The organism is Streptomyces tatrensis, from assembly GCF_049310065.1.
GTDB lineage: Bacteria > Actinomycetota > Actinomycetes > Streptomycetales > Streptomycetaceae > Streptomyces.
This window is the reverse complement of record NZ_JBMDLB010000007.1, coordinates 454700-512370: the sequence shown is the minus strand read 5'-3', so window position 1 is coordinate 512370 and position 57671 is coordinate 454700. Positions and strand designations below refer to the sequence as shown.

The 57671-nt window shown below is 73.4% G+C and carries 44 protein-coding genes (2 of these 44 running past the window's edge); 26 read left to right on the top strand and 18 right to left on the bottom strand.

Features of this window, described 5'->3' with window-relative positions:
- On the top strand, positions 1-912 hold the 3' end of the coding sequence (locus ACODT5_RS06020; RefSeq protein ID WP_422518145.1) for a SpoIIE family protein phosphatase. It extends 1536 nt beyond the left edge of the window; the window shows 912 of its 2448 coding nt (coding positions 1537-2448); its start codon lies beyond the left edge, outside the window; it ends in the stop codon at positions 910-912.
- 111 nt (positions 913-1023) lie between these two features.
- A complete protein-coding gene (locus ACODT5_RS06015; protein WP_422518144.1) occupies positions 1024-1953 on the top strand; it encodes a SigB/SigF/SigG family RNA polymerase sigma factor in 930 nt (309 codons plus the stop codon).
- A 7-nt stretch (positions 1954-1960) separates the two neighbouring features.
- On the opposite strand, the gene ACODT5_RS06010 is transcribed toward ACODT5_RS06015, so the two are convergent.
- From ACODT5_RS06010 to ACODT5_RS05985, 6 genes are all read right to left on the bottom strand, one after another.
- Positions 1961-2473 carry an ATP-binding protein gene (locus ACODT5_RS06010; protein WP_422518143.1) on the bottom strand — a complete coding sequence of 171 codons (513 nt, stop codon included), beginning with the start codon at positions 2471-2473 and terminating at the stop codon, positions 1961-1963.
- 13 nt (positions 2474-2486) lie between these two features.
- A complete protein-coding gene (locus ACODT5_RS06005) occupies positions 2487-2852 on the bottom strand; it encodes an STAS domain-containing protein (RefSeq protein ID WP_422518142.1) in 366 nt (121 codons plus the stop codon).
- A gap of 61 nt (positions 2853-2913) precedes the next feature.
- Positions 2914-3276, bottom strand: a complete 363-nt coding sequence (locus ACODT5_RS06000; RefSeq protein WP_422518141.1) for an STAS domain-containing protein — start codon at positions 3274-3276, stop codon at positions 2914-2916.
- 2 nt (positions 3277-3278) lie between these two features.
- Positions 3279-3458: a CsbD family protein gene (locus ACODT5_RS05995; RefSeq protein ID WP_422518140.1), complete on the bottom strand. Its 180-nt coding sequence runs from the start codon at positions 3456-3458 to the stop codon at positions 3279-3281.
- 91 nt (positions 3459-3549) lie between these two features.
- Positions 3550-3786: a DUF6213 family protein gene (locus tag ACODT5_RS05990; protein ID WP_422518139.1), complete on the bottom strand. Its 237-nt coding sequence runs from the start codon at positions 3784-3786 to the stop codon at positions 3550-3552.
- 37 nt (positions 3787-3823) lie between these two features.
- Positions 3824-3979, bottom strand: a complete 156-nt coding sequence (locus tag ACODT5_RS05985; RefSeq protein WP_422518138.1) for a DUF6131 family protein — start codon at positions 3977-3979, stop codon at positions 3824-3826.
- Positions 3980-4337: 358 nt separating this feature from the next.
- On the opposite strand from ACODT5_RS05985, the gene ACODT5_RS05980 reads away from it, so the two are divergent.
- Complete coding sequence (locus ACODT5_RS05980; RefSeq protein WP_422518137.1) at positions 4338-5675, top strand: MFS transporter; 1338 nt, start codon at positions 4338-4340, stop codon at positions 5673-5675.
- 51 nt (positions 5676-5726) lie between these two features.
- On the opposite strand, the gene ACODT5_RS05975 is transcribed toward ACODT5_RS05980, so the two are convergent.
- The 4 genes from ACODT5_RS05975 to ACODT5_RS05960 form a co-directional block, all read right to left on the bottom strand.
- Positions 5727-6143, bottom strand: a complete 417-nt coding sequence (locus ACODT5_RS05975; protein WP_422518136.1) for a GNAT family N-acetyltransferase — start codon at positions 6141-6143, stop codon at positions 5727-5729.
- Positions 6144-6302: 159 nt separating this feature from the next.
- Positions 6303-7136 carry an HAD family hydrolase gene (locus ACODT5_RS05970; protein WP_422518135.1) on the bottom strand — a complete coding sequence of 278 codons (834 nt, stop codon included), beginning with the start codon at positions 7134-7136 and terminating at the stop codon, positions 6303-6305.
- Positions 7137-7176: 40 nt separating this feature from the next.
- Positions 7177-8583: a glycoside hydrolase family 1 protein gene (locus ACODT5_RS05965; RefSeq protein WP_422518134.1), complete on the bottom strand. Its 1407-nt coding sequence runs from the start codon at positions 8581-8583 to the stop codon at positions 7177-7179.
- A gap of 75 nt (positions 8584-8658) precedes the next feature.
- Positions 8659-10620: a beta-glucoside-specific PTS transporter subunit IIABC gene (locus ACODT5_RS05960; protein ID WP_422518133.1), complete on the bottom strand. Its 1962-nt coding sequence runs from the start codon at positions 10618-10620 to the stop codon at positions 8659-8661.
- A gap of 375 nt (positions 10621-10995) precedes the next feature.
- On the opposite strand from ACODT5_RS05960, the gene ACODT5_RS05955 reads away from it, so the two are divergent.
- Positions 10996-11712: a 6-phosphogluconolactonase gene (locus tag ACODT5_RS05955; protein ID WP_422518132.1), complete on the top strand. Its 717-nt coding sequence runs from the start codon at positions 10996-10998 to the stop codon at positions 11710-11712.
- A gap of 28 nt (positions 11713-11740) precedes the next feature.
- On the opposite strand, the gene ACODT5_RS05950 is transcribed toward ACODT5_RS05955, so the two are convergent.
- Together ACODT5_RS05950 and ACODT5_RS05945 are read right to left on the bottom strand one after the other, a co-directional pair.
- A complete protein-coding gene (locus tag ACODT5_RS05950) occupies positions 11741-13075 on the bottom strand; it encodes a putative Ig domain-containing protein (protein ID WP_422518131.1) in 1335 nt (444 codons plus the stop codon).
- Positions 13076-13227: 152 nt separating this feature from the next.
- Complete coding sequence (locus ACODT5_RS05945) at positions 13228-14121, bottom strand: LysR family transcriptional regulator (RefSeq protein ID WP_385376297.1); 894 nt, start codon at positions 14119-14121, stop codon at positions 13228-13230.
- 910 nt (positions 14122-15031) lie between these two features.
- Here ACODT5_RS05945 and ACODT5_RS05940 point away from each other — a divergent pair.
- From ACODT5_RS05940 to ACODT5_RS05895, 10 genes are all read left to right on the top strand, one after another.
- Positions 15032-21808, top strand: a complete 6777-nt coding sequence (locus ACODT5_RS05940; protein WP_422518130.1) for a beta-ketoacyl synthase N-terminal-like domain-containing protein — start codon at positions 15032-15034, stop codon at positions 21806-21808.
- Positions 21809-22193: 385 nt separating this feature from the next.
- Positions 22194-23966, top strand: coding sequence for an SDR family NAD(P)-dependent oxidoreductase (locus tag ACODT5_RS05935; protein WP_422518129.1), 1773 nt, complete (start codon positions 22194-22196; stop codon positions 23964-23966).
- On the top strand, positions 23959-28716 hold the full coding sequence (locus tag ACODT5_RS05930) for a beta-ketoacyl synthase N-terminal-like domain-containing protein (protein ID WP_422518128.1): 4758 nt from the start codon (positions 23959-23961) through the stop codon (positions 28714-28716). Before ACODT5_RS05935 ends, ACODT5_RS05930 begins: the two co-directional genes overlap by 8 nt.
- Positions 28706-29032, top strand: a complete 327-nt coding sequence (locus ACODT5_RS05925; RefSeq protein WP_385376288.1) for an acyl carrier protein — start codon at positions 28706-28708, stop codon at positions 29030-29032. Before ACODT5_RS05930 ends, ACODT5_RS05925 begins: the two co-directional genes overlap by 11 nt.
- A gap of 7 nt (positions 29033-29039) precedes the next feature.
- Positions 29040-29996, top strand: a complete 957-nt coding sequence (locus ACODT5_RS05920) for an alpha/beta fold hydrolase (protein WP_422518127.1) — start codon at positions 29040-29042, stop codon at positions 29994-29996.
- Positions 29993-31168: a glycosyltransferase gene (locus ACODT5_RS05915; RefSeq protein ID WP_422518126.1), complete on the top strand. Its 1176-nt coding sequence runs from the start codon at positions 29993-29995 to the stop codon at positions 31166-31168. Before ACODT5_RS05920 ends, ACODT5_RS05915 begins: the two co-directional genes overlap by 4 nt.
- Complete coding sequence (locus ACODT5_RS05910) at positions 31165-33225, top strand: class I SAM-dependent methyltransferase (protein WP_422518125.1); 2061 nt, start codon at positions 31165-31167, stop codon at positions 33223-33225. Before ACODT5_RS05915 ends, ACODT5_RS05910 begins: the two co-directional genes overlap by 4 nt.
- Positions 33222-34253 carry a galactokinase gene (locus tag ACODT5_RS05905; RefSeq protein WP_422518124.1) on the top strand — a complete coding sequence of 344 codons (1032 nt, stop codon included), beginning with the start codon at positions 33222-33224 and terminating at the stop codon, positions 34251-34253. The genes ACODT5_RS05910 and ACODT5_RS05905 overlap by 4 nt, the downstream gene beginning before the upstream one ends.
- 53 nt (positions 34254-34306) lie before the next feature.
- On the top strand, positions 34307-35617 hold the full coding sequence (locus tag ACODT5_RS05900; RefSeq protein ID WP_422518123.1) for an alkaline phosphatase family protein: 1311 nt from the start codon (positions 34307-34309) through the stop codon (positions 35615-35617).
- An 11-nt stretch (positions 35618-35628) separates the two neighbouring features.
- Complete coding sequence (locus tag ACODT5_RS05895; RefSeq protein WP_422518122.1) at positions 35629-36897, top strand: MFS transporter; 1269 nt, start codon at positions 35629-35631, stop codon at positions 36895-36897.
- Positions 36898-36907: 10 nt separating this feature from the next.
- Here ACODT5_RS05895 and ACODT5_RS05890 read toward each other — a convergent pair whose 3' ends face one another.
- Positions 36908-38203, bottom strand: coding sequence for an MFS transporter (locus ACODT5_RS05890; protein WP_422518121.1), 1296 nt, complete (start codon positions 38201-38203; stop codon positions 36908-36910).
- Between the two features lie 108 nt (positions 38204-38311).
- Between ACODT5_RS05890 and ACODT5_RS05885 the strand changes: the two genes are divergently transcribed.
- Entirely contained in the window at positions 38312-40351 is a 2040-nt protein-coding gene (locus tag ACODT5_RS05885) for a prolyl oligopeptidase family serine peptidase (RefSeq protein ID WP_422518120.1), read from the top strand.
- A 75-nt stretch (positions 40352-40426) separates the two neighbouring features.
- Here ACODT5_RS05885 and ACODT5_RS05880 read toward each other — a convergent pair whose 3' ends face one another.
- Both ACODT5_RS05880 and ACODT5_RS05875 read right to left on the bottom strand, forming a co-directional pair.
- Entirely contained in the window at positions 40427-42109 is a 1683-nt protein-coding gene (locus tag ACODT5_RS05880; RefSeq protein WP_422518119.1) for a flavin monoamine oxidase family protein, read from the bottom strand.
- 252 nt (positions 42110-42361) lie between these two features.
- Positions 42362-43057 (bottom strand): TetR/AcrR family transcriptional regulator, encoded by a 696-nt coding sequence (locus tag ACODT5_RS05875; RefSeq protein ID WP_385376260.1) that lies wholly within the window; start codon positions 43055-43057, stop codon positions 42362-42364.
- Between the two features lie 129 nt (positions 43058-43186).
- Between ACODT5_RS05875 and ACODT5_RS05870 the strand changes: the two genes are divergently transcribed.
- The 11 genes from ACODT5_RS05870 (at position 43187) to ACODT5_RS05820 (ending at position 54848) form a co-directional block, all read left to right on the top strand.
- Entirely contained in the window at positions 43187-44881 is a 1695-nt protein-coding gene (locus ACODT5_RS05870) for an amidohydrolase (protein ID WP_422518118.1), read from the top strand.
- A gap of 103 nt (positions 44882-44984) precedes the next feature.
- Entirely contained in the window at positions 44985-46667 is a 1683-nt protein-coding gene (locus tag ACODT5_RS05865) for an ABC transporter substrate-binding protein (RefSeq protein ID WP_422518117.1), read from the top strand.
- Positions 46664-47644 carry an ABC transporter permease gene (locus tag ACODT5_RS05860; protein ID WP_422518116.1) on the top strand — a complete coding sequence of 327 codons (981 nt, stop codon included), beginning with the start codon at positions 46664-46666 and terminating at the stop codon, positions 47642-47644. The genes ACODT5_RS05865 and ACODT5_RS05860 overlap by 4 nt, the downstream gene beginning before the upstream one ends.
- Positions 47641-48558, top strand: a complete 918-nt coding sequence (locus ACODT5_RS05855; RefSeq protein ID WP_422518115.1) for an ABC transporter permease — start codon at positions 47641-47643, stop codon at positions 48556-48558. Before ACODT5_RS05860 ends, ACODT5_RS05855 begins: the two co-directional genes overlap by 4 nt.
- The gene (locus tag ACODT5_RS05850; RefSeq protein WP_422518114.1) at positions 48555-49529 is read left to right on the top strand and encodes an ABC transporter ATP-binding protein; all 975 of its coding nucleotides are present in this window, start codon (positions 48555-48557) and stop codon (positions 49527-49529) included. Before ACODT5_RS05855 ends, ACODT5_RS05850 begins: the two co-directional genes overlap by 4 nt.
- Entirely contained in the window at positions 49526-50407 is an 882-nt protein-coding gene (locus tag ACODT5_RS05845) for an ABC transporter ATP-binding protein (RefSeq protein WP_422518113.1), read from the top strand. Before ACODT5_RS05850 ends, ACODT5_RS05845 begins: the two co-directional genes overlap by 4 nt.
- A 258-nt stretch (positions 50408-50665) precedes the next feature.
- Positions 50666-51514, top strand: a complete 849-nt coding sequence (locus ACODT5_RS05840) for an ABC transporter substrate-binding protein (protein ID WP_422518112.1) — start codon at positions 50666-50668, stop codon at positions 51512-51514.
- A complete protein-coding gene (locus tag ACODT5_RS05835; RefSeq protein WP_422518111.1) occupies positions 51511-52311 on the top strand; it encodes an amino acid ABC transporter permease in 801 nt (266 codons plus the stop codon). Before ACODT5_RS05840 ends, ACODT5_RS05835 begins: the two co-directional genes overlap by 4 nt.
- A 28-nt stretch (positions 52312-52339) precedes the next feature.
- Positions 52340-53170, top strand: a complete 831-nt coding sequence (locus tag ACODT5_RS05830; protein ID WP_422518110.1) for an amino acid ABC transporter ATP-binding protein — start codon at positions 52340-52342, stop codon at positions 53168-53170.
- Between the two features lie 211 nt (positions 53171-53381).
- The gene (locus ACODT5_RS05825; protein WP_422518109.1) at positions 53382-54506 is read left to right on the top strand and encodes a mechanosensitive ion channel family protein; all 1125 of its coding nucleotides are present in this window, start codon (positions 53382-53384) and stop codon (positions 54504-54506) included.
- Between the two features lie 90 nt (positions 54507-54596).
- Complete coding sequence (locus ACODT5_RS05820; RefSeq protein WP_422518108.1) at positions 54597-54848, top strand: EF-hand domain-containing protein; 252 nt, start codon at positions 54597-54599, stop codon at positions 54846-54848.
- Between the two features lie 51 nt (positions 54849-54899).
- Here ACODT5_RS05820 and ACODT5_RS05815 read toward each other — a convergent pair whose 3' ends face one another.
- The 3 genes in view from ACODT5_RS05815 to ACODT5_RS05805 are tightly spaced (at most 24 nt apart) and all read right to left on the bottom strand, a layout consistent with a single transcriptional unit that may run on beyond the window.
- A complete protein-coding gene (locus ACODT5_RS05815) occupies positions 54900-56138 on the bottom strand; it encodes a cytochrome P450 (RefSeq protein WP_422518107.1) in 1239 nt (412 codons plus the stop codon).
- Positions 56139-56162: 24 nt separating this feature from the next.
- Complete coding sequence (locus ACODT5_RS05810; protein WP_422518106.1) at positions 56163-57557, bottom strand: NAD(P)/FAD-dependent oxidoreductase; 1395 nt, start codon at positions 57555-57557, stop codon at positions 56163-56165.
- Positions 57550-57671 carry the 3' end of a ferredoxin gene (locus tag ACODT5_RS05805; protein WP_422519566.1) on the bottom strand. The gene runs 142 nt beyond the window's last position, so only the last 122 of its 264 coding nucleotides appear in the window; its start codon lies beyond the right edge, outside the window; the stop codon is at positions 57550-57552. The genes ACODT5_RS05810 and ACODT5_RS05805 overlap by 8 nt, the downstream gene beginning before the upstream one ends.

Genomic DNA, 57671 nt, shown 5'->3' with positions numbered 1-57671 from the left:
ACCACCGGGCACGGGGTCCGCCACCTGCGGATCGTCGCCGAGGCCGAGACGGACGCCGACGGCACACCCGTCGAGGTGCACGGCTTCTTCCAGGACCTGACCGCACAGCACGACATCGAACTCGCCCTGCGCGACAGCGAGCGGGCCGTCCTCGTCCAGCGGGGCATGCTCCAGGCCGAACGGGCCCTCGCCGCACGCCTCCAGGACACCCTGCTGCCCATCCCCGAACAGTCCCTGGAACTGGCCGGCCTGTGCATCGACGTGGCCTACGTCCCCGCCGACAGCGGGATCAACGTCGGCGGCGACTGGTACAGCGCCATCGAACTCCCGGGCGGGAGCGCCCTGTTCGTCATCGGAGACGTGGCCGGCCACGGGCTGGCCGCCGTCGGGACCATGGCCCAGCTCCGCTTCACCGCCAAGGGCATGGCCGTCACCGGCTCGCTGCTACCCGACGTCCTGCGCCGGCTCAACACCCTGCTGCTGCACACCGGTTCGGACCCGTCGGGCAGTGCCACCGCCACCATGGTCATGGCCCGCTACCAGCCCTGGGACCGGCGGCTGATCTGGGTACGGGCAGGCCACCTGCCGCCCCTGCTGATCCGGGGCGACCGGGCGGAGTACCTCGAGCAGCCCCGGGGCGCCCTTCTCGGCGCGGCCTTCGAAGCCGCCTATGAGCAGGCATCCATCGGCCTGCTGCCCGGCGACCACCTGCTCTTCTACACCGACGGGCTCGTGGAGGAGCCGGGCGAGGACATAGAGGCAGGCCTCGACCGCCTCGCGGAGACCGCGGTGCGCCTTCTCCGGGAGGGCCGCGGCGAAACCCTCGCCCGCTCGCTCGCCTCGCTGTGCACGGCCCACCGCGACGACATATGCGTCCTGAACGTCCACGTCCCGGACGGGGACGTTCCGTAGAAAGGGGGTCAGCCTTCCCCCGTGTGGGTATATCCCCTCGGGAAGACCACGACGGTTCCCGCCGCCCCGCCCGGGGGCGGCCGGTACCCACCAATCCGTCGGAGGAAGCTCATGGCACCCGTGTTCAGCGACAGCGACACCACGGATCCGTTCCGCATCGACGTCCGCACCGAGACGCCCGATGTCCCCAAGGATCCGCTCACCGTCAGCACCGGCGAGGCGCGGACCCTGTCCGTCGCGCTGTTCCGGCGGCTGAAGGAGCTGAGCGAAGGGACGCCGGAGTACTCGTACGTGCGCAACACGCTCGTCGAGCTCAACCTCAGCCTGGTGAAGTACGCGGCACGCCGGTTCCGCAACCGCTCCGAGCCGATGGAGGACATCGTCCAGGTCGGCACGGTGGGCCTGATCAAGGCCATCAACCGGTACGACGTCGAGCGGGGGGTCGAGTTCACGACGTTCGCCATTCCCACGATCACCGGCGAGATGAAGCGGTTCTTCCGCGACACCAGCTGGTCCGTGAAGGTCCCCCGGCGCCTCCAGGAGCTCCGCCTCGACATCGCCAGAACGCAAGACGCGCTCGAACAGCGACTGGGACGCCACCCGACCGGCCTGGAGCTCGCGCAGCACCTCGGCATCACCCCGGAGGCACTGGACGAGGGCCGCCGGGCGGCCAACGGCTACCTGGCGGGATCCCTGGACGCCCCGGTGGGACCCGAGGCGGACGGCGGCTCCCAGGGGTGGCCGCTGGGGGAGGAGGAGGCCGCGTACGACCGCATCGAGTGCCTGGAGACGCTGAAGCCGCTGCTCGCCACGCTCAGTGACCGCGACCGGCTGATCCTCTCGCTGCGCTTCGGCCAGGAGCTGAACCAGTCGGAGATCGGCGATCGGCTGGGCCTCTCCCAGATGCACGTCTCGCGACTGCTGAGCCGCATCATGGCCCGGCTGCGGACCGGAATGCTGGAGGACGAGGACGAGGACGAGGACGAGGATGGGGGCGGCGACGCGAGCGAGGCCGAAGCCAAGGACGAGCGGCCGGCCTAGCACGCGTTCAAGCCGGGCGGGGGATTCCCCCGTTCTCCCGCAGGGCCGGTGGAGTGGCGACCTCCACCCACACGCACTTCCCGCCGTCGACCGGATCCGCCCCCCACGCGCGGGCCAGCCGCTTCACGATGAGCAGCCCGTGGCCTCCGGGACGGGCCGGATCGGTCGGGAACCGGTAGACCGGTACGACCGGACTGGCGTCCGTGACCTCGATGCGCAGCCGCTCGGCGGTGAGGCGCAGCAGCAGCGAATTCGGCCCGTCCGCGTGCATGCAGGCGTTGGCCACCACTTCGGACACGAGGAGCAGCACGTCGTCGGCGGATTCGGTGGCCTCCTCGTCGTCGGAGTGCCCGCGGCCGTTCCCGTACGGAAGGTCGCTGCCGTTTCCGCTGCCGGCTCCCGGCAGCCACTGCCACTCGGTGAGGGCCCGGCGGGTGAATTCGCGGCACCGGCCGACGACATCCGTGGTGCCGTGCAACAGCAGACGCCGGGTCCACTCCGATGACCGGCGCTCGCTCATCCGCGCTCCTCCGCTACGTGCGCTGGCGACTCGCCAGAGCCGCGTCCACATCGGCGTGCTGCGGGAAGAGCCCGTCGGCGCCGGTGACGTGGAACATGCGCGCGACCGGCCGGTGCAGGCCGATCAGTTCGAGGCTGCCGCCGGATTCCCGGGCCGCGAGCCGGTTGTGCAGCAACACGTTCAATCCCGTGGAATCACAGAAGGCCAGCCCGCTGAGATCGACCAGCAGGCGTTGCCCGCCACGTGCCCGGGCTGCTTCGAGGGCCGCGCGCAGGGGCTCAGCGGTGTCGTGGTCGAGCTCTCCCGCCAAGGTCAGGACGGTGGCCCCGTCGACGGGGCGCACGTCGACCGCGAAGCGGTCCTCGTCCACCGAGGGCATCGCATGCCCCTTCCTCCGGTGGTTCGTGTCTCGACACCGGATACGTCTCGCGCCTACCCCGTCAGGGGCCGTCAAACCCGGGCGGGACGGTGTCGATGGGGAAGAGGGGGAGGGTGCCGGTGATCTCCAGCAGCCGCAGCATCTGGGCGTTGGGTGCGGCCAGGCGCAGCGTGCGGCCGGACGCCACGGCCTGCAGGCGGGCCCGGAGCAGCAGGTTCAGTCCGGCGGAATCGCAGAAGGTCAGACCGCCGAGGTCGACGACGATGTCGGCGGGGCCGCCCGGGCGGGTCGCCGCTTCGAGCAGCAGGGCGTGCACCTCGTCGACCCGGCCGAGGTCCATCTCGCCCGACAGGCGGACCACGACCGCCTCCCCGGCAGGGGGAGGCGGTCCGGCGGGATCGTGCGCGCCGTGCTGTTGGGCCATCCTCAGCGCTGTCCCTTGGCCTTCTTCATCTTGTCCGCGGCATCGGAGGCCATTTCCTCGGCCTTGCCGGCCATCCGCTCGGTGCTTCCCTCCGCCTGCATGCGCTTGTCGTCCATGGCGCTGCCGAGGTTCTCCTTGAGCTTCCCCTTGGCCTGCTTCGCCTTGCCCTTTGCCTTGCTCATGACGAGTTGTTCCTTCCTGAGGCCGACGTACGGCCGGCTCCACGGCGGGCTCTACGGCGGAGGCCGAGCGGCGCGATCTGCGCGGCCGTTCCTACGGACGCGGAGCGGCCGACCTGAACCCGATGCATTCGACGTCGATCTGATCGGCGAGCTCGGTCAGCACGCCCGCCAGGTCCCGGACGGTCTGTTCGTCTCCGCACATCTCTCCGGTGTGCTCCGATTTCAGCCAGTCGGCCGCGAGGCTGCGCAGGAGCCCGGTGACGTGATCCGCGGGGATCAGCAGTACGCCGTCATCCGCGGGGATCAGCGGTATGGACATCTGGATCATGGAACCGTCTCCCGGGAGGCGTCCGTGCGCGTCCGCGCTACCAATAGTGGCGCCGTCCTCCGACCGCGTGCCCGACGGAGCCGAGCACCCACAGGACGACCCCGATGACGACGAGGATGATCCCCAGCGTCCACAGGATCGAAATGCCGAGGAGGTAGCCGATGACCAACAGGACAATGCCAAGCGCGATCATGTTGTTCTCCCATCTCGCAGGCTTCTTCTGCCCCGATCCGGTGCCGGAATGCAGGGGGAGGTGACCCGGTCCGTCGATGAGGGCGGGGTGCGCCGGGGGCCATGGGTCCTGCCCGCACCCAGAAGTATCTTGACGTCAAGATTGATCTCCGGCAGGCTTCCGCTGGTATCTCGATGTCGAGATACTTTCGCGGGGGCTCGGAGGCAGCGGGATGAGGCGGCGGGGTACGGGGATCCGGAAGGGTCCGCAGAGGTGGCCGGGGCGGCCGGGGCGGCCGGGGCGGAGGCCGGCCGCGGAGCGACGGCCCGGACTGGTGGCCCAGTTGAGGCGGCCGCCCGGGGGCCGGGACGCCCGGATCATGCTGCTCGCCCAACTCCTGGACCGGACCGGCACGGGTGTGTGGGGTGCCTCCTCGGTCCTCTACTTCACCTTCGTCATGGGCCTGGACGCCGGCCGGATCGGCCTCCTGCTGGGCGCCGCTGCCGTGGCGGGCATCGCCGGATCGCCCCTGGCGGGGCACCTGGCGGGCCGCTTCCCCGTGCGGTCCCTGCTGATCGGCTGTCACTTGCTGCGCCTCGGAACGCTCGGCGCGCTGCTCGTGGTCACCCGCTTCGATGTGCTGCTGCTCCTGGTCGCCGTCACCTACCTCGGCGACCGGGCGGCCAAGGCGCTGGAGATGCTCTTCGCCACGCGGGTGGCGGGTGAGCGGCGGGGCACCTATCAGGCCCTGTCGCGCAGTACGGCGAACGCCGGGTACGCGGTGGGCGCGGGGATCGCCGCCGCCGGTCTCGCGGTCGGGACGCCGGCGGCCTACCAGGCGCTGATCCTGGGCAACGCGCTGTCGTTCCTCGCGGCCGCGGCGCTGGTCTGGCGGACCCGGGAGCCGCGAGCCGAAGGACGCTTGGCCGCGGGTACGGCCGCGGGTACGGCCGCGGGCAAGGGCGCGGGCGAGGGCACGGGCGAGGGGGATGTGGCGACGCGGGACGCGGCGGCAGAGCGCGATGCGACCGGGGATGCGGCGCCACGGGGTGCCGTGCCCGGCCGGGCGGGGGCGCCGAGCCCGTGGCGGGACCGCGGCTACCTGCGCTTCGTCCTGCTCGACATCCCGATGAACCTCGACGACTCGGTCCTGGCCGTCGGTCTGCCGCTCTGGCTGGTGGCCCACACCGACGCACCGCACGCTCTGGTTCCGGCCTTCCTCGTCATCAACACCGTGCTGGTCGTCGTACTCCAACTCCGCGTCTCGGCCAGGTTCGAGGAACCCCGCCAGGCCGCGGCGGCGGTCTCCGTGTACGGGCTGACGATGCTCGCGTGCTGCACCCTGCTGGCCCTCACCTCCGGGGCCGGGGCCGTCGCCGCGACGGTGGTGCTGCTCGCCGCGGCGGTCCTGGTCACGGCGGCGGAACTGCTGCGGTCGGTGAGCTCCTGGGAGCTGGCGGTCTCGCTCGCCCCCGAGGAAGCGCGGGCGTCGTACCTGGGCGTGGCGGGCATGGCCCAGTCCGTGCAGAAGTCCGCCGGCCCGCTCCTCCTGACCGGAGTGGTGATGACGGCCGGGCCCGCGGGCTGGCTGGCCCTCGGCGCGGGGATCGCGGCCCTGTCGGTGGTCCAGCGGCGCTCCGCCGTCCGCCGCCTGGACTCCGTGCTCGCCCCGCCCGTTTCCCCCGCGCCCTCGCGGTCCGCCGCGTGCACGGGCTGAAACGGCGTACCCCGGCGCCGATGCGGGCGCCGGGGTAGGTGTACGTACGGCTCAGGCCCGGTTGGCCGGACCGTCCATCGTCCAGGCGGAGTTGTGCGCGGTGAACCCGATGTGCGGGTAGTAGTCCACGGCCGCCGGGGCCGCCAGCAGGATCAGCTTGGCCTGGGGTGCGGCCTCCCGGGTGGCGCGGATGAGGTCCTTGCCCACCCCCTGGCCCTGATAGGCGGAGTCGACCGCGAGGTCGCTGAGGTAGGTGGAGTACGCGCCGTCCGTGATCGAGCGGGAGATCCCGATGAGACGGCCGTCCTCGCCGCGGGCGACGATGACCAGGTTGGCGCCGGCGAGCATCCGGGTGAAGCGCTGGGTGTCCTCCACGGGACGGCGCTCGGCGAGGGTGGACGCCCGGTACAGGGCGGCCGCCTCCTCCACGTCGAGGGCGCTGCCGATGACCTGTTCACACGTCCACATGCTGGTACGGCTCCTTGCTGGGTTCTTCGTCGATTGCCGCGCCGAGTCGGTCGCCGAGTGCTTCGAGTCGGCCGATGGGATCTTTGTACGCCAGGTTTCGCCGGCGGCCGCCCGGACCGGCCGGTACGCGTGCTCGTGCAACGTTCCCGGCTTGTTCGGCTATGACCGAATGGAGGCTCCGGCGAGCGGGCGGAGGTGACGCTCCAGGACCGCCGCCACGCCGTCCTCGTCGTTGCCGGCGGTGATCTCGTCGGCGACCGCCTTGAGGCTGCCGTGGGCGTTGGCCATGGCGACCGAGTGGCCCGCCCAGGCGAACATGGGGATGTCGTTGGGCATGTCACCGAAGGCGATGGTGCTCGCCGCCGTGGTGCCCAGCGCCCCTGCCGCCAGGGCCAGGCCGGTCGCCTTCGACAGGCCGCGGGGGAGCAGCTCGACGCAGGTCGGGCCGGCCATGACCACGGTGACGAGCTCGCCCACCGCCTCGCGGGCCGCCTCGGTGAGCTCGTCGTCCGTCAGGTGCGGGTGCTGGATCTGGACCTTCCCGATCGGCCGGTCCCACAACCGGGCGGCGTCGTGGACCCGTTCGATGTCGGCCGAAGCCATCGGCGGGAGGGGGAACCCGGGGCCCACGAGGATGGGATCGTCCAGCTCCACGGGCATCACCGCCACCGACAGCGGACCGGTACGGGCCTCCACCCGGGCCACCACGTGCGCGGCGAGCTCGCGGTCGAGGGAGACCGACGAGACGAGGGCGTCGCGCCCGGCGTCGTAGAGCTGGCCGCCCTGCCCGCACACGGCGAGGCCCCGGTAGCCGATCTCGGCCAGGGTGGGCTTGGTCCACTGGGCCACCCGCCCGGTCACCACCACGTGCCGGGCACCGGCGGAGACGGCGGCGGCGAGGGCGGCCGTGGTGCGCGCGGAGACGGTGTGGTCGCTGCGCACGAGCGTGCCGTCGAGGTCGGTGGCGATCAACTGGTAGGGGAAGCGGGGCATGGAAGGGGTCTCCTGTGTGCGGGGTGGGGGGTGCACGGGATCAGAGGGAGCCGTTGCCCTTGATCAGCTGCTGGTACCAGAAGAAGCTGTCCTTGCGGATGCGGCGGAGCTCCTTGAGGTCGAACTCGTCGCGGTCGACGTAGACGAAGCCGTAGCGCTTGGCCACGCCCTGGTGGGTGGAGATCAGGTCCATGGCCGACCAGGGGTGGTAGCCGATGACGTCCACTCCGTCGGAGACGGCGAGGCGCATCTGGTCGATGTGCTCGGCGAGGTAGGCGATCCGGTAGTCGTCGTGGATCTCGCCGTCCTCGACGGTGTCGAAGCCGCCCAGCCCGTTCTCGGTGACCATGATCGGCAGCCGGTAGCGGTCGTAGACCTCGCGCAGGGTGGTGCGGAAGCCGACGGGGTCGATCTCCCACCCGAACTCGGTGGTCGGCAGGTGGGGGTTGCTCACGGCGCGGAAGACGCCGCTCTCGCCGACCGCGAGCTGCTGGTCACCGCCCTCGTAGGTGACGGCGCCGTCGTCGAGGGGCGCGGCGACGGTGGCGGTCGAGTAGTAGTTCAGTGCCAGGTAGTCGGCGCGCCCGGCCGCCAGCACCTCCAGGTCGCCCTCGGCGATCTCGGGGGCGATGCCGCGCTCGGTCATCCAGGCCCAGGCGGTCGGGTTGTAGGTGCCGTACGCGGCCATGTCCAGGTACAGCCAGTTGCGGATGGCGTTGTAGTCGCCGGCCGCGAGGACGTCCTCGGGCTTGCTGGTGGCCGGGTAGACCACGGAGATGTTCGGCGCCGGGCCGATCTTGGCGGCCGGGAGCATGTCGTGGCACGTCTTCGTCACGCGGGCCTGGGCCACCATCATGTGGTGGTTCTGCTGGTACAGCTCGCGCTTCGGGTCGTCGGAGGTGGTGGCACTGGTGCCGATGGCGGCGCCGTGCAGGATCATCATGTTCTGCTCGTTGATGGTCAGCCAGTGCTTGACCTTGCTGCCGTACTCCTCGAACAGCACCTCGCAGTAGCGGGCGAAGGCGTCGATGGTCGAGCGGGAGGTCCAGCCGCCCTTGTCCTGGAGGGCCTGCGGCAGGTCGAAGTGGTAGACGGTGACGACCGGTTCGATGCCGTGCGCGAGGAGGGCGTCGAAGAGGCGGTGGTAGAAGGCGACGCCGTCCGGGTTCACCGCGCCGTCGCCGTCCGGCACGATCCGGGTCCAGGCGACGGACAGGCGGTAGGCCTTCAGGCCCAGCTCGGAGAAGAGCTTCACGTCCTCCTCGAAGCGGTGGTAGTGGTCGGCGGCGACCTTGAAGTCCGTGGTGCCCTCGGGGTAGTTGCCGCGGGCGTCCTGGACGGACGGGCCCTTGCCGTCGGTGTCCCAGGCGCCTTCCACCTGGTAGGCGGAGGTCGCGGCGCCCCACAGGAAGTCGGGGCGGAAGGCGGCGGGGGTCTTGTGGTCCATGTGCGGATCTCCTTCGGGGGTACGTGGATCAGGGCGCGGGGCGCCGGGTGCGGGGGTGGTGCGCTGGGTGGGGCGTCAGCCCACCGGGGTGAGTTCGCGCTCCGGGCTGAGGGACAGGAGCACCGTGCTGTGCTCGACTTCGGAGTGCTCGGTGGTCCGTACGACGCCCGTGCCGGCCGCGTCGAGGATGATCACCATCGTGGTGGTGTCGTAGCCGGCCGCCTCGACCGCGGCCAGGTCGACCTCCCCGAGCGGGTCGCCGAGCCGGACGTGGTCGCCCTGCCGGACAGCGGTGGTGAAGTGCTCCCCGCCGAGCCGCACCGTGTCGATGCCGATGTGGACGAGTACCTCCACGCCCTCGGGGGAGCGGAGCCCGTAGGCGTGCGGCAGGACGCTGACGACCGTGCCGTCGATGGGGGAGTGGACCTCGCCGGAGGTCGGGGCGACGGCCGCGCCGTCTCCGAGGGTGCCGGAGGCGAACACCGGGTCCGAGACGTCGGTCAGGGCGATGACCGTGCCCTCGACCGGGGTGGTGACTTCGAAGGCGTCGTCGGCGGGCCGTTCGGGGGTGGCGCTGTTGATGGTGGCCTCGTCGGCCTCGTCGGCCTCGTCGGCAAGGTCGGCTCCGGTGGCTTCGGTGGCGTCCTCCGGGATGTCCTTGAAGCCCAGCGCCATGGTGAGGCCGAAGGACAGGGCGACGGCGACGCCGACACCGGTCAGCTGGAGCGCGAAGCTGCCGACCTCCAGGTAGGCGGAGAGGGACAGCAGGCCCGGCATGATGTACGCGGTCGAGGCCGAGCCGCCCGCCGAGGCGATGCCGCCGCCGACCGCGCCGGCGATGCAGGCGTACACGAAGGGCTTCTTCAGCCGCAGGTTGACGCCGTAGACCGCGGGCTCGGTGATGCCGGCGAGGAAGCTGCTGACCGCTGCCGGACCGGCGAGCTTCTTCAGGCTCTTGCTGCGGGTGCGGAGCATGACCGCCAGTACGGCCGCGCCCTGTGCGGCGGAAGCGGCGACCAGCGGGCCGTAGAGGAGGGAGTGCCCCTGGACGGCCAGGTCGTTGGCCATCATCGGGACCAGGCCCCAGTGGATTCCGAAGACGACCATGATCTGCCAGGTGCCGCCGAGGACGGCTCCGGCGATGGCCGGGCTGAGGCCGAACAGCCAGCCGATCAGGCTCGACGCTCCCTGGCCGGCCCAGTCCGAGGCCGGGCCGATGGTGAGCAGGGTCAGCGGGACCATGAGGAGAATCGTCAGCATCGGGGTGATGAAGTTGCGGATGCTGGACGGCAGCGCCTTGTCGAGGCCGCGCTCCACGAAGCTCTGGACGTACACGGCGAGGATGACCGGGATGACGGAGGAGGCGTAGGCGACCATCACCATCGGGACGCCGAAGAAGGAGACCGGGTCGCCGGCCTCGTTCAGGGCGCCGATCGCGGGGTAGACCAGCGACCCCGCGATGGCCATGGCGGTCCACTGGTTGGCCCCGAACCGCTTCGCCGCGGTCACCGCCAGCAGCACCGGAAGGAAGAAGAACACGCCGTCGCCGGCCGCGTTCAGGACGGTGAACTCCTGCGAGGTCTCCGCGACCAGGCCGAGCTTGGTGACCAGCACGATCGTGGCCTTGAGCAGGCCCGCGCCGGCCAGCGTCCACAGGAACGGAGTGAAGATGCTGGAGATGACGTCGACCAGCCGCGTCAGCGGATTGCCGCGCGGAGCCGAGCCCGCGGAGCCGGAGCCGGACCCGGACCCCGGCTCCTTGCCGTCCTTCGCGCGGGTCCGGTCGGCGCCGAGCCCGGAGATCCTGGTGATCTCGGCGTAGGCCTTGGCCACGTCGTTGCCGATGACCACCTGGAACTGGCCGCCGCTCTCCACGACGGTGATGACCCCGGGAGTCGCCTCGACGGCCGTTCTGTCGGCTTTCGACGCGTCTTTGAGGACGAAGCGCAAACGGGTGGCGCAGTGTCCCAGGGACTCCACGTTCGATTCGCCGCCGACGCCTTCGAGGACGGCGGGCGCCGTCTTTCCGTAATCCACGATGAGTTCTCCCTGCATCGCGTTGCCGAACCCGGAACGTCTTCGGTCCGGGGCTCCCTCAGTCTTGACGAGGTCAACGGATGGCAAAGGAAGTCGAAGGTCCCGAAGGGGGCGACCTTTGTGCCTCACCTGTCGGCGGCCCTCAACAAGCCTTTTCCCCACGCGAGTTCGCTGTGCGGCGACATGGCACGGATCGGGCCCTTCGGTCGTCGGGGAAAGGACCTTCAGCCCCTGTCCCCGGGCGGGCCGACGGCGGAAGAGTGCACATCGAGGGCCCGGTACCGAGGCGTTGTCTCCCGGGCCCCGTGGCAGGCGCCCGCCTCCCCTGCTCCGCAGGCCCACGTGCAGACCCACGAGAACGGAGCACAACATCCCATGAAGAGCGTCATCGTGCGGGACTACGAGGACCTCAGCCGTACCGCGGCCGACATCGTCCTCGGCGAGATGCTGCACGACCGGCGGGTCAACATGGCCCTCACCGCCGGAGCGAGCCCCACGGGCACGTACGAGATCGTCACCGAGAGGCTGCGCGGGAACCCCGGGGCCTTCTCGGACGTCCACTTCTACAACTTCGACGAGGTGCCGCTCGCCGGGCGGGAACGCGGGCTGACCCTCTCCGCGCTGTACGAGCACCTCTACGGCCCCGGAGGGGTGCCGGAGGCCAACATCCACCCGCTCACGGTCGCCGATCACGCGTCGGTCGCCCGCGAACTGCACGGGAACGGCGGGCTGGACCTGATGCTCATCGGGCTCGGCGCGGACGGTCACTTCTGCGGGAACATGCCGTACGCCACCCGCTTCGACCAGGAGATCTACACCTACGAGTTCAAGGACTCCTATCCCTGGTACGAGGACGCCCTGCGGCTGCTGCCCGACCCCTCGGAGGTCCCCTCGCACGTGGTGACGATGGGGGCGGCCATGCTCGCCAAGGTGCGGCGCCTGGTGCTGATCGTCAGCGGAGCCGCCAAGGCGGAGGCCCTCGCCGGCATGCTCGAGCGCGAGATCTCGACCGACTTCCCGGCCACGATCCTGCGCACGCACCCCAACCTCGTCGTCGTCGCCGACCGGGAGGCGGCGTCGAGGCTGGGCTGACCCGGCGAGGGGCTCACCCCTGGCTCCTTTAGAACCAGGTGAGGGTGAGGGGGAAGGTGGTGGTGGCGGTTGTCGGGGTGGTGTCGGTGGCGGTGATGGTGATCTGGATGGTTCCGGTGGCCCAGGGTTTGCCGGTGATGCGGCCGGTGGTGGTGTCGAGGGTCAGGCCCCAGGGGAGTCCGGTGGCGGTGTAGCGGACGGGGGGCTTTCCGCCCGTGGTGGTGAGCTGGATGGTGCAGTTCTGGTTGAACTTGCAGGCTTGCGGGCCGGGGTTGACCAGCTTCAGCTCGGCCGAGGTCGGAGTCGGGGTGGGGGTGGGCGTGGGAGTCGGTGTGGGTGTCGGGGTCGGTGTGGGGGTAGGGGTGGGAGTCGGCGTGGGTGTCGGGGTCGGCGTCGGCGTGGGCGTCGGGGTGCCGCCGCAGCCCGGGGTGGCCTCCGGGGGGAGCGGGACGCGCCAGATCTGGGTGTCGTTCTCCGAGCCGACGAGCAGGCTGGTGCAGTCGGCGTAGGTCACCGTCTCGCCCTGCGACTGGGCGGGCAGGGCCACGTCCGCGAGCTTCGTGCCCGCGGTGTCGTACACCGAGGCCGTGTTGGCCCCCAGCGGTCCGCCGCTGCGCAGGGTGTACGAGGCCCCCGACGGGGAGAACGCGCCGTCGGTGGCGAAGACCGGGCCCGGCCGGACGGCGGTCAGGGTGCCCTGCTGCCCCGGTACCGGCGGCAACGGAGCCTGGTACAACTGGCCTGCTGCGCCGATGAGTTTGCTCGCGATGTGGATGCGGCCGGTGACGGGATCGGCGAGCAGGGATTCGGCGTCGTGCTTCCCGTCGGCGTACGCGAAGCGGTACGTCACGGGCGTCACCGAGGCGTTGACGAGCTGGTCGGGCTCGGTGAAGGAGTGCACGGTGATCTCGGCGCGACTGCCGAAGTTGTCGCCGATGTCGCCGACCAGGATCGCGGGGCGCCCCGCGGAGTCCTTGCCGATGGCCAGCCCCTCCCAGTCGGTGTTGCCGACCCCGGAGACCGTGTACGTGGCCTTGAGCAGGCCGGTGGCGCCACTGCAGTCGATGGCGAAGACCTGGTTGGTGTTCCCGCTGTCGTTGACGGCGTAGAAGACGCCGGGGTGTTTTCGGCTCATGGCGAGCCCGCTGATCTCGGCGAGGCCTCCGGGGAGGGTGCACTGGCGCTCGGGAGCCGCGGCGGCGCCGACAGCGCCGGACAGGGGTGCGGACGCGGGCGTCAGCGTGGACGCGTCGGCGGGCCCGGCGGCGGGCCCGGTCAGCCAGGCCGCGGCCGGCAGGGCGGTGGCGAGGGCCGCGGTGGCGAGGGCGGCGGCCCGCGGGGGTGTGAGGAGTAGTCGTAACATGCCCACCATGTGAGGGGGTGTCAGGTTCGGGCGCCAGGGTCAATCGCCGTCCGTTTGAGCATCGTTCAATGCCGGGTGGGCATGTCCCGGCCGTCGGGACGGGTCCCTCCGGTCGGCCCGCCCGGGGCGCGCGGCGCCCGCGGCGCACATGGTCAGCGCGAGGGCTCGCGTACGGGTGCCTTGTGCCGGGCGTGTGCGATGAAGGCGCGGGCGGCCCGGCTCAGTGGCCGGCGGGCGTGCGCGATGCCCACCGGCCGCAGCAGCGGAGGGGTGAAGGAACGTATCTCCGCCCTGCTGCCGAAGGCCCTGGCGACCACGTCGCGGTACCAGATCAGGGAGCCGCGGCCGTCGGTCACCCCGGTCACCCAGCCGAGGCGTTCGTCGACCTCCAGGCAGGGCACCGGACGCACGCCCAGACAGCTGAACATGGCCTCCATCTCGGTGCGCCGGCCGGTCCCGGGGGTGGGCAGCACCATCGGCAGCCCGTCGAGTGCGCGGAACGGCAGCGGGTCGGGCAGCGCGGACCCGACGGGGGAGATGAGCACCACCTCGCGCTCCTGGATGTGGTGCGTGGAGAGTTCCCCGTCGAGGGGGAGGTCCACGAGTGCCAACTCGGCCCGTCCCTGGGTCAGTTCCTGGACCACGGCCTCGCGGCTGTCGTACTGGTGGAGTCTGACGTCGAGGCCGGGATGCCGCTCCGTGAAGGTATGTACCAGCTCAGAGGCCAGATCGAGGGCCAGGGTGGGGGTGGTGACCATGGACAGGGCGGCCCTGGCGCCCAGTCCGTGAGGGGTGCCGATGTCGTCGATGGCCTCCACCGCGTCGAGCACGGTACGGGCCAGCCGGACGACCCGGGCCCCTTCCGGCGTGAGGTCCACCCCCCTTCCCCGGCGGGCGAGGAGATCGACGCCGAGGTCGCGCTCCATGGCTTGGACGGCCCGCGACAGGGCGGACTGGGCGACGAACACGGAGGCCGCCGCGCCGGTGATGGAACGGCAGTCGGCGACGGCGACGAGGTAGCGGAGCTGGGCGAGGGTGGGGGTCATGACCGGACGGTAACCGGGCGAGGGTGTACCTGTAAGACCGCGTCGGGTGAACAACCGTCAAGCTTCGCAAAGGTGTTCATGCCGGACCGGTGAGAACTCATACCGATGCGGCATGAGCCCAGGCGGCCGAGGTGCGTCGACCGGTGGGCCGGAGGCGGGTCGTTCCGGTGCAACACCGCAGGCCATGGCCTCGACGGGGGCGCGCTGACGGCACGGACCGGAGGCCGCCAGGGTGGCCGGGATCCGTCCGGGGCGCGAAGTGAACGGCTCCGGATGGCCGTTGACAGTGCAGGGCCGTCACCGCACGATGCATCCCGGCAGCAGGGAATTTGACCACCGCTCAACCCTGCCCCGCCTCGCCGACCGGCCGTTTCGCACGCCTCCCACCTCGAATCCCCGGCGGGAGGGCGTCTCGTCCGCCGCCTTTCTCCCACGCCTTCCCCGGTCTTCCGTCCCGCACTGCGCCATGTCACACAGCACTGGAAGAGGAGCGTCCGTGTCCCCCCAGCCCGAGCCGTCCCCCCAGCCCTCGCGTGCACTTCCGCCCCAGCGGCCCCAGCAGCCCCTGCCCACTCCGCGCCCTGCCCGGCCGGCAGGCACCCCGCGGCCCCCGCGATCCGGTCGGCCCGCACAGCCCGCAGAGCCCGCAGAGCCCGCAGAGCCCGCAGAGCCCGCAGAGCCCGCGCGACCCGCGCGATCCGAGCCGGCCGGGCGATCCGAGCCGGCCGGCCGATCGGGGGAGAAGCCTGCGCCACTTGGGGAGCGGACCGAGCCGGCGGGCTCCGCGCAGGCCGGGCCGTCGGGCTCCGAGGGGACCGACGAGTCGGGCGCCGCGCAGGCGGGGCGGTCGTCTTCCGGGCGGACCGGGCTGTCGGGGTCCGGGCGGGCCGAGCCGTCGGCTTCCAAGCGGATGAGGCCGTCGGGCTCCGCGGAGACCGGGGAGTTGGGCTCCGGGCGGGCCGGGGAGTCGGGCGCCGTGCAGGCGGGGCGGTCGGCTTCCGAGACCGGGCCGTCGGGCTCCGGGCGGGCCGAGCCGTCGGCTTCCAAGCGGATCGGGCCGTCGGGCTCCGCGGAGACCGGGGAGTCGGCTTCCGCGCAGGCCGGGGAGTCAGGCTCTGCGCAGGCCGGGCCGGCGGGCTCCGGGGGGCGGGCCGGGGGGCTCCGCGTCGGCGGGCGTGATCTCGTCGTTGCCGTCAGCCCGTTCGAGGAGCCCAACCCGCGGATCGTCATCGCCGCCGAGCGCGCCGGCGCCCTGGGTCTGCTCGACCTCGGCCGGGACGCCGGGGCCGCGCGGCGCGGCATGGCCGAGATCGCCCGCCGCCTCGGAGCCGGCCGCTACGGGGTACGGGTGCCCGCGGGCTGCCCGATCGGGCCCGGGGAGCTGCCGGCCGAGGTGGACACCGTGCTGCTCGCCGACCCGGCGGGCCACACCCCGGACGGGGTGGCCGGCTGGGCGGCCGCCGCCGGGCGGCCCCGGGTGTGGGCAGAGGTCACCGATCCGGCAGAGGCCGCGGCGGCGGTGGCCGCGGGGGCGGAAGCGCTCGTGGCCAAGGGGCACGAGGCGGGCGGCCGGGTGGGCGGGACCACCACCTTCGTGCTCCTCCAACAGCTGCTCTCCGAAGCCGGGTCGGGGCTGCCGGTACGGGCCCACGGCGGGATCGGGCCGCACACCGCGGCCGCGGCCGTCGCCGGCGGAGCCGCCGGAGTGCTGTTCGACGTACAACTGGCCCTCACGCCCGAGGGGGAGGCCGGACTGCCTGCCGAAGTGGCCGCGGCAGTACGGGCCATGGACGGCTCCGAGACCAGGCTGGTGCGGGGCCACCGGGTGTACGCGCGCCCCGACCTGACCCCGCCGCAGGGGCCGGTCGCCACCCTGCTGGGCGCCCGGGACCTGCGGACACAACTGCTCCCGGTCGGGCAGGACGGGGCCTCGGCGGCCCGGCTGGCCGCCCGCTACCGGACGACCGGAGGCATCCTCCGAGGCATCCGATCGGCCGTCGCGGGACATCTGGAGGCCGTCGTACGGGCCCGGCCGCTGGGGGGCGGCCACGGCCCCGGGCGACCGCTCCCGGTGGCGCAGGGGCCGATGACCCGGGTCAGCGACCAGGCGGCCTTCGCCGAAGCGGTCGCCGCCGGGGGCGGGGTCCCCTACCTGGCGCTCGCGGTCATGGAGGGCCCGCAGGTGCGCCGGCTCCTCGCCGACACCGCCGAACGGCTCGGGGAACGGCCCTGGGGCGTGGGGATGCTCGGCTTCGCCCCGGCAGAGCTGCGGGCCGAGCAGCTCGCGGCCGTCGCCGAGGTGAGCCCGCCGTACGCGATCATCGCGGGCGGCACCCCGGGACAGGCGGCCCCGCTGGAAGCCGCCGGGACCCGGACCCATCTTCACGTGCCCTCGCCGGGCCTGCTGGAGCGCTATCTCGCCGACGGGGCACGGCGGTTCGTGTTCGAGGGACTGGAATGCGGGGGCCACGTCGGGCCGCGTGCCTCCTTCCCGCTGTGGGAGGAGCAGATCGAGCTGCTGCTCTCCTGTCCCGAACCCGCCTCGCTGGACGTGCTGTTCGCGGGTGGGATCCACGACGCGCGCTCCGCCGCGATGGCCGCCGCCGCGGCGGCGCCACTGGCCGAACGAGGTGCGCGCGTCGGGGTGCTCATGGGCACCGCGTACCTGTTCACCGAGGAGGCGGTGGCCGCGGGCGCGGTCCTGCCCCGCTTCCAGCGCGCCGCGCTGGAGTGCGCGGACACCGTACTGCTGCACACCGCGCCCGGACACGCCACCCGCTGCGCGGTCACCCCGTACGTGGACACCTTCGAGGCCACCCGCCGGCGGCTCGCGGAAGGCGGCGCCGAACCGCGCGAGGTGTGGGAGGAGCTGGAGCGACTCAACCTGGGCCGGCTCCGGATCGCCAGCAAGGGCCTGCGGCGCGGGGCCGACGGCTCCGGACTCGAGCCCGTCGGCGAGGAACAGCAGGACTCCGAGGGGCTGTTCATGCTCGGCCAGGCCGCCACCCTGCGCTCCGGGACCACCACGATCTCCGCCCTGCACGCCGAAGTCACCCAGGGGGCCACCGAGTTGCTCCGGCAGCGGGCTGAGGAGATCGCGGGTCCGGATTCCGAAGGCGATACGACGGAAGGGACGGACGGCGACGCCGCCGCGCGGCCCGAGCCGCTGGACGTCGCCGTCGTCGGGATGGCCTGCGCCTACCCCGGCGCCCCGGACCTCGCCGCCTACTGGGCCCGGATCCTGGACGGGAGCGACGCAGTGACCGAGGTCCCGGCCGAACGCTGGGACCCGGCGCTCCACTTCGACCCCGACCCGGCGCGGGCCGGTGAACGCACCCCGTCCCGCTGGGGCGGCTTCCTCGGCCCGATGCCCTTCGACGCCCTCGCGCACGGCATCCCGCCGGCCTCGCTCGCCGGGATCGAGCCGGTGCAGCTGCTCGCCCTGGAGATCTCCGCACGGGCCCTGGCGGACGCCGGGTACGGCAAGGACCGGGAGTTCGACCGGTCGCGGACCTCGGTGGTGTTCGGCGCGGAGGCCGGCACCGAGCTGGCGGGCGCGTACGGGCTGCGCGCGCTGTACCCCGGCTACCTGGGCGCGATCCCGCCCGAGCTGGACGAACAGCTCCCGCGGCTCACCGAGGACTCCTTCCCCGGTGTGCTCGCCAACGTCATCGCGGGCCGGGTCGCCAACCGGCTGGACCTCGGCGGCGCGAACTGCACGGTCGACGCCGCGTGCGCCTCCTCGCTGGCGGCGCTCGACCTCGCCTGCCGCCAACTGCGGGACAAGGACAGCGACATGGTGCTGTGCGGAGGCGCCGACGTCCACAACAGCATCAACGACTACCTGCTGTTCTCCTCCGTCCGCGCACTGTCCCCGGCCGGCCGCTGCCGGCCCTTCGACTCGGCCGCCGACGGGATCGCCCTCGGGGAGGGGGTGGGGGCGCTCGTGCTGAAGCGGCTCGCCGATGCCGAACGGGACGGCGACCGCGTGTACGCCGTGATCAAGGCGGTCGGAGCCGCCAGCGACGGACGCTCCCTCGGCCTGACCGCACCCCGGCCGGAGGGGCAGCGCAGGGCCCTGGACCGTGCCTACGCACGAGCCGGGATCAACCCCGCCGAGGTCGGCCTCATCGAGGCGCACGGCACCGGCACCGTCGTCGGCGACTCCACCGAACTGGCCGTACTGACATCCCTGTTCACCGAGGCGGGTGCCGCGCCCGGAGCCTGCGCGCTGGGCTCGGTGAAATCGCAGATCGGGCACACCAAGTGTGCGGCCGGGCTTGCCGGGCTGATCAAGGCGGTCCGTGCGGTCCACTCGGGCGTACGGCCGCCGACCCTGCACCTCGACGCTCCGGTCCCGGCCTGGAACGCGCAGACCAGTCCGTTCTCCTTCGACACCGGTACCCGGCCGTGGGCGGTGCCCGCCGAACGGCGGATCGCCGGGGTGAGCGCCTTCGGTTTCGGCGGCACCAACTACCACGCGGTGCTGACCGGTTACGCGGGAGCCGAGGAGCCCCGGCACGGGCTGGAGGAATGGCCGGCCGAACTGTTCTGCTTCCGCGGCGGGGACCGGCGCGCGGCGGGCCGGGCGATGGCCCGGCTGGCGGCCAGGCTGGAGGAGAACGACGCGGCCGGGCGTCCGTGGGCGCTGCGGGACCTCGCCGCCGAGGCCGCGGCCGGGGCGGGCGCGGTACGGGTCGCGGTGGTGGCCGCCGACCTGGACGAGCTGGCGGCCCGGCTGGAACTGGCGCGGGCCTTCACCCCCGGTGCGGGGGTGCACGTACGGGAGGAATCGGCGGAGCCCGGACAGGTGGCCTTCCTCTTCCCCGGTCAGGGCAGTCAACGCCCCGGCATGTTGGGTGAGTTGTTCACCGCCTTCCCGTCGCTCCGGGGGCTGTTGGACACGGCGCCGAGCGCGGTGGTCTCCGCGATGTTCCCCCCGGCGGCCTTCACCGCGCAGGGGCGGACCGCCCAGCGGGCCGCGGTCACCGACACGAGGGTGGCCCAGCCGGCCCTCGGGCTGGCGGGCTCGGCGGCGCACCTGCTGCTGGGGGAGCTGGGCGTACGGCCGGACTGCGTGGCCGGGCACTCGTACGGCGAGCTCACCGCACTGTGGGCGGCCGGGGTGTGGGACCAGGAGAGCCTGCTGCGGCTGAGTGCGCGCCGGGCCGGGGCCATCCTCGCGGCCGCCGGGGCGGACCCGGGGTCGATGGCGGCGGTGACCGCCGCGCCGGAGCAGGTGCGGGAGATCGCCGAGCGGGCCGGGTGTGTGATCGCGAACCACAACGCACCCCGTCAGTGCGTGATTTCGGGTCCGTCCGCCGCCGTCACCGAGGCGGTGGCAGCCCTGCGGGAGGCTGGCTTGTCGGCCACCCCGCTCCCCGTGGCCTGCGCGTTCCACAGCGAGGTCGTGGCGGGGGCGGCCACGGCCCTGGCCGAGGAGCTCGCCGGGACCGAACTGGCCGACGCCGCCGTCCCGGTCTGGTCGAACACGACGGCCGGCCCGTACCCGGTGACCGCCGATGCGGTACGGGACCTGGTGGCCCGTCAGGTCGCCGAGCCGGTCCGGTTCGTGGAGCAGGTGGAGCGCATGTACGCGGCCGGAGTACGGACCTTCGTGGAGGCCGGGCCGGGCCGCGTCCTGTCCGGCCTGGTCGGCCGCATCCTGGGCGACCGGCCGCACACGGTGGTCCCGCTGGACGTACCCGGTGAGCACGGGCTGCTCCGCCTGGTCACGGCCCTGGCCGAACTGGCAGCGGCGGGCGTGCCGGTGGCGCCGGAAGCCCTGTTCCGAGGCCGCACCTCCCGGCTCCCCGAGCGCGCTCCGCGCCGCCCGGGCTGGCTGGTGGACGGCCACCTGGTCCGCACCCGGGACGGCAACCCCGTCCCCGGCGGCCTCCGCCCGGCCCGCCGGGTCCACGTCGCGGTATCCGAAGGAAAGGGAGCCCAGCAGATGGCGCAGCCGAAGAACGGGACCGGCCAGGTGGGGAGTTCCGCGGAGGTGGGGCCCCACGCGAACGGCAGCCCGGTGATCCTGCCGGCCCCTGCCGGGGGCGGGCATTGGCTACCGACCGCCGGTCCTGCCGGGGCCGGATCGGACTGGGGCTCCGCCCGGGAGGCGACCCCGGCGGACGGTCGCGAGAACGGCCGCTTCGCGAGCAACGGGCACGGCGCAGCACCCGGCGGGGCCGGGCCTTGGCTGCCGGGCGGGGGTCCGGGTGTGGGGGGTCCGGGTGGGGGCTTCGACCCGGCGGGCGCTGCGATCGCGGGGCGCGTCGAGGCTCCCTTCGCGGGGCCGGGGGGTGGGGGGCCCGTAGAGGGCGGTCCCTGGTCGCAGGGCGCGGACGCGGGCTTCGGTGCGGCCGGTTCGGGCGCCGGCCTCGCGGAGCCGGGGAGCGGCGTTCCTGCCGGGGGAGGACAGCGGTTGCCGGGTGGGGGTGGCCCGGGCGGAGGGTCCGGTCCGGTGGGCGGGTACGCGGACGGGCGCACCGGTTGGGCCGGGGTTCCGGCGGCCGCGGGGGCGCCGTTCCTCCCCGGGAGCGGTGGGCCGGTGGTCGGTCCGGCCGTGGGGGGTGCGGACGGCAGGCTCGTCTGGGCCGCGAACGGCGGTTCCGGGGCAGGCCTTCAGCCGCCGGCGGGCCCGACCACCTGGCCGGGGGCCCGCACCGGCCACACGGCCGAGCACACGGCGCCTGCTCCGGCGGACCGCCGGGAGGAGGCGGTGCTGGAGTACCTGCGCGGTTCGCGCGAACTGGTCCAGGCGCAGCGGGACGTCATGATCGGTTACCTGGCTTCCACGGTGGCACAGCCCCTCTGGAGCGCCGTGGATCCGGCTCTGCCCCGGTACACCTCCGGCACCGGCCAGGCCCTCGCGATTTCGCCCTCCGCTGCCGGTGCCACTCATGGCCCCACGGGCCCGGAGGATGTGGGGGCGGCCCAGGGCCGGGACCTGGGACAGGGGTTGGCGGCCCCGCAGGGTGCGGGGGGCGTCCCGGGGATGCTCCAGAACGCGGTTCCGGCTGCCTTCTGGTCCGACCCCCGGCCGGACGGCCGAAGCCGGCCCGGGGGTGCCGATGGCGGCTGGCCCGCTGCTCATGGCGCGGCCCCGGTGGGCGCGGAGCCCGGTGTCGGGGACTTCGGCCCGTGGCGGACCGGCACTGCCGGTGTGGCCCCGGGCGCCGGGCTGCCTGGCGGCTCGGGAGCGACCCCGGGGATGTTCGGGGACGCCGCCTCTCCCTCCGCGCGGCCCGAGTCCCGGGCTGACGGTGCGGGCCTGATGGGAGGCGCCGACGCCTCCTGGTCCGCCGCGCAGGCCGGGGGCGCGGCCTCGGGCGTCGCAGCAACTGGACCGTGGCAGACGGCTCCGGGTGGGCCGGAGTTCGACGGTCTGGCCCCGGGTTCCGGGACGGTCGACGGTTCGTCCCCGCGTTCCGGGATGGTCGGCGGCGCTGCCCCGGGCTCCGGGATGCCGGGGCGGCTTCGCCGCGGGTTCCGGGTCGCCCGGCAGGGTTGGCTCGGGGGTTGGGGTGCCCGGCAGTGCAGGCCCGGGTTCGGGGATGCCCGGCGGTGCGGGCGTGGATGCGGGGATCCCCGGGGGGGCTGCCCACGGGGGCGGGATGCCGGGCGGCTTCGCCGCGGGTTCCGGGTCGCCCGGCGGCGTTGCCTCGGGGGTTGGGGCACCCGGTAGCGCGGTCCCGGGTTCGGGGATGCCCGGCGGGGCGGGCGTGGGTACCGGGAGCCACGCGGGCGGGATGCCTGGGGGTGCGGCCCACGGGGGCGGGATGCCGGGTGGTGCGGCCTCCGGTTCGGGGGTGTCCGGCGGTGTCGCCTCGGGCAGCGGGATGACCAGCGGTGTCGCCTTGGGCAACGGGACGGCCGCAGGCGTGACGCCGGGCGCCGGGATGCCCGGCAGCGGGGTCTCGGGCACAGGCACGGCCGGCGGCGTGACCCCGGGCTCGGGGATGCCCGGCGGCGGGGTCTCGGGGGGCGGTCTGCCCGGGGGTGACGGTCGTGGGGGTGCCGGCAGCAGTGGGGGCGCGGCGGGTGGGGGGCCGCGGTCCGCCGAGGAGGTGATGGACGTGATCGTGGAGATCGTCCACACCCGGACCGGGTACCCGCGCGACATGCTCGCTCCCGAGCTGGACCTGGAGGCGGACCTGTCCATCGACTCCATCAAGCGGGTCGAGATCATCGGAGCCCTGGCCGACCGGATCGGTCTGCCCCAGGACGCGGGCGGCTCCGCCGAGTCCGCGATCGAGGAGCTGTCCCGGATCAAGACCCTGCGCGGCATCGTGGACTGGGTCTCCGGCCACACCGCCCACCCCGAGCCGCCGGCTGTCGAAGCGGAGGCCGCGCCGGCATCGGCGTCAGCGGCCCCGCCCGCGCTCGGCCGGCTCCGGGTGGAGCTGCACGCGCTGCCGCCCGCGCCCGGCGACCCGGAAGTCCTGCGGGGTCTGCGGATCGGGGTCGTAGGGGAGGTCGGCGACGGTCGGGGCGTCGTGCCCGCGGTCACCGGAGCCCTGCGGGCCCACGGGGCGGACGTCACGCAACTGGCCGAGGCGGACGCCGGGTTCGACGCCGTCCTCGACCTGTCCGCCCTCCGCCCGGGAACGGCGCCCGTCCTGCCCGAGGTCTTTCCCGGGCTGCAACGGGCCCTGACCGGCGGTGTGCACCGGCTCCTGCTGGTCACCGTCCGCGGCGAGTCCGCCGGAGCGGGAATGCACGGATTCGCCCGCAGCGCCTCCCTCGAATACCCGGGCAGGCTGATCCGCGCCGTGGAAGTCCACTCCAAGGAGGCCCCGGAGCGGATCGCGGCGCAGCTCCTCGCCGAGCTGAGCCGCGAACCGGCCGAGCCGGCCGACCCGGCCGGCGCCACCACGCCCGTGGCGGCCCCCGCCTCCGTCTCCTACACCGCCGACGGCCTACGGGTCACCCCCCAACCGGTACCCGCACCGCTCGCCCCCGGCGACGGGACGCCGCCCCTCGATGCCGGCTCGGTGGTCCTGCTCACCGGCGGGGCCCGCGGGATCACCGCCCGGACCGCCCTGGCGCTGGCCCGCGCCACCGGATGCCACGTAGAGCTGATGGGGCGTACGCCTCAACCAGCAGCCGAGGCGGATGAGTTCGGGCACGCCACCGACCGGGTCGCCCTGCGCGCCGCACTGATCGCCACCGGCCTGCGCACCCCCGCGGAGATCGAGGCCGCGGCCTCGCGGATCCTTGCCGAGCGCGAGGTACGGGCCACCCTGGCGGCCCTCGCGAGCGTGGCCGCGTCCGTCGGCTACCACTGCGCGGACGTCACGGACGAGCAGGCGGTACGGGGCGTCGTGGCCACCGTACGGGCCCGTCACGGCCGACTGGACGGGATCGTGCACGGAGCCGGAACCCTGAACGACGGACTGCTCCGGGACAAGCAACCGGCCGCCTTCGCCGAGGTGTTCACCACGAAGGTGACCGGCGCGCGCCACCTCGCCGCCGCCGCGGCCGAGCACGGCGCGGCGCCGGCCCCCCGCTTCCTCGCCCTGTTCGGCAGCGTCGCGGGCGTGTACGGAAACCGTGGGCAGACCGACTACGCCGCCGCAAACGACGCACTCGACGGCCTCGCGCACATCTGGGCGGAGGACTTCCCGGGCCGGGTGCTGTCCCTCGACTGGGGCCCCTGGGCCGCCGAGGCGGGCGGCATGGTCAGCCCCGAACTGGCGCGCGCGTACTCCCGTCGTGGCATTCCGCTCATCGACCCGGAGGCAGGCGGCGCCGCCTTCCTCGCCGAACTCGCGCACGGGACCGACGTACAGGTGGTCCTGATGGCGGCGGACGGGCACGAGGGGAGTGAGCGGCGTGGCTGACCGCCGTCGACAGGGCCAGGGCCAGGGCCAGGAGTGGAGTCAGAGCCAGGGCCAGGGCCATAGCCAGGGCTCCGGTCAGCGGAGGCATCACCGCGGCCCGCGGCCCACCGATGCGGCGATCGTCGGGATGGGCGCCGTGTTCCCGGGCGCCGCGGACCTCGCCGCGTACCGCCGCAACCTCCTGGCCGGCACGGACTGCATAGGCGACGTCCCGCCCGGGCGGTGGGACCCCGAGGTGTACTACGACCCGGGCGGCGCCACCGGACCGGTCTCCGGCGACCGGTTCTACTGCCGGCGCGGAGGCTTCGTGGACGGGCTCGCCGCCTTCGACCCGACGAGGTTCGGCATCATGCCGGCCACCGTGGAAGGGGCCGAACCGGACCAGATGCTGGCCCTGCACGCCACGGCCGAGGCCATCGCCGACGCGGGCGGAGAAAGCCGCCTGCCGGCCGACCGCTCGCGGATCGGGATCGTGCTGGGGCGCGGCGGCTTCATGGGCGTGGCCACCGCCCGGCTCGACCAACGGGTGCGCACCGCCCACCAGTTGGCGCAGACCCTGCGGGAGCTCGCGCCCGAGCTCGGCGAGCGGCGGATCGCCGCGGTGCGCTCCGCCTTCCAGGAGGCGCTGGGGCCCGAACGGCCCGACGCCTCGATCGGACTCGTACCGAGCTTCACGGCCGCCCGGACGGCCAACCGGCTCGACTTCCACGGACCGGCCTACACCCTGGACGCGGCCTGCGCCTCCTCCCTGCTGGCGGTCGACCAGGCGGTGGGACTGCTGGCCGGCGGGCGCTGCGACGCGGTGATCGCCGGAGCCGTGCACCACTGCCACATCGCCACCCTGTGGAGCGTGTTCACGCAGCTGCGCGCCCTGAGCCCCAGCGAGCGGATCCGGCCCTTCGACCGGCGCGCCGACGGAACCCTGCTGTCCGAGGGCACCGGAGTGGTGCTGCTGAAGCGGCTGGCCGACGCCGAGCGGGACGGCGACCGGATCTACGCGGTGATCCGCGGCACCGGCGTGGCCGGGGACGGCAGGGCGGCCAGCCTGATGAGCCCGCTCGTCGCGGGCCAGGTCAGGGCGCTGGAACGGGCCTGGCGGGAGGCGGGTCTCGATCCACGGGCGCCGGGTGCGCTGGGGCTGCTGGAGGCGCACGGCACCGGGACCCCGGTGGGGGACACGGCCGAACTGGACACACTGGCGCAGGTGTTCGGTCCGTACGCGGGCGGCGGGCCCCGCATCGACGTAGACCTCGACGCAGACCCCGACACAGACTTCGGCGCCGGCCTCGGCACCGGAAGCGCGATCGGCTTCGGCTCGGTGAAGTCCATGCTCGGCCACACGATGCAGGCCTCCGGCATGGCCGGGTTGATCAAGGCCGCACTCGCGGTGCACGAGGGGGTGCTGCCGCCGACCCTGCACCTGGAGGAGCCGCACCCCGGCCTGGCCCGGACCAGGATGCGGCCGGTGACGGCGGCCCGGCCGTGGGAACGCGGGCCGGCGCCGCGCCGGGCCGGGGTGAACGCCTTCGGCTTCGGCGGGATCAACGCGCACGTGGTGCTGGAGGAGGCTCCCGGCGCCGTGCGCCGCACCGCACCCTCGGGCCGGGCGGCGCCCGCGCGGCCGGCAGCGCCCGTACGCCGGTTCCTGCCCCTGGGCGGCCCGGCCGCGCCGGTGGGGGCGCCCGAGCGGGAGGAGGTGCTGCTGCTGGCGGCCTCCGACGCGGCGGAGCTGTCGGCCCGGCTGGCGTCCGGCTCCCCGGTGTCCGGCGGCGACGGGCCCTGCCGGCTCGCCGTCGTGGGTCCCACGCCCCAACGGCTCGCGCTCGCCGCGAAGGTGGTGGCGCGCGGCCGGGCTTGGCGGGGGCGCGGGGAGGTGTGGTTCACGCCCGAGCCGCTGGGCGGCCGGCTGGCGTTCCTGTTCCCGGGTCTGGAGCCCGAGTTCGCCCCGGCGCTGGACGACGTGGCGGACCGGCTGGGGCTGGAGCGGCCCCGGTTGACCCGGGGCGAGGAACTGACGGAGCGGGCCCTGGACGCCATCGCGACGGGCCGCTTCCTCGCCCGGGTACTGCCCGAACTCGGCATCCAGGCCGATGTCCTGGCGGGCCACAGCCTGGGGGAGTGGGCGGCGATGGTGTCCGCCGGGATGTACCGGCAGGACGCGGCCGACACCTTCCTGGACTCGCTGCGACCCGGTTCGGTCAAGGTGCCAGACCTGGTCTACGCGGCGCTGGGATGCGGGACCCGGCGGGCGGAGGCCGCGCTGCACGGACTGGACGGGGTGGTGGTCAGCCACGACAACTGCCCGCACCAGTCGGTCGTCTGCGGGGCTCCCGCCGAAGTGGCCACCGCCCTCGAACGGTTGAAGGCCGAGGGCGTCCTCGGTCAGGAACTCCCCTTCCGGTCCGGCTTCCACACGCCCATGTGGGAGCCCTACCTCGGCCAGGTCCGCGCCGCCTTCGCCCGACTGCCGCTCCAGCCCGGGACCTTGCCCCTCTGGTCGGCGACCACCTGCGCGCCGTTCCCCCCGGAGCCCGAAGCGGTGCGCGAACTGGTGGTCCGCCATCTGCTGGAACCGGTCCGGTTCCGCGAGCTGACGCTGCGGCTGTACGAGGACGCGGGCATCCGGGGCTTTGTCACACTGGGCCCGGGCAGCCTGCCGGGCTTCGTCGAGGACACCCTGCGCGACCGCCCCCACTTCTCGGTGGCGGCCTCCTCGCCCAGGCTCACCGGCCTCGCCGCCCTGCGGCGCACCTGCGCGGCCCTGTGGACCGAGGGGCACGCCCCGCGCTGGGACCGCCTGTTCCCCGACGGGACGGGAGGAGACTCGGACCGCGCCGCCGCCGGACCTGCCGGACCACTGGCAGCACGACCGGAAGCGCGACCGGCAGCACCGGAGTCCGGGCGCGGCGTGCTCCTGGACCTCGGCTCGCCGCTGGTCCGCCTCGGCGAGGCCGCACGTGCCACCCTGACCGGCCTCCTGCCACAGGCCGCCACTCCCGCCACCTCAGCGGCCACTCCCGCCACCTCAGCGGCCACTCCCGCCACCTCAGCGGCCACTCCCGCCACCCCGACCACTCCCACCCCACCGGCCATCCCCACCCCGCAGCCCGCGGACCCCCGGCCGGTCCTGCTCTCCACCCTGGACGCGACCCCCGCCGAAGGACAGGCCGGGCCCCGGCCCGCGACCCACGCCCTGCGCCTCTCCCTCGACACGCTGCCCTACGTACGGGACCACTGCGTCTACCTGCAGCCCGACGGATGGCCGGAGGACTCCGACCGCTTCCCCGTCGTCCCCATGACGACGATGCTGGAGCTGGCGGCCGAGGCCGCGCTGCGCGACGCACCACCGGGTCTGGCCGTCATCGGCTACGAGCGCGTACGGGCCCTGCGCTGGCTCCCCGTGGAGCCGGCCCTCGACCTGGAGGTCACCGTACGGCCCGCCGGGCAGGGCCGGGTGCGCGTCACGCTCGGGGAGTACGCCGACGTGTTCGTCCTGCTCGGAGAGCGCTACGAGGCCCTGCCCGGCCCCGATCCCACCCCGCTGCGCGAGCCGCAGCCGGCCCCCGTCAGCGCCGAGGCCCTCTACCGGGACCGGTGGATGTTCCACGGCCCCCGCTTCGCCGGGGTGCACGAGGTGCGGGCCGTCGGCACGGACGGCATCCGGGGCGTACTGCGGGCACTGCCCGATCCGGGGGCGCTGCTCGACGCCGCCGGGCAGCTCTTCGGGCACTGGATGCAGTTGCGGCTTCCCGTGGACCGGCTGGTGTTCCCGGCCACCGTGGACGCCATCCGCTTCTCGGGGCCGCCGCCCGCCCCGTACGAGCTCGTCGGGGCCACGGCCCGGATCCGCGAGGTGCGCGACGTCACCGTGCGCGGCGACCTCGAGCTGCTCCGGGCCGACGGCCGGGTTTGGGCCCGGATCGACGGCTGGACGTACCGCCGGTTCGGCGCCGACGAGCGGGTCTGGCCGATGAAGTTCACCCCGGAGGTCTGCGGCATCGGCGAACCCCGCCCCGAGGGCTGGTGCCTGGCCCGCCGCCGCTGGACCGACCCCGCCTCACAGGAACTGGTCATGCGCCGCTACCTCGGCGCCGCCGAGCGCGCTGCCTACGAGCGGCTGGGGCCGCGCGCCCGGGCGCCCTGGCTGCTGGGCCGGATCGCCGCCAAGGACGCGCTGCGCCACCTGCTCTGGGACGGCGGGGCCGGGCCGGTCTTCCCGGCCGAGGTGCCGATCGGCAACGACCCGGCCGGGCGGCCCCTCGCCGGGGGAGCCCTGGCCGGGGGAGTCCACCTGACGATCGCCCACAAGGACCGGATCGCCGTCGCGCTCGCCCACCCCGGCCTGCCGGTCGGCATCGACGTGGAACAGGTGACCACCGACCCGGACGCGCTCATCCGCATCGCCCTGGCGCCGGGCGAACTCGCCCTCGCCGAGCGGATGGCGGCCCAGGAGGGCACCGGACTCCCGGCCGCGCTCACCGCCCTGTGGTGCGCCAAGGAGGCGGCCGCCAAGGCCGCCGGCACCGGACTCGGAGGCCGCCCGCGCGACTGGCGGACCACCGGCGACCCGGGCTCCGGCGAGCTGCGGGTGCACGGCCCGGACGGGCACCCGTACCCCGTCCGCACCACCCTGCTCGCGCTCGCGGACGCGCCGCTCGCTCACCCCGACCACGCGGTCGCCTGGACCGACCGGCCCGCGACTCCGTCCCCCGCCCCCTTCCACCTCACGGAGACCAGTCATGGCAGCTGACATCCTCGCCGAGATCACCGGCATGCTCGTGGAGATCGTCGGTGACGAACACCTCCTCGCGGACGAGGTCACGATGAAGACGACGTTCAACGAGGACCTCGCCCTGGAGAGCATCGAGTTCGTCGCGCTCGCCGAACTCCTCCACCACCGCTACGGCTCCCAAGTCGACCTGATGGGCTTCCTGTCCGAGAAGGACATGGACGGCATCCTCGCCATGTCCGTGGGCGAACTCGTCACGCACATCGGCCGGATCACCCACGCGTCCCTCGCCCGAGCCTCGGCGGGATCCGCCGCCGCACCCGGATCGGACGGCTGATCCCGCCATGGCCTTCGTTCCCGCGGGCACCGTCCGCTTCCACGTCCAGCAACTCCCGGCCACCGCCCCGAACGCGGCCGGCCCCGGCCCCGACGCCGCCGACCGCCCCGTCGTCGTCTTCCTGCACGGGCTGGTCGTCGACAACCTCTCCTCCTTCTACTGCCCCCTGGCCGTCCCGGTGGCCCGGGCCGGGCACGAGGTGGTCCTCTACGATCTGCGCGGCCACGGCCGTACCGAGCGCCCGGCCACCGGCTACGACAGCCGCACCGCCGTACGGGACCTCTTCGCCCTGCTCGGCGCGCTCGGCCTCGGGCACCGCCCGGTGCACCTCGTGGGCAACAGCTACGGCGGCACCCTGGCACTGCACGCCGCCCTCGCCCGGCCCGACCTGGTCACCGGGCTCACCCTGCTCGAACCCCCGCTCAGCGGTGCCTGGGTGGACAACATGGTGGACACCCTGTCGGCGGCGGCCCTCAGCCTGGAGGACAGCGCGGTACCCGCCGAGCTGCTCACCCTGAGGCTGCGCAAGGCGGCCAACCTCACGGCCATCGCCGACGACCTGCTCAACCGCACCACCCTCATCGACGACATCGCCGCGAGCCGCACCTTCACCCCGGGCGACTACGCCGGACTGCGCTGCCCCGTCCTGATCGTCTGCGGCGAGCACTCCGAACTGGTACCGGGAGCAATGGAGTTGGCCGGCCACGCTCCGCACGTCACCGCGGTCGAGATCCTGCCGGGCCTCGGACACGACGTGCTGAAGGAGAACAGCGGAGCGCTTCGAGCGGCCGTACTCGCCCACATCGAGGCCACGGCCGCGGCCACGGCCACGGCGGGGGTACTCACCGCGCCGTCGACGGCGACGCCGGCCCCGCCACCGACGGCGACGCCGGCACCGGCACCGGCACCGGCACCGGCACCGGCACCGACGGTGCGGCCGCGGGCAGGAGCGCTGGTCCGATGAGGGTGCTCTTCGCGGTGCCGCCGCTCGCGGGGCACGTCAACCCGACCGTGGCGGTCGGCATCGAACTGGCCTCCCGCGGTCACGAGGTCGCCTGGACCGGCCCGCCCGGGGCGCTGGCCCGGCTGCTGCCCGAGCACGCCCGGATCCTCTCCGCAGGCGCGGAGGCGGGCGGCGACTATGCGATGCTGCACGCCCGCTGGCGCGATCTGCGCGGGGTCGGGGCGCTGCGGTTCCTCTGGGAGGAGGCGCTGGTCCCCCTGGCCCGGGCGATGCTCCCCGGCGTGGTCCGGGCGGTCGGCGCCTTCCAGCCGGACGTGCTCGTAGCCGATCAGCAGGCCCTGGCCGGCCCGGTGGCCGCGCGGCGGCTCGGGGTGCCCTGGGTGACCTCCGCCAGCACCTCGGCCGAACTCACCCTCCCCTTCGCGGACTTCCCGAAGGTCGGCGAGTGGGTGGCCGCGCAGATCTCCGGACTGCTGGCGGAGTGCGGAGCCGGTCCGGAGCCGGCCGGAGCGCCGTGGGATCCGCGGTTCTCGGAGCGGCTGGTCCTGGTGTTCTCCAGCCGTGAACTGGTCGGAGGGGACACGAGGTTCCCGCCGCACTACGCCTTCGTGGGCCCGGCCTTCGGGGCCCGGCCGTCCGCGCCCGGATTCCCCTGGGAGCGACTGGATCCGGAGCGGAAACGGGTCCTCGTCTCCCTGGGAACCCTCAACCAGGAGGCCGGGGGCCGGTTCTACGGCGCGGTGCTCGGCGCCGCCGAACGGCTCGACAAGGAAGTCCAGTTGGTTCTGGCGGCCCCCGCCCGGCTGGTCGGCGCGGTCCCCGGGAACGTACTGCTGCGCGACAGCGTCCCGCAGCTGGAGCTGCTCCGCCACCTGGACGCGGTCGTCTGCCACGGCGGCCACAACACCGTCTGCGAGACCCTCGCGCACGGGCTGCCGCTGGTCGTCGCCCCGATCCGCGACGACCAGCCGATCGTCGCCCGGCAGGTCGTCGAGGCCGGGGCCGGGGTGCGGGTGCGATTCGCCAGGACCAGGGCCGAGGAACTGCGCGACGCGCTGACGGCCGTGCTGGACGAACCCGGCCACCGCCGGGGCGCCCGGCGGATCCAGGCCTCATTCGCCGCGGCCGGCGGGGCCGCCGCCGCGGCCGACCGGTTGGAGGAACTCGTATGACGCGCTCCCCGCTCCCTTCCCCCGCCCGGACCGCCCTCTCCGTGGCCCTCGTCCTGCCGGGCTTCCGGTGGACCTCCGCCCTCCTGCTCGCCGCCCTCGGCGCGGGCACGGTGCGCGCGGCCCGCCGGCTGCGGGCGGTCCCGGTTCTGCCCATGGCCGCGTACGCGGACGCCGGGGTACCGCGCGCCGCCGGGTGGCGGCTGCTCACCGCCGGCGGGGTCGAGGCCGACGCGGCCACCTTCCTGGCCGCCTGCGCGCACGCCGACCGGGAGGGGCTGCGGGTACTGGACCTGCTGCCCGGGGACCTGCCCGCCGAGCGGGTGCTCAGCCTGCTGCGCCTGGTCGACCCGGCCGGCTATCGGCAGGACCGGCTCGGCGAGGGGCGCGGGGCCGGGTTCGCCGTGCTCGTCGCCGAGGAAGTGCTCGCCCGCGCCGGGGTGGACCCGGCGGGCCCGGACGCGACTCCCGCGGAGCTCATGGCGGTGATCCGGCGCGTGAAGGAGTTCGCCGCCGACGCCACGGGACTGGCCATCGCACCCGCCCTGAGCTGCGGACCGCGATCCGGCGCCCGAGGACCGGCGCGGGCGGCCGAACTGCGCGCCCAGGGGCTGCCGCCGGGGGCGCTGGCCGCCGCGCAGCTCGCCGGGCTGGCCCTGCTGGCCGGGGTCGCCGTGCGCCAGGGCCGGTGGGGGGCCGCCGCGGCGGGGCTGTACTGGATCCAGCCCTACCTCGCCCTCGGCCGCCCCGGCGCACCCCTGCGCCCCGGAGACCTGGCCCGGGCCACGGCCGCCCGGCCCGTACGCTCCCTCGGCGCGGCCCTGCGCACGGCCGCCGCGTCGACCCGTACGCCCCGACCCGGGGCCGCCGTGTCGGCGAACGGCCCGGCCGCCGCGCGGGACGCGGAGCAGGACGCCGCCGGAGGCGAGACAGCCCAGGCCAAGCCGGCCCGGCTCAAGCCAGCCCGGCTCAAGCCGGCCCGGCTCAAGCCAGCCCAGGCCGAGTCAGCCCGGGCGGAGGCCGCCCGCGCCGAGGTGGTCCAGGCGTACCGGGCCGATCTGGCCGCCGGGACCGACCGGTTCTTCGAACCGCGCCGACCGGACTGCCCCTGGTGCGGCTCCGGGCAGCTGTCCGTCCGGGTCCGGGTGCCGGACCTGCTCCAGGGCAAGCCCGGCCGGTTCACCCTGGACCAGTGCGCAGCCTGCGGGCACGTCTTCCAGAACCCCCGACTCTCCCCGGAGGGGCTGGAGTTCTACTACCGCGACTTTTACGACGGCCGCGGCGGCGAGGGCGCGGCCACCGTCTTCGGCCGGCTCGGCGCCGCCTACCACGGCCGGGCCGAAATGCTCCGCCCGCACACCGATCCCGTGTCCTGGCTCGATGTCGGCACCGGACACGGCCACTTCTGCAACGCGGCCCGCGCCGTCTGGCCCGACACCCGCTTCGACGGGCTGGACATGGGCGACGGTGTCCGCGAGGCCGAGCGGCGCGGCTGGGTGGAGACGGGATACCAGGGCCAGTTCCCGGAGTTCGCGGTCAAGCTGGCGGGCCAGTACGAGGTGGTCAGCATGTACCACTACCTGGAGCACACCCGGGACCCGCTCACGGAACTGGACACGGCCGCGGCCGTCCTCGCCCCCGGCGGCTACCTCACCATCGAACTCCCCGACCCCGAATCGCGGATGGCCCGGCTGCTCGGCCCGGCCTGGCTGCCCTGGTTCCAGCCGCAGCACCAGCACCTGATCCCCTCCTCGAACCTGCGCGAGGCACTGGCCGACCGGGGCTTCACCGTCCTCGCCGAGGAACACGGACCGGCCCACCAGGGCAACGACTTCTTCGGCGCGGTGGCCCTGACCGCGACCCGGCTGGCCCCCGACCCGGACCGCCCCTGGGGACCCCCGGCCACCACGGGCCGACGCGTCCTGACCGGCGCCGTACGCCTGGCCTCGCTGCCCTGCTTCGCCGCCGCGGCGGTGCTCGACGGGCTGCGCACCGCCGCCGCCCGCCGCACGGACGGCGGCAACGCCTACCGGATGCTGGCCCGCAAGGACGAGCAGTGACGGGCCCCGGCGCGCAGACCGGCCCGGTCCCCGCCGCCACCGTCCCGGCCGGCACCAACCTCATCGCCCCCGCCACCGCCGCCACCGCCCCGAGCCCCGAGGCGCTCACCGGAGGCGACCTCGCCCGCCGGGCCACCGCCGACCCGCTCTTCCGCCTGGTCGCCTACGCCCTGGAGTCCGCGCACGGCCGCCCCCCGGCCGCCGTCTGGAGCGCCCCCTACACCTTCCACCTGGGCTCCCCGGGCCTCGTCGCGGCGGCCGGCTGGCCGGTGGCCGCCGCAGCGGCCCCGCGCTCCGACGGCCTCGTACGGCTCAGCTCCCTGGCCCACCCGGCGGACAGCTGCGACCTCCCGCTGACCCTGTCCGGGCCGCCGCCCGCCATCCCGGCCTGGGCCGCCCGCCCGTACGCACTGCTGCGTGCCCTGGCCCGGGCCGGGTACGGCAGGGGCGGCACCGACCTGCACGTACAGGGCTCCCTCACCGCGGCCGCCGGGCTGGCCACGGAGGAGGCCGCCGACTGCGCGGTCGTCCTCGCGGTGGCCGACGTCCACACACCGGCCGGCGAGGACCCGGACCGGGTGCGGCTGGCCCGGCTGATGGCGCAGGCGCTGCCGGACGGCGACGACGCCCTGCGCCGGGGCGGCCTCTTCGCCCGGCCGGGCAGGGCCCTCCTGCTCGGCCAGGGCCCGCCCCGGCCGGAACCCCGGCGCCAACGACAGCGGTACGTGGTCTTCGACCCGGCCGCCTCGGGGGCCCGCCTGGTGCTGCTGGCCCTGCGGCCTGACCCCGACGGCACGCAGGACCGTACGGCCGACCTGGCCCGGGCCGTCGGGTGCGCCCGCCGGGCCGGGGCCCTGAGCGCCTGGCCGCCCGGGCAGCGGCCGGGGCGGAGCGTCCTGGTCCTGCTGCCCGAGGCCCGGCTGGCGGCGGTCCGGGCCGCGGTCGCCGAGGACTTCCGCGACCGGGGGCTGCCCGTGCCCCGGTTCCTGAACATCAGCGTGGCCGGCGCGGCCCGCCGCGAGGCGTGACGCCGGCCCCTCACCCCGAGCACCACACCACTCATCACGAGGAGGAACCACCCATGCCGCTACGCCCCCCGACCACACCGAGCGCGAGCGCGACCGCTCGCGACGCGAAGGCTCGCCCGAGACACCGGTTCCACACGTCCGCCCTGATCGCCGGCATCGGCGCCCTCGGCCTGCTGGGCGCCTTCACCATCGCCAACTCCCAGGCCGCCGAAAGCGGTTCCGCGGCACCTTCGGCCGCGGCCGCGCTGCCCGCGTACGACCACGTGGTCGTCGTCGTGTACGAGAACAAGCAGTACGGCGAGATCATGGGCAGCGCCAACGCCCCGTACATCAACCAGCTCGCGAGCGGCGGCGCCAGCCTCACCGCCATGAAGGCGCTGACCCACCCCAGCCAGCCGAACTACTTCAACCTCTTCTCCGGCGCCACCCAGGGCATCACCGGGGACGGCTGCTACACCCCGCAGTCGATGACCGCGCCCAACCTCGGCCAGGAGCTGATCGCGGCCGGCAAGACCTTCGCGACGTACAACGAGGACCTGCCGAGCGAGGGCTCCACGGCCTGCACCAACGGCCAGTACGCCCAGAAGCACAACCCGTGGTTCGCCTTCAAGAACGTGCCGCTGAACACCGGCAAGACCTGGGCGCAGTTCCCCCAGAACAACTTCGCGGCGCTGCCGAACCTCTCGTTCATCGTCCCCAACCAGTGCAACGACATGCACTCCTGCTCGGTCGGCACGGGCGACACCTGGACGAAGAACAACATCGACGCCTACGCGCAGTGGGCGAAGGCCAACAACAGCCTGCTGGTGCTGACCTGGGACGAGGACAACTTCCTGGGCTCCAACCAGATCGCCACCGTCTTCTACGGGGCGAACGTCAAGACGGGCACGTACTCCACCCCCTTCAACCACCACCACCTGCTGCGCACCTTCGAGGACCTGTTCGGCACGGCGACGCACGCCGGGAACGCCGCCAACGTCCAGCCGATCAGCGAGGTGTTCGGCTCGACCACCCCGACCCCGACCCCGACGCCCACCTCGACCCCGACCCCGACACCCACACCGACTCCCACGCCCACCCCGACCCCGACTCCGACCTCGGCCGAGCTGAAGCTGGTCAACCCCGGCCCGCAAGCCTGCAAGTTCAACCAGAACTGCACCATCCAGCTCACCACCACGGGCGGAAAGCCCCCCGTCCGCTACACCGCCACCGCACTCCCCTGGGGCCTGACCCTCGACACCACCACCGGCCGCATCACCGGCAAACCCTGGGCCACCGGAACCATCCAGATCACCATCACCGCCACCGACACCACCCCGACAACCGCCACCACCACCTTCCCCCTCACCCTCACCTGGTTCTGAAGGAGGCACCCGTGTACCTGTCGACCAGCCGTGCGGCGGACATCGCCGCAGACCCTCCGGCTCCGAAGGGCCCCCTGCGGGCCGTCCCCGGCACGGTGCTCGCCCTCGGCATGGTCAGCCTGGTCACGGATGTCTCCGCGGAGATGGTCACCGCCGTCCTGCCGCTGTACCTGGTGGCCGGACTCGGGATGTCACCGCTCGCCTTCGGCGCCCTGGACGGGCTCAACCAGGGCGCCACCGCGCTGCTGCGCCTCGTGGGCGGACGGGTCTCGGACCGCACCCAGCGCCGCAAGCTCGTCGCCGGCACCGGCTACGCGATCTCCGCCGTCTGCAAGGCGGCGCTGCTCGCGGTCACCACCCCCTGGTCGGTGGCGGCGGTCCTCGCCGCCGACCGGACCGGCAAGGGGCTGCGCACCGCCCCGCGCGATGCGCTGATCTCACTGTCCTGCCCGCCGGGGGAGCAGGGCCGCGCCTTCGGCGTGCACCGCGCGCTGGACACGGCCGGGGCCCTGCTGGGACCGCTGGCCGCGTTCGGCGTGCTGTGGGTGGCGGTGGACGGGTACGGGGCCGTCTTCACCGTGAGCTGCTGCCTCGCGCTGCTGGGCGTCCTGATCCTGGTCCTGTTCGTACGGGAGAGCCCCGCGCCCGTACCGGCGGCCGGCACGCCCGCGGCCCGCACCCTCCTGCGGATTCCGGGCCTGCGGCGGCTCTGCCTGACCGCCGCCGCACTCGGCCTGTTCACCGTCGGGGACGGCTTCCTCTACCTGCTGCTCCAGCGGCGCCTGGACCTGCCGGCCGCCTGGTTCCCGCTGCTTGCGGTCGCCACCGCGGCCGTGTTCCTGCTGGCCGCCGTGCCCGTGGGCCGGCTCGCCGACCGGCTGGGCCGCCACCGGGTCTTCCTCGGCGGCCACCTGCTGCTGCTCGGCGCCTGCCTCCTGCTCCTGGCCCCGGTACCGTCCGGGCCCGCGCTCGTGTGCGGGGTCCTCGGCCTGCTCGGCCTGTTCTACGCGGCCACCGACGGGGTACTGATGGCCGCCGCCGGGCCGCTGCTGCCCCCCGGGCTGCGCACCACCGGGCTGGCGGTGCTCCAGACGGCGCAGGCCCTGGCACGCTTCGCCGGCTCCCTGCTCTTCGGGGCCGCCTGGACCCTGTGGGGACCGGGCCCGGCGCTGGCCGTGGCGGCCGGCGGACTGCTGCTGGCCCTGACCGCCACGACCCTGGCCGGCTCCGCCTTCGCGGGTAGCGGCCCCGCCCCGGGGGAGGAATCCCCCGGGGCGTGAGCGCGCCGGCTCAGGCCGGTGCTCCGCTCGGCTGCGGCTGCTCCTTCGCGGCCCGCTGCCGCAGGGAGTCCTCGTCGGTGTCCGCGTCGTACGAGATCAGCTTCGGCAGCAGGGCGGCCAGCACCGCCACCGAGGCCACGCAGGCGAGCCCGCCGCTCCAGAAGGCCGAGCGGGTGCCGGTCCAGCCGGCCATCGCGCCCGCACGGACCTGGCCGAGCTGCGGCCCGACGGTGTACGAGAGCACCTCGATGCCCGCCAGCCGGCCGCGCAGTTCCTCGGGGATCGTCTGGTTCCAGATGGTGGCGCGCCCCAGCCCGCTGAGCATGTCGCCCGCGCCGGCCACCGCGAGGCACAGCAGCACGAACCAGATGTTCCCGGACCAGCCCGCGGCCGCGATGGCCAGTCCCCACACCGCCGCCCCGCACACCACCAGCAGCCCGTGCCGGCGTACCCGGGAGGCCCAGCCGCTGGTCAGCCCCAGCGTCAGCGAGCCCACCGCGCCCGCCGCGTACATCAGCCCCAGCGCCCACACGGCGTCGAGCTCGTCGGCGAGGAAGGGGAAGATGGCGTTCGGGAAGGCGAAGAGCATCGCCGCCATGTCCACGGCGTACGTGCCGAGGAGTACGGGCCGGCTCCACGCGTACCGGGCCCCCTCGGCGATCCCCCGCAGCGAGGGCCGCTCGGCGTCCCGCGCGGGCGGAGCAGGACGCAGGCGCAGGCACAGCAGCACCGAGACGAAGAATCCCGTCACGGTGACCGCGTACGCGCAGACGTACCCGGCGTACGCGACGACCAGACCGGCCGTCGCGGGACCCGCGATGGCGCCGAACTGGTAGCGGAGCCCGTTCAGCGCGGCGGCGGCGGTGAGCTGGTCGTGCGGCACGATCCGCGCCATCAGCGAGTCCATGGCCGGCCGCTGCAGGCCGGTCAGTGCCGATACGCACGCCGCGACCACGTACAGCGGCCACAGCATGGGACCCGGCAGGGCGGCGTTCACCAGGAGGACCAGGGCGAGCACCCCGAGCCCGGCCTCGGTCAGCAGGATCATCCGCCGCCGGTCCACCGCGTCGGCGAGGGCGCCCCCGTAGAGACCGAAGACCACCAGCGGGACCAGTTCCACCGCGCCCATCGCACCGACCGCGAGCGGCGAGTCCGTCATGTGCTTGATCTGCAGCGGCAGCGCGATCATGGCCATGAACGAGCCGAAGTAGGTGACCGTGCCCTGGTAGAACAGCAGCCGGAAGTCGGGGCTGGACCGCAGCGGGCTGAGGTCGGGCAGTACGGAGGCGAAACGGGATCTGCTCACGACGGGCCATCGTCCGCGCCCGCGTCACCCCCGGCAACCGGTTTTCGGACGTGGACGGGGCCGGTCCGGGCGATTCGCGGCGGCCGCCCGATCCTGCACAATCGGCGGATGAGCGATGAAGACCCCTACCTCTGGCTGGAAGACGTCACCGGCGAGGCCGCCCTGTCCTGGGTGCGCGAACGCAACGAAGAAACGGTGTCCGCGCTGGCCTCGGACCCCGGGTTCAAGGTGCTGGAATCGGAGGTCCGCGAGGTCCTCGACGACGATGGCAGGATCCCGTACACGACCCGGCGGGGACGCCACCTCTACAACTTCCGGCAGGACGCCGACCACGTACGCGGTCTGTGGCGGCGCACCACCCTGGAGGAGTACCGCAAGGAGCGGCCCGACTGGGAGCCGGTCCTGGACCTGGACGCGCTCGCCGAGGCCGAGGGGGAGAAGTGGGCCTGGGCGGGCAGCGCCGTCCTGGCCCCCGATCACCGCCACGCATTGGTCATGCTGTCGCGCGACGGCGCGGACGCCTGTGTGGTGCGCGAGTTCGACCTCGTGGAGCGGGAGTTCGTCGCGGGCGGCTTCGAAGTCGCCGAGGCCAAGACCCGCATCGGCTGGATCGACCGCGACCTGGTCTGGATCGGCACGGACTTCGGCCCCGGCTCGATGTCCGCCTCCGGCTACCCCCTCCAGGTCCGCCGGTGGCGGCGCGACACCCCCCTCGCGGAGGCGGAACTGGTCTACGAGGGCAGGCCGACGGACCTGTCCGCCTCCGGCTGGCACGACGACACACCCGGCTTCGAACGGGACTTCGTCCACCGGCAGATCGACTTCTGGAACGGGGAGATGCTCCTCCTTCCCGAGGCCGGAACCCCGGAGGAGGCCGGCCCCGAGAAGATCGAGGTCCCGGACGACGCCGGTGCCTCCGTCCACCGCGAATGGCTGCTCGTCGCGCCGAAGTCGCCGTGGCTCGGCCACGTCGCGGGCAGTCTGCTCGCCTTCGACTTCGAGGCCTTCCGGGCGGGGGAGCGGGAGGCGGCCGTGCTCTTCACCCCGGACGAGCACACCGCCCTCGCGGGCTGGAGCTGGACCCGCCACCACCTGATCCTCACCACCAGCGCCGACGTCTCCTCCCGACTGGAGATCCTGACCCCCGGGCCCGGCCCCGACGGCTGGAGCCGCACGCCCCTGTCCGGCGTACCGCCCCTGTCCACGGCCTCCGTGGTCGGCACCGACCCGGACGTCAGCGACGAGTTCTTCCTGAACGTCTCCGGCCACCTCCAGCCGTCCACCCTCTACCGGGGCACGGCCCCGGTCGGCGCCGACGAGACCGTCAAGCAGGGCCCGGCCCTCTTCGACACCGCCGGCCTCACGGTCCGCCAGCACTTCGCGCGCTCCGCCGACGGCATGAGGGTCCCGTACTTCGTCGTCGGACCCGAGGACCGCACCGGCCCCGGGCCGACCCTGCTCTACGGCTACGGCGGTTTCGAGGTCTCCATGGTCCCGGGCTACAGCGCCGTCACCGGCCGGGCCTGGCTCGCGCGCGGTGGCACCTACGTGGTGGCGGGCATCCGGGGCGGGCACGAGTACGGGCCCCGGTGGCACAAGGCCGCGCTCGGCGCCAACCGGGTCCGGGCCTACGAGGACTTCGCCGCCGTGGCCCGGGACCTCATCGCCCGGGACGTCACCACCCCCGCCCAGCTCGGCATCGAAGGAGGCAGCAACGGCGGTCTGCTCATGGGCGCCATGCTCACCCGCGACCCCGAACTGTTCGGCGCGGTCGTCGCCCACGTGCCGCTGCTGGACATGCTCCGCTTCCACAAACTGCTCGCCGGAGCGAGCTGGATCGCCGAGTACGGGGACCCCGACAGCCCGGCCGACCGGCCCCACCTGGAGCGGATCTCCCCGTACCACCAGGTCCGGACGGAGGGGCCCCCGTACCCGCCGCTGCTCCTGCTGACCTCGACCCGCGACGACCGGGTCCACCCCGGGCACGCCCGCAAGATGGCCGCCCGGCTGCGGGAATCGGGGCACCCGGTCCTCTTCCACGAGCACCTCGGCGGCGGCCACGCGGGCGCCACCGACCACGGTCAGACCGCCTTCAACGAGGCGCTGGTCCACACCTTCCTGTGGGAGCGGCTGACCCCGCAGCGGTGACGTCCCAGCGGTGAGGTAGCGGTGACCCCGCCGAGGTGATCGCGCGGGGCTCCGGCGCCGTGCGCGCGGCCGGGATCAGATCTGGCAGCTGATCTCGGCCGCGACGCGCTCGCCGGAGGCGACGGCCGCGTTCAGCGTGGAGTTCTCCACGTCGGTGTGCTCGCCCGCGAAGTGGATCCGCCCTTCCTGGAGCCCCTCGCACCCGGCGATCGAGGTGTACTGGCCGACCTTGTAGAAGTGGTACGCGCCCCGCTGCCACGGGGCGCGCGACCAGTGGTCCTCGTACGCCCTGCCGGTGAACGCGGCCGTGGTGCCCGGGTGGACGTGCTCGATCTGGGAGAGGAACCAGTTCACGTCGGCGGCGGGCGCCGGCCCGTGCCCGGTCCCGGTGAGCACGTCGCGTGCGGTGTTCCCGCCGGGGAAGTTGACCAGCAGGGCCGGGGTTCCGTTCGGTGCGCCCGCGACCGAGCCGTCCCAGGCGGTCTGGTAGCCGACCGGGCCGGTGTTGCTGATGCCGTTGAAGCCGAGCTGCGGCCAGGTCTTGGCCGACAGCTCGGTGACCAGCTTCGCGTTCTGGCCCATGCCCTGCTGCCGGACGGCGGTCAGCTTGCGTGCGGAGAGCCCGGCCCCGGAGAGGTCCACGTCGCGCAGCGTGCTGAAGGGCAGGGCCAGCACCACGTGGTCGGCCGGCACCGAGACCGTGCTGCCGCCGTGGTCGAAGACGCAGGTGTACGACCCGTCGCCGGCGCGGCGCAGGGCGACGAGCTCGTACCCCTGGCGGACCGTGCCGGCCGGGAGCCGGCCGGCCATCCCGCTGACGAGCTGGTCGTTGCCGCCGACGAGGTGGTACTTCTCGTCGAAGCCGCGCCCTCCGGCGAAGACCGACGAGGCCCCCAGGAAGCCGATCATGCCCAGCGCGGAGGCCTCGGCGGGTTCGCCGCCCGACTGGAGCTGCAGGGCCTGGATCAGCTGGCCGAGGCGGGAGCCGGGCGTCAGCCCGATCTCGTCGAGGTAGTCCAGGCAGGAGAGCTGGTCCAGCCGGAACGCCTCCGCCGTGTAGCCGTCGTAGCGGGCGGTGCCGGCGGCCGCGTACGAGGCGCTGAACGCGTCGTAGGCCGCGGCGATCCAGTCGTCCTGCTGCTGGAGCCCGGAGTAGGAGGCCCCGTTGACCCAGCCCGCGTAGTCCCCGGCGTGGAGTTCGCCGCCGTTGGCGAGCTCCCGCTGCAGGCCGAGGTTCCGGGCCAGCGCCAGGATCGCGGTGTCGGTGGAGCTGATGAAGGAACCGCCGTGCTCGTGGACCGCGCCGCCGGAGAAGAAACCGCGCAGGGACCAGCAGCGGCCGCCGATGCGGGTGGTGTCGGCCTCGTACACCGTGGTGGCGACCGGGCTGCCCTGGTTCCACAGCCGGTGCGCGCAGCGCAGTCCCGCGAGTCCGGCGCCGACGATCACGACGCGCGGGGCGGCGGCGCCGGTCGCGGCGGCGGCGCGGCGCGGGGTGAGGAGGCCGCCGGGGAGGGCGGCGGCGAGGGCCGTGGCTCCCGCGACGCCGAGCAGCCGGCGGCGACCGGTCGTACGGCCGCCGGAGCCGTGCTGTTCCCCGGCGCGGCGGGCGCGTTCGCGGCGGGCGTCTTCGGCGTGCTCGCCGAGGATCTCGGCGACGGGCATGCCGCGGCGGCGGGCTTCGGCGTGGGCGGCGAACGCGGTGCGGAGCGGGTCGGGGAGGCCGGCGCGGTGGACGGGCTGGTGCGCGTGCTGCATGTGATCCCTCTTCTCGGAATCCTGCGGAGACGGCAAGGAGTCGGGCTGAGGGGGAGTAGAGCGGTGGCGCAACGTCGTTGTCAACGGTGTTGCGCAATCTTTTGACAGACGAATGCGCGCAGACGAATGCGCACAGACGAATGAGATGCGCACAGACGGATGCGCACAGACGAATGCCCGCGGACGGGTGTCCGCGGGCAGGGGTGGTGCCGGGGGCGGCAGGAGTGGGCAGAGGAGTCTGCAGCCCTCGGGTCAGGCTCCGCGCAGTGCCCGGACCCGGTTCTCGATCGCGGTGATCAGCGCCTCGACCCTGGCCTCGAAGATCTGCTCGTCGGTGACCTCGGCCAGCTGGGCGCCGAGCCGGGTGATGTTGGGGAAGCCCGCGGGGTCGACGAGGCGGTACTCGCGGTTCCAGGAGGACTCGTCGGCAGCGCGGACGTCCGGGTCGAACAGCAGGTAGGCGGCGCGCTGGCCCACGTAGGCGAGGAGGGAGTCGCCGACCATCCGGTAGTGGACGGCCGCCTCGGCCCCTTCGAGGCCGGCCTCCGTCACCGCGCCGAGGATCAGCTCCACGACACGGAACTCGTTGGGCCTGCGCGTGGTCCGGCTGGCCATGGTCGAGCCGACCACCGGGTACCTGAGGGCGACTTCGAGGGAGCCGTCGGCGAGCGCCCGCAGCCGGTCCTTCCAGTCGAGCCCCTCGGGGATGCGGTCGAGCACCTCGCCGAGCGTGCGGTCGGCGACCGACAGCAGCAGCTCGTCCTTGTCGCGGAAGTGCCGGTAGATCGCGGTCGGGTCGGCGCCGAGTTCTTCGCCGAGCCGTCGGACGGTGAAGGCGTCCTCGCTGCCGCGAGCCGCGATGCGCAGGCTCGCTTCGATGATCGCGTCGGGTGTGAGCTGGCTGCCCGCGCGCTTGGACCGGGCGGGTGTGTCGGATGACTTCGGCATGGTGGGGCCAGTGTAACGATGTGGAACAGAGCGAGCGCAACACCGTTGACAACATTGTTGCGCTCCCGTTCACTCCTCCTCAACGAACCAGCCGTGCGGGGCTCACCCGCCGAGCCGAAGGATGCGTCGATGGGCAACACCAGGCAGCCGATCAGGCAGCGTGCCGACATCGTCTTCGTCGGGGGGCGGGTCTTCACCGGGACCTCCCCGACCCCGATCGACGCCGCCGTCGCCGTCGGAGGCGGCCGGATCATCGCTGTGGCCGACGCGGCTGCCGTACGGCTCTTCGCGGACGCCGACACCGAGGTCGTCGACCTCGCCGGGGGACTGCTCGTCCCCGGATTCCAGGACGCCCACGTACACCCCGCGGTGGCCGGCGTGCAGATGCTCGGCTGCGACCTCAGCGAGGAGCGCACCATCGAGGGCTACCTCGCGGTGGTCGCGGAATTCGCCCGGACCCACCCCGAAGCGGCCTGGATCCGCGGCGGCGGCTGGTCGATGGACATCTTCCCCGGGGGCACGCCGACCCGCGCCATGCTCGACGCGGTGGTCCCGGACCGGCCCGTCCTCCTCACCAACCGGGACGGCCACGGAGCCTGGGTCAACACCCGGGCGCTCGAGATCGCCGGCGTCGACCGCACCACCCCCGACCCGGCCGACGGCCGGATCGAGCGGGAGGAGGACGGAAGCCCGGCCGGCACCCTCCAGGAGGGCGCCGTGGACCTGGTGGCACACCACGTGCCCCTCGCGACGCCCGACGAGGCGCACGCGGGACTGCTCGCCGCACAGGAGCACCTCTTCTCCCTCGGCGTCACCAGCTGGCAGGACGCCATGATCGGCTCCTTCCCCGGCAACCCCGACAACTACGGCGTCTACCTGCGCGCCGCCCGCGAGGGCTCCCTGCGCGCCCGCGTCGTCGGCGCCCTGTGGTGGGACCGCGAACGCGGCCTGGAGCAGATACCCGACCTGGAGGAGCGCCGCGCCGGGGGACAGGTCGGCCGGTTCAACGCCACCAGCGTCAAGATCATGCAGGACGGCATCGCCGAGAACTTCACGGCCGGCATGCTGGAGCCCTACCTCGACGGCTGCGGCTGCGCCACCGGCAACTCCGGCCTCAGCTTCATCGAGCCCGAGGTGCTCACCGAGGCCGTGGCCCGGCTCGACCGCTCCGGATTCCAGATCCACTTCCACGCCCTGGGCGACCGGGCCGTGCGCGAGGTGCTCGACGCCCTCGCCGAGGCCCGCGAGGCCAACGGGACCAACGACAACCGCCACCACCTCGCGCACCTCCAGGTCGTCCACCCGGACGACATCGCCCGCTTCGCGAGCCTGGACGCGGCCGCCAACATCCAGGCCCTGTGGGCCGCCCACGAGCCGCAGATGGACGAGCTCACGATCCCCTTCCTGGGACCGGAACGGGCCCGCCTCCAGTACCCGTTCGGCGACCTCCAGCGAGCGGGAGCCCGCCTGGTCGCCGGCAGCGACTGGTCGGTCAGCAGCCCCAACCCGCTCTGGGGCATCCACGTCGCGGTCAACCGCTCCGTACCCGACGAGGCCCCCAACGCGACCGGGACCTTCGAACCGGCGCCGCCGTTCTTCCCGGAGCAGGCGCTCACCCTCTCCCAGGCACTCACCGCCTACACCGCCGGCAGCGCGTGGGTGAACCACCTCGACGAGGTGACCGGCACGGTCGAGGAGGGCAAGTACGCCGACCTCGTGGTCCTCGACCGGGACCCCTTCGCGCACCCCCCGATGGAGATCGCCGACACCCGCGTGCTGCGCACGTACATCGACGGCGAACTGGTCTTCGCCGCGACCGACTGAGCCGCGCCCGCCCGAATCCCCACCGCCCGAATCCCCACCGGCCGGGCCGCCACCGGCCGAGCGTCACCCACCCCACCGAGCTCATCCCTCAGGGAGTCAGACGATGTCATCAACCCGATCGGGATCTCCGCTGTACCGCGGCCGCCGCATCCGCCGTGTCCGCAACAGCGCCGCCGCCGTCCTCGCCGCGGCCGCCGTGCTCGTCACCAGCGCCTGCAGCGGCGCCGCGCCCGACAAGGACGCGGACCGGGCCGCCGCGTACAAGATCACGGACAAGACGCCCGCCGCCGCCGGAAACGTGGACTCCTTCACCTGGTCCGTCTATGCGGAGCCGACCACGATCGACTACGCGTACTCCTTCGACTTCCCGCCCAACCAGATCCTCGCCAACGTCTGCGAGAGCCTGCTGCGCTGGAACCCCGACCTGACGACCTCCCCGGGCCTCGCGTCCTCGTACGCCAACCCCACGCCCACCACCTGGGTGTACCAGATCCGCCCCGGCGTGCACTTCCACGACGGGACGGTGCTCACCGCCGACGACGTCGTGGCCTCCCTGAGCCGCAACCTCGACCCCGGGACCGGCAGCGTCTGGGCGAACCAGTACAAGAACGTCAAGTCCATCGGCAAGACCGGCCCGATGGAGGTCACCGTCACCCTGACCAAGCCGGACTCCACCTTCAACAAGTACCTGGCCGCGAGCCCCGGCACCGTGGAGTCGGCTGCCACCCTGGCCAAGTCCGGCAAGGACTACGGCAATCCGCAGACCGGCGTGAACTGCACCGGCCCCTTCTCCTTCGGCTCCTGGACCTCCGGCCAGTCCCTCACCCTCAAGCGGTTCGACGGGTACTGGAACCAGGAGCTGAAGGCCAAGTCCGGCGAGGTGAAGTTCGTCTTCCTCGCCGATGCCACCACCCGCGTCAACGCCTTCCAGAGCGGCGAGGTCGACGGCGGCTGGATGGTCCCGCCGAACGCCTACGCCCAACTGGGCTCCACCGAGGCCGGAAAGCTCTACTTCGGGCGCAACACCACCGTCGCCGACGAGGTGGTCGCCAACCTCAAGGGCCCCCTCGGCAACCCCAAGGTCCGCCAGGCCCTCCTCATGGCCACCGACCGCAAGGGCATCGTCAAGGCCGGCGCCGGCGGGGTCGGCGAGGTCTCCGACTCGCTCGTCACCGACAACCTGTGGGCCGACGCGCCCCCGGCGACCCGCGAAGCCCTCATGAAGGACCTGCCGAAGTACCCGTACGACCCGGCCAAGGCCAAGGCGCTCGCCGCCGAGGCCGGAGTGAACGGCCAGGAGATCGTGATCGCGACCAGCCCGCTGGACTCGCAGACCACGATCATCACCCAGGCCATCGCCCAGGCCGCCACCGCCATCGGACTGAAGCCGCGCATCGACTCCCTCTCCGCGGAGAAGTACACGACCCTCTTCACCGACCCCGCGGCCCGCGAGGGCATCGACCTCTTCCTCACCTTCTGGTACACGTCCATCACCGACCCGCTGGACATGTTCGCCTCGCTGGAGACCGGCGCCTTCAGCAACTACGGCAACTGGTCGGACCCGGCCTTCGACGCCGCCGTCGAGAAGGCCGTCGGGGCCCACGACCCGGCCGAGCACGCGGCCGCCAACGCCGAGGCACAGAAGATCGCCTCGCGCGAACTGCCCTGGCTGCCCCTCTACACCCTGCCCGTCAGCGTCTTCATGGGCAAGAAGATCACCGGCGTCCAGCCCTCCATCGCCTACCTCTACTACCCGTGGGCGGCCGAGATCGGAGCCAAGGGATGACGGCCGCGGCGACGGCCGCGAAGAACCGCGCCGTACGGGTGCTGCGCAAGCTCGCCGGCATGGCGGCGACCCTGCTCGTCACCTCTTTCCTCGTCTTCTCCTCCCTGTTCCTGGCACCCGGGGACCCGGCCAGCTTCCTCGTCAAGGGACGCAGCCCCAGCCCCGAGGACCTCGCCGCGCTCCGCAGCCAGTACGGCTTCGACGAACCCTTCCTGGTCCGGTACTGGAACTGGCTCGAAGGGGTGCTGCACGGCGACTTCGGCCGCTCCTACCTCTTCCACCAGGACGTCTCCGCCGTCATCTGGTCGCGGCTGCCCTCCTCCATGCTGCTGATCGCCGTATCCGGCCTGATGATCGCCGTCTTCGGCATCGGCTCCGGCATCATCGGCGCGCTGCGCCGGGGTTCGCGCACCGACCGCTCCCTGATGCTCCTCGTCACGGTCGGCGCCGCCGCACCCGCCTTCGTCGCCGCCCTGCTGCTCAGGTCGGTGTTCGGGGTGCAGCTGGGCTGGTTCCCCACCATCGGCAACGGCGAAGGCATCGTGGACCGCCTGCACCACGTGATCCTCCCGGCGGCGGCCCTGTCCGTCACCTTCACCGCCCTGGTGACCCGCGTGACCCGCTCGGCCATGCTCGACGAGCTGAGCCGCGACCACGTGGAGGTCGCCCTGAGCCGCGGAGCGCCACGGCGCACCGTCATCCGGCGGCACGTCCTGCGCAACGCGCTCGGACCGATCGTCACCGTCTCCGCGCTCCTGGTCTCCGGCATGCTGGTCAGCACCGCGATCGTCGAGACCGCCTTCGGAATGTCCGGCGTCGGCTCCCTGCTCGTGCAGTCCGTCGACCAGCTCGACTTCCAGGTCGTGCAGGCCATCGTGCTGCTGGTGGTGGCCGCCTTCGTCATCGTCAACGCCCTCGTGGACCTGGTCCACCCGCTGATCGATCCGCGCACGGCCGCGGCCGGGAGCGCCAGATGAGCACCCTTCCCGAAACGGGCGCCACGACCCGTACGCCCCTCGCCCCCCGAACCCCCGGAACCCCCCGTGCCCGGCGCGACCCGCTCGCCCGGCTGCGCCGTCTCGGCGGCAGCCGGCTCCAGCGGACCTGCCTGGCGCTCCTCGTCCTGTTCGTGCTCGTCGCGATCCTGGGCCCCTGGATCGCCCCGTACGACCCCACCTTCGGACAGCTCGGCGACACCCTCCTGGGGCCGAGCGCCCAGCACTGGCTGGGCACCGACCAGGGCGGCCACGACACCCTCTCGGCACTCGTCGTCGGCACCCGGACCAGCCTGGCCGGACCGCTCGCCGTCGTCCTGTTCTCCACGCTCCTCGGCGTCGCCGTCGGCCTGTTCACCGCCTGGCGCGGAGGATGGATCGACACCGCCGTCGGCCGGGTCCTCGACGTCCTGTTCGCCTTCCCCGCGCTGCTCCTCGCGATCCTCGCGGTGGCCCTGTTCGGCAAGGGGATGACGGCTCCGGTCATCGCCATGGCCATCGCCTACATGCCGTACACCGCACGCCTCGTACGGGGCCTGGCCGTCCGGGAGAAGTCCCGCCCCTACATCGCCGCCTACCAGGTCCAGGGCCACTCGCCCCTGTACGTCACCGTCCGCAGGCTGCTGCCCAACATCGCCCCGACGCTGCTCGCCCAGTCGACGGTCAACTTCGGCTACGCCCTGCTCGACCTCGCCGCCCTCTCCTTCCTCGGACTCGGCGTGCAGCCGCCCACCCCCGACTGGGGAGCCATGATCAACCAGGGGCAGGCGGCCGTCCTGCAGGGCCAGCCGCTCTCCGCGATCGCGCCGGCCGTGGCGGTCGTCCTGGTCGTGGTCGCCTTCAACGTCGTCGGGGAAGACCTCGGCGACCGGCTCGCGGGGAGGGACTCCCGATGACACTGCTCGACTACGAAGCCCTGCACGTCACCCTCCCCGCGATGGCCCGCCCCCTCCTCGACGGCGTCAGCCTCACCGTCGCGGCCGGCGAGGTCGTCGCCCTGGTCGGCGAATCCGGCTCCGGCAAGTCCGTCACCGCCCGCGCCGCCCTCGGCCTGTTCCCGCAGGGCGCCGAGATCGGCGGCCGGGTCCGCGTGGACGGCACCGACCTGGTCGGCGCCACCCCCGCGAGCCTGCGCGAGGTGCGCACGAACAAAGCGGCGATGATCTACCAGGACCCCCGGGCCGCCATCAACCCGGTACGCCGGGTCGGGGACTTCCTCACCGAACCGCTGCGCCTGGTGCACGGCTGGACCAAGGCCCGGGCGAACGTCAGGGCCGCCGAACTGCTCGACGCGGTCGGCCTGCCCGACCCCGTCCGCCACCTGAACCAGTTCCCGCACGAACTCTCCGGCGGCATGCTCCAGCGCGTCGTGATCGCCGCGGCCCTCACCGCCGAACCGAAGCTCCTGCTCTGCGACGAGCCGACCACCGCGCTCGACGTCAGCACCCAGGCCGAGATCCTGGCCGTCCTGGGCCGGCTCCAGCGCGAACGCGGGCTCGGACTCCTCCTCATCACCCACGACATCGAGCTCGCCGCCTCCGTCAGCGACCGGATCTACGTCATGTACGCGGGCCGGATCGTCGAAACGGCTTCCGTGGCCGAACTCTTCGCCTCCCCCCGGCACCCCTACACCACGGGCCTGCTCGGATCCTCCCCGCCCCTCGAGGGCCCCCTGGCCCGCCTCACCCCCATCCCCGGCGCCCCGATGGGCCTGCTGGAATCGGCCCCCGGCTGCGCCTTCGCACCCCGCTGCCGGTTCGCCGAACCGGGCCGCTGCGACCGGTCCAAGCCGGAGCTCCTGCGGCACGGACCGGCCGAGGTCGCCTGCCACCGCGCCGCCGAAATCGGCCCGAAGGAGGACAGTTGAGCAACCGTCCGAGCAAGGACACCGCCCCGGGACTCCTTCCGGGACTTCCCCCGGAACTTCCTCCGGAGCTCCTCCGGGTGAGCGGACTGCGCAAGACCTACCGGACCGGCGGGACGGAGGTCGTCGCCGTCGACGACCTGTCGTTCTCCGTACGGGCCGGCGGGGCGCTCGGCATCGTCGGGGAATCCGGGTCGGGCAAGACCACCACCGCCCGGATGCTGATCGGCCTGGAACGCCCCGACGCGGGCGAGATCCTGGTCCAGGGCCGGCCGCTGGCGGCCTCCGTACGGGGGAGGCCGGCCCGGCTGGCCCGCGCCAAGGCGGTGCAGATCGTCTTCCAGGACCCCTACCTCTCCCTGGACGCGCGGATCAGCATCGGCGCGACCGTCGACGGCGTGCTCCGACTGCACGGCATGTCCGACAGGACGGCCCGCGCCGCACGGGTGCGCGAACTGCTGGCCCAGGTCGGCCTCGGCGACCGCGAGGCCGCCGCCCTGCCCCGCCGGCTCTCCGGCGGACAGCGCCAGCGCGCCGCGATCGCCCGGGCGCTGGCCGTCGAACCGGCCGTCCTGGTGCTCGACGAAGCGGTGTCAGCCCTGGACGTCTCCGTGCAGGCGCAGGTGCTCAACCTGCTCTCCGACATCCGGCGCGACACCGGGATCGGCCTGGTCTTCGTCAGCCACGACCTGGCCGTCGTCCGCTACGTCTGCGACGAGGCGCTCGTCATGTACCGGGGCCGCACGATGGAACACCGCCCGGTGGGCGAGCTCCTCACCGACCCCGAGCACCCCTACACCCGGCTGCTGCTGGCCTCCGTACCCCGTCCGGGCTGGGACCCCGATTCCATCAGCCGTCGCCGCCGCGAGCTCGCCCCCTGACGGCGCCGACGGCCGCAGTGGCGCCGGCGACGGGGGCGTCACACCGGGGCGGGTTCGTGCGGGCCCGCCCCGGCCGGGAGGCGGACGGACCGGCGCATCCCGGGCATCCCGGCATCCGGGCGATCTTGGCCTGATCCACCCTGGCGCCCCCGGAACGCATGGCGGAAGATCCCTCAGCGGGCACCGCCCGTGGCTTACGATCGCCGCGGACGGTCCCGCCCGTGATCGCCGATCGACCCGCACTCGTGGAGGTCCACCGTGTTCCGGACGGCCAGAGGAAACCGCAAGCGCCCCGCAGGCCCCCGAATCCGTGTCGCCGCCGCAGCCGCGGCGGGCGCGCTCCTCGTCGCGGGATGCTCCTCGGGCGGTGACGGCCCGGGCGATGCGGCCGGCGGAGTGCCCGTCGTGGAGAAGGGCAAACTGACGACCTGCACCCACCTGCCCTACCCGCCGTTCCAGTTCGAGCAGGACGGCAAGGTCGTCGGTTTCGACGTGGCCCTGGTCGACCTGGTGGCGACCCGGCTCAAGGTGGAGCAGAAGATCCTCGACACCCCCTTCGAGAACTTCAAGACCGGAGCCTTCCTGAACTCCGGCGAATGCGACCTCGCTGCCGCCGGCATGACGATCACCGACGAGCGCAAGAAGAACGTCGACTTCTCCGTTCCCTACTTCGACGCCACACAGGCGCTGCTCGCCACCAAGAAGAGCGGCGTGACCTCGCTCGCCGACCTCAAGGCGAAGTCGAAGAAGCTGGGCGCGCAGGCCGGGACCACCGGCGAGAGCTACGCCAAGGCCCAGGGCTTCGACCCCGTGGCCTTCGAGAGCTCGGACGCGGTCCTCAACGGACTGCGCACCGGACAGGTCGACGCGGTCGTCATCGACTACCCCGTGGTCCAGGGCTGGCTCAAGGACCCCAAGAACGCCGCCGAGTTCACCGTCGGACAGAACATCGAGACCGGTGAGCAGTACGGCTTCTCGGTGAAGAAGGGCAACACCGCCCTCGTGGCCGCGATCGACAAGGCGATCACCGACGCCAAGGCGGACGGCACCTACAAGAAGCTCTACGAGCAGTGGATCGGCCCGCTGCCCCAGACCACCACCCCGTGACCTCCCGGCTGACCCGGCGCCAGCGCCGCCGGGTCTCGCAGGGCCTGCAGTACGCGCTCTTCGCCGCGGTGCTGGTGCTGATCGCCGTCTCCGCGGACTGGGGGAGGCTGCAGAACCAGTTCGCCCAGAAGGACCTGGCGCTACGGCTCTTCCCGGACATCATCACCACGGCCCTGCGCAACACGGTGATCTACACGACGTCCGGGTTCCTCCTGGGCCTGGTCCTCGGCCTGGTCATCGCCATGATGCGGCTGTCCTCCGTCGCCCCCTACCGGTGGGTCGCGAGCGTCTACATCGAGCTGTTCCGGGGGCTCCCGGCCCTGCTGATCTTCATCTTCGTGGGCGTGGCGGTGCCCCTGGCGTTCCCCGGTACGGAGATCCCGGGCGGCACGTACGGCAAGGTCGCCATCGGCCTGGGACTGGTGGCCGCCGCCTACATGGCGGAAACGATTCGGGCCGGCATCCAGGCGGTACCCAAGGGGCAGATGGAGGCCGCTCGCTCGCTGGGCTTCTCGCACGCCCGCGCCATGGTCTCGGTCGTCATCCCGCAGGCCTTCCGCATCGTCATCCCGCCCCTCACCAACGAGCTCGTCCTGCTGTTCAAGGACTCCTCGCTCGTGCTGTTCCTCGGTGTGACGCTGTCGGAGCGCGAACTGACCAAGTTCGGCCGCGACCTCGCCAGCCAGACCGCCAACTCCACCCCGATCCTGGTCGCGGGCCTGTGCTACCTCCTGGTGACCGTGCCGCTGAGCTTCGTGGTGCGCCGCCTGGAGGCCCGCGCGGACAAGGCCGCGTGAGGAAGACATGCCACAGGAGGCCCCAGCGGTGGACACGACGGCCACGGACGGCCCGGAGATCGAGATCCGGGGACTGCACAAGTCCTTCGGCGCCAACCACGTCCTGCGCGGCATCGACCTGGACATCGCCCGCGGCGAGGTGGTGTGCGTCATCGGGCCCTCCGGCTCGGGCAAATCGACGCTGCTGCGCTGCGTGAACCTGCTCGAAGAGCCCAGCGAGGGAAAGGTCTTCGTCGGCGGCACCGAGGTCACGGACCTCGACGTGGACATCGACGCCGTACGCCGCCGCATCGGGATGGTCTTCCAGCAGTTCAACCTCTTCCCGCACGTCAGCGTGCGCGAGAACCTCACCCTGCCCCAGCGCCGGGTCCTGGGCAGGGGCAAGACCGAGGCCGAGGCCGTGGCCCGCAAGAACCTCGCCCGTGTCGGCCTCTCCGACAAGTCCGAGGCCTACCCCGCCCAGTTGTCCGGCGGCCAGCAGCAGCGGGTGGCGATCGCCCGGGCCCTGTCGATGGGCCCGGAGGTGATGCTCTTCGACGAGCCGACCTCGGCGCTGGACCCCGAACTCGTCGGCGAGGTACTGGCGGTGATGCGGGTCCTGGCGGGCGAGGGGATGACGATGATGGTCGTCACCCACGAGATGAGCTTCGCCCGCGAGGTCGCGGACCGGGTCGTGTTCATGGACGGCGGAGTCATCGTCGAACAAGGACCGGCGGCCCAGGTGGTCGGGGATCCCCGGCAGGAGCGGACCCGGAGCTTCCTCAACCGGATCCTGGACCCGGCGGCGGTCGAGCCGCCCGAGGCGCGGGACGGCGAACCGGGCCCGGACGGGCAACCGGGCCGGGGCGGGGACGCCTAGTCCCCGAGCGAGTCGTGCACCGGCCGGGCCCAGCCTCGGCGCCGCGCTGCCCATGGGGCAGGATGGCAGTTCGTTCGAGATGCGCACACATGCGCGAACGAGGCCCCATGCACGACGAACTGACAGGTGACAAGGTGACCACACCCCTCATCAGGCGGCCCGCGCGGCCGGCCTCCGCCTTCCCGGTCCTGCAAGGGGCGGAGGGCGTCCGTTGAGCCGGGACCTCGTCCTGCACGACTGGCTGATCGCCGGCATCGCGCTGGCCGCGGGCGCCCTCACCGGGCTGCTCCTGCGCGCCCTCGTGCGGTGGCTGTCCAAGCACGCCCTCAGGACCCGGTGGAGCGGCGACGACATCATGGTCGACGCGCTGCGCACCCTCGCGCCCGCGGCGGCCGTCATCGCGGGCGCCGCCGTGGCCGCCTCGACGCTGCCGCTGAGTACACGGGTCTCCGGGTGGGTGAACCACACGCTGACCGCGCTGCTGATCCTCGTGGCCACGGTCGGAGTGGCCCGCGTCGTCGCCGGCCTCGTCCAGTCCTTGGCCCAGGCGCGGACGGGAGTGGCCGGATCGGCCACCATATTCGTCAACATCACGCGCGTGCTGGTGCTCGCGATGGGTCTGCTCGTCGCCCTCGAATCCGTGGGCGTGTCCATCGCACCCTTGCTCACCGCCCTCGGCGTGGGTGGTCTGGCGGTCGCCCTGGCCCTGCAGGACACCCTGGCCAACCTCTTCGCGGGCGTGCACATCCTCGCCTCGAAGACGGTGCAGCCCGGTGACTACATCCGCCTCACGAGCGGTGAGGAGGGGTACGTCGTCGACATCAACTGGCGCAACACCGTGGTCCGCAACCTGTCGAACAACCTGGTGATCATCCCCAACGGGCGGCTCGCGCGCACGAACATGACCAACTTCACCCAGCCCGAACAGCAGTTGTCGATCATGGTCCAGGTCGGGGTGGGCTACGAGAGCGACCTGGAGCACGTCGAGCGGGTCACCCTCGAGGTGGTCGACGGGGTGATGGCGGACGTCAACGGCGCGCTCCCCGAGCACGAAGCGGCCGTACGCTTCCACACCTTCGCGGACTCCAGGATCAACTTCACGGTGATCCTCGGCGTCGGCGAGTTCAGCGACCAGTACCGGATCAAGCACGAGTTCATCAAGCGGCTGCACAGCCGGTTCCGGGCGGAGGGCATCTCGATCCCCGCCCCCACGCGGACGGTCGCGCTCCAGCAGGAGGACTCCCGGTCCGTGCCGCTCATCGAGGTCTCGCCGGTCTCGCCGGTCCCGCACCAGCGCGAGGCACCGGCCGCGGCCCTGGCGGACGGCGTGCGGTAGCGGAGCAGGACGAAGCGCGCCGCCCCGCCGCCCACCGCCCATCGACATCGCCCATCGACATCGATCATCGACCATCGAAAGGACCGCAGCATGAGTGAGAAGGCCCGCAAGCTCTTCGACGCGCTCGACCTGAACAGCGACGGCGTACTGACCCGCGTCGAGGTGATCACGGCCCTGCGCAGCAAGGGCCCCACGCTCGCCGCCCACGGCGATCTGCCCTTCTGGGCCGTGGGCGACGTGGACACCTCCTCGGCCCTCTTCGACCGGGCGAACGCGGACGGCGACGACGTACTGTCCTTCGAGGAGTTCGAGCGCGAGGTCGACCGCCGCTTCGGCTGGTAGCCGCGAGCTGGCCCCGGACCGGTTCCGGTCCGGGGCCAGCTCAGGTCCTGCTCAGTCGCGGATCCCGTCGCAGGCGATCCGCAGGTGCCGGGGCCCGCGCAGGACCGCGTTCTGCCGGTAGGGCGGCGGATCCTCCAGCAGCCGCGGGTTCTCCAGCCGCCGGGCCAGCTCGGTCAGCGCGAGCTGGGCCTCCAGCCGCGCCAGCGGGGCGCCGAAGCAGCTGTGGATGCCGCTGCCCAGGCCCAGGTGCTGGATGTCCTTGCGGTACGGGTCGAAGCGGTCCGGGTTTTCGAAGCGGTTCGGGTCCCGGTTGCCGGAGGCCAGGATCAGCCACATCGAGGAGCCCTTGGGGATGGTGATCCCGCCGACCTCGATGTCCACGAGCGGGGTGCGCTGCGGCAGCAGCTGCACCGGCGGCTCGAACCGCAGCAGCTCCTCCACGAGCGGTACGGCCAGACCGGGCTCCTGCCGCAGCTGCGCGAGCACGTCCGGGTTGCGCAGCAGGGTCAGCATCCCGTTGGTGATCAGGTTGACCGTGGTCTCGTGGCCGGCGATCAGCAGCAGCGCGGAGGTGCTCAGCAGCTCCATCGTGGACATGGACTCGTCCGGGCCGTGTCCCACGGCCAGTTGGGAGAGCATGTCCTCGCCGGGATCCTTGCGGCGCTGTTCGATCAGCCCGGCCAGGTACATGCCCAGCTCCATGCGGGAGTCGTGGGTCTTGCGCTGCCGCTCGGCGGGATCGGCGTCCGGATCGGGGTCCAGACTGGCGGCGAGGGTGTCGGCCCAGACGTGGAACTTGGGCTCGTCCTCGCGCGGTACGCCGAGCAGCTGGCAGATCATCGTCACCGGGAACGGGTAGGCGAACTGGTCGACCAGGTCGATGTCCTCCGTGTCCCCGAGGTTGTCGATGAGACCGGTGACGATGTCCTTCAGCCCGCCGCGCATGCCGTCGACGCGGTGCGGGGAGTGCGGCGGCCCGAAGGGCCGGTTGGTCATCCGGCGCAGCCGGTCGTGCTCCGGCGGGTCCAGCTTCAGGAAGCTCGGCGGCAGCGCCGTCTCCTCCGCCTCCCCGCCCTCGGCCAGCGGGTCCCCGGCCGTGGCGGCCAGGTTGCGGGAGTCGGAGCTGAGCCGCGGATCGTGCAGCAGGCTCTGGATGTCGTAGTAGGTGCTGATGACGTACGGTCCGGTCCCGTCGTGGAAGACGGGGGTCTTGCGCAGCTCCTCGTACAGCGGGTACGGGTTCGCGCGGCTGGAATAGTCCAGGATCTGGCTCAGGATGCCGTGGGCCATGGGGGTCCTCCGGGAACGTGCGGGTCAGTGCCCGGCGGGGGTGAAGGTGGCGATCCGGCGGTCGGCCGGCGAGTACCCGCTGAGGGTGATGGTGGGGCCGTGCGTGGGCACGGAGGGGTCGGGGAAGTCGGCCGGGATCGGCCGCTGCCCTTCCGGGCGCCGGTCCACCGTGGTGAACGGGGGCGGGAAGGGCGCGCAGGACTCGATCTGCTTCTCGTAGAACTGCAGCCAGCGCCCGTTGTCGAAGGTGACCGCGCCGATCACCCGGCCCTGGTAGCCGTAGACCGCGGTGAACCGGCGCTCGGCCCGAGACCCCTGGGTGAACATGATCTCGCTGCCCATGGAGGGCACGCCCACGGACTTGATGTTCACGCCGAACTGCGAGGACCAGAACGCCGGCACCCACAGATGCGGCCGGCGGTCGGTGCTCTCGCTCAGCATGTTGTGGGCGGCGGTCTCGGCCTGCGCCACGGCGTTGCCCCAGTGCTCCAGGGAGAGGAACTGGTAGCCGAACAGCGCGTGCGGGGAGCGGGCCACGTCGCCCGCCACGTAGATGTCGTCGGTGACGATCCCGCGGAGGTCGAAGGCCCGGCAGCCCGCGTCGCAGGCGATGCCGCGCGGACCCGCGCCGAGTCCGGAGCCGGTCAGCCACTCGGTGTTGCGCTGGGCGCCGAGCGAGACGATCACCACGTCGCATTCCAGCGTGGTGCCGTCGGAGAGGTGTGCGGCCCGCACCCGGCCGGTGGAGTCGCCCTCCAGCGCGGTCACCATGATGCCGGTGCGCAGGTCCACGCCGTTCTCCCGGTGGAGCTCGGCGGCGACCGCCCCGATCACTCCGCCCAGGGCGCCGACCAGGGGGCCGTCGGCGCGTTCGGCGACGGTCACGTCCAGCCCGCGCTCCCGGCACGCCGAGGCGATCTCGGAGCCGGTGAACCCGGCGCCGATGACCAGGACCCGGCGCGGTCCGGCCGCCAGGGCGCGGGCCAGGCCGGCCCCGTCCTCGCGGGTGCGCAGGGTGAAGACCCCGCCGAGCTCGCCCTCGGCCTCGTTCGGCCAGGGCCGGGCCCGGACCCCGGTGGCGATCAGGAGGCGGTCGTACGGGACCTCCGCGCCGTCGGCGAGCTTGACCGTGCGGGCCGCCATGTCGAGCCCGGTGGCCGCGACGCCGAGACGCCATTCGGCGTCGATGTCGAGCCGCCGGGGGAGCAGGGTGTGGTCGGCGTCGGCCTTGCCCAGCAGCACCTGCTTGGACAGCGGCGGGCGGTCGTACGGCTCGTGGAGCTCGTCGCCGACCATGGTCAGCGAGCCGGCGAAGCCCTTCTCCCGCATGACCTCGGCGGCGCGCAGGCCGGCCAGTGAGGCGCCGACGACCACGATGCGGCCGGAGTGCTTGAGCTGGTCCAGAACGGTGTCAGCCATCGGAGGCCTTCCCTCCGGCACCGGAGGCCGCGGCCGCGGGGGTGCGTGCGGCGCCGCCCGGCCGGTCCAGATCGTCCACGAGGATGGCCTGCACGGGGCAGGCGGCGGCGGCCT

What these genes read in the sequence shown, in the direction of transcription:
- ACODT5_RS05810 (WP_422518106.1), bottom strand. Translation starts at nt 57,557, where the DNA reads ATGGCTGACACCGTTCTGGACCAGCTCAAGCACTCCGGCCGCATCGTG.
- ACODT5_RS05995 (WP_422518140.1), bottom strand. Translation starts at nt 3,458, where the DNA reads ATGAGCAAGGCAAAGGGCAAGGCGAAGCAGGCCAAGGGGAAGCTCAAG.
- ACODT5_RS05970 (WP_422518135.1), bottom strand. Translation starts at nt 7,136, where the DNA reads ATGCCCCGCTTCCCCTACCAGTTGATCGCCACCGACCTCGACGGCACG.
- ACODT5_RS05875 (WP_385376260.1), bottom strand. Translation starts at nt 43,057, where the DNA reads ATGCCGAAGTCATCCGACACACCCGCCCGGTCCAAGCGCGCGGGCAGC.
- ACODT5_RS05975 (WP_422518136.1), bottom strand. Translation starts at nt 6,143, where the DNA reads ATGTGGACGTGTGAACAGGTCATCGGCAGCGCCCTCGACGTGGAGGAG.
- ACODT5_RS05820 (WP_422518108.1), top strand. Translation starts at nt 54,597, where the DNA reads ATGAGTGAGAAGGCCCGCAAGCTCTTCGACGCGCTCGACCTGAACAGC.
- ACODT5_RS06015 (WP_422518144.1), top strand. Translation starts at nt 1,024, where the DNA reads ATGGCACCCGTGTTCAGCGACAGCGACACCACGGATCCGTTCCGCATC.
- ACODT5_RS05865 (WP_422518117.1), top strand. Translation starts at nt 44,985, where the DNA reads ATGTCATCAACCCGATCGGGATCTCCGCTGTACCGCGGCCGCCGCATC.
- ACODT5_RS05990 (WP_422518139.1), bottom strand. Translation starts at nt 3,786, where the DNA reads ATGATCCAGATGTCCATACCGCTGATCCCCGCGGATGACGGCGTACTG.
- ACODT5_RS05885 (WP_422518120.1), top strand. Translation starts at nt 38,312, where the DNA reads ATGAGCGATGAAGACCCCTACCTCTGGCTGGAAGACGTCACCGGCGAG.
- ACODT5_RS06000 (WP_422518141.1), bottom strand. Translation starts at nt 3,276, where the DNA reads ATGGCCCAACAGCACGGCGCGCACGATCCCGCCGGACCGCCTCCCCCT.
- ACODT5_RS05925 (WP_385376288.1), top strand. Translation starts at nt 28,706, where the DNA reads ATGGCAGCTGACATCCTCGCCGAGATCACCGGCATGCTCGTGGAGATC.
- ACODT5_RS05920 (WP_422518127.1), top strand. Translation starts at nt 29,040, where the DNA reads ATGGCCTTCGTTCCCGCGGGCACCGTCCGCTTCCACGTCCAGCAACTC.
- ACODT5_RS05915 (WP_422518126.1), top strand. Translation starts at nt 29,993, where the DNA reads ATGAGGGTGCTCTTCGCGGTGCCGCCGCTCGCGGGGCACGTCAACCCG.
- ACODT5_RS05985 (WP_422518138.1), bottom strand. Translation starts at nt 3,979, where the DNA reads ATGATCGCGCTTGGCATTGTCCTGTTGGTCATCGGCTACCTCCTCGGC.
- ACODT5_RS05860 (WP_422518116.1), top strand. Translation starts at nt 46,664, where the DNA reads ATGACGGCCGCGGCGACGGCCGCGAAGAACCGCGCCGTACGGGTGCTG.
- ACODT5_RS05950 (WP_422518131.1), bottom strand. Translation starts at nt 13,075, where the DNA reads ATGTTACGACTACTCCTCACACCCCCGCGGGCCGCCGCCCTCGCCACC.
- ACODT5_RS05870 (WP_422518118.1), top strand. Translation starts at nt 43,187, where the DNA reads ATGGGCAACACCAGGCAGCCGATCAGGCAGCGTGCCGACATCGTCTTC.
- ACODT5_RS06010 (WP_422518143.1), bottom strand. Translation starts at nt 2,473, where the DNA reads ATGAGCGAGCGCCGGTCATCGGAGTGGACCCGGCGTCTGCTGTTGCAC.
- ACODT5_RS05815 (WP_422518107.1), bottom strand. Translation starts at nt 56,138, where the DNA reads ATGGCCCACGGCATCCTGAGCCAGATCCTGGACTATTCCAGCCGCGCG.
- ACODT5_RS05965 (WP_422518134.1), bottom strand. Translation starts at nt 8,583, where the DNA reads ATGGACCACAAGACCCCCGCCGCCTTCCGCCCCGACTTCCTGTGGGGC.
- ACODT5_RS05940 (WP_422518130.1), top strand. Translation starts at nt 15,032, where the DNA reads ATGAGGCCGTCGGGCTCCGCGGAGACCGGGGAGTTGGGCTCCGGGCGG.
- ACODT5_RS05900 (WP_422518123.1), top strand. Translation starts at nt 34,307, where the DNA reads ATGCCGCTACGCCCCCCGACCACACCGAGCGCGAGCGCGACCGCTCGC.
- ACODT5_RS05945 (WP_385376297.1), bottom strand. Translation starts at nt 14,121, where the DNA reads ATGACCCCCACCCTCGCCCAGCTCCGCTACCTCGTCGCCGTCGCCGAC.
- ACODT5_RS05980 (WP_422518137.1), top strand. Translation starts at nt 4,338, where the DNA reads ATGCTGCTCGCCCAACTCCTGGACCGGACCGGCACGGGTGTGTGGGGT.
- ACODT5_RS05880 (WP_422518119.1), bottom strand. Translation starts at nt 42,109, where the DNA reads ATGCAGCACGCGCACCAGCCCGTCCACCGCGCCGGCCTCCCCGACCCG.
- ACODT5_RS05910 (WP_422518125.1), top strand. Translation starts at nt 31,165, where the DNA reads ATGACGCGCTCCCCGCTCCCTTCCCCCGCCCGGACCGCCCTCTCCGTG.
- ACODT5_RS05855 (WP_422518115.1), top strand. Translation starts at nt 47,641, where the DNA reads ATGAGCACCCTTCCCGAAACGGGCGCCACGACCCGTACGCCCCTCGCC.
- ACODT5_RS05850 (WP_422518114.1), top strand. Translation starts at nt 48,555, where the DNA reads ATGACACTGCTCGACTACGAAGCCCTGCACGTCACCCTCCCCGCGATG.
- ACODT5_RS05935 (WP_422518129.1), top strand. Translation starts at nt 22,194, where the DNA reads ATGGACGTGATCGTGGAGATCGTCCACACCCGGACCGGGTACCCGCGC.
- ACODT5_RS05955 (WP_422518132.1), top strand. Translation starts at nt 10,996, where the DNA reads ATGAAGAGCGTCATCGTGCGGGACTACGAGGACCTCAGCCGTACCGCG.
- ACODT5_RS06005 (WP_422518142.1), bottom strand. Translation starts at nt 2,852, where the DNA reads ATGCCCTCGGTGGACGAGGACCGCTTCGCGGTCGACGTGCGCCCCGTC.